The sequence below is a fragment of the Paenibacillus sp. FSL A5-0031 genome, assembly GCF_001956295.1.
Classification (GTDB): Bacteria; Bacillota; Bacilli; order Paenibacillales; family Paenibacillaceae; genus Pristimantibacillus.
Genome location: NZ_MRTD01000004.1, coordinates 288,358 through 346,028 on the forward strand (window position 1 = coordinate 288,358; position 57,671 = coordinate 346,028).

Consider the following 57,671-nt stretch of genomic DNA (forward strand, 5'->3'; position numbering starts at 1 on the left):
TTATCATCGGACTCCAAATCCCTTATGCTTTTCTGATGTTTGGATGGATGGAAAAATTACTAATCGGTAGACTTGCCGATATTTATTACGCGCAGCATGTGCAGCCGCTAACTTATTTACTTCTTGCCGCAGGCGCAGTTCTACTATTTGTTCTTCGCTGGCGGAGTGAGCGACGAGCAGATTTGCTCGTGTAGCAAGCATGATTGATCTAACTGTTAGTTAAGATGCTGAGGCAGCCTAGAATTGAACAGTAATACTTAGGCTGCCTCAGCCATAAAAAATAGGCTTTACAACAAATTGGAAATATATTATATTTGTATGCACAAACAACTTTTATGTAAAAATGAGGTAATGACGATGCTGGATACGTATTTAAAGGAATGCCTGTACTTCACTGCAAACCGATTGGGCAGAATTATCACAAAGATGGCAGAAGATGAATTTGCCGTTAGCGGCATGTCACCCACGGCTGCTTTTTTATTAATGGCTGTGTATGAGAAGGATGGTATCTCACAGAAGGAGTTAGGCGAGATTCTCCATCTCCAGCCCTCCACTGTGACCCGTCTGATTGAGAAGCTTGTTATCAAAGGGCTGCTCACCAGCCGAGTAGATGGGCGTTTATCACTTATTTCCGCCACCGAGAAAGGCAAAGCATTAAATGACACGATTAATGAGTGCTGGATGAATTTGCGTAAACGTTACGCCTTATTGCTCGGTGAAAAAGAAAGCGAAGAGCTGTCCTTTCAACTATGTGCGGTAAGCGATCAACTAGAAAATAAAGAATGACAACATCTTCTTTATTTAAGAAAACATTTGCTTGTGCAAACAAGTTAAATAGTTTTATTGAATATAAATAAAAACGCAAAGGAGAGATTTTATGAAAAACAAACCTATTTTAATCATTGGAGGTACCGGTAAAACGGGTCGCCGCGTAGCAGAAAGATTGACCGCTCGTGGACTGCCCATACGAATCGGCTCCCGCTCAAGTGATCCTTCGTTCGATTGGGGAAATCCGTCAACATGGGCAGCGTCCCTGCAAGGCGCAGAGTCTGTATATATTACGTACTACCCCGACTTAGCGCTTCCCGGTGCTGCCGCATCGATCGGTGCTTTCGCTGAGCAAGCAGTGAAACAAGGAATCAAGCGCTTGGTGCTATTGTCCGGCCGAGGTGAAGAAGAAGCTCAGCTTAGTGAGAAAGCACTGCGCGACTCTGGTGCTGACTGGACGATTTTGCGGGCGAGCTGGTTTTGTCAAAATTTCAGTGAAAGCTTCCTGCTGGATTCCGTACTCAGCGGAAGTGTTATACTCCCTGCCGCGGACGTAGCTGAGCCATTCATCGACGCGGATGACATTGCCGATGTCGCAGTCGCAGCGCTTACTGAGGATAGCCATATCGGCAAGCTTTATGAGCTGACTGGCCCGCGCGCGCTCACCTTTAAAGAAGCTACCGAAGAAATTGCGTTAGCCAGCGGCAGAGATGTCCGCTACGTACAGGTAACCTCCGAGCAGTTTATCTCTGCGCTTGCGCAGCAGGATATGCCTGATTATGTTCTCACGTTATTGACTGAGCTATTTACTAAAGTGCTGGATGGACGTAATTCACACCTGACAGATGGCGTTCAGCTCGCTCTAAAGCGTGAGCCTCGGGATTTTGCAGACTACGCTCGAGACACCGCAGATGCAGGTATATGGGGGGTTCCAAATGTTTGATCGATCCATCGTTGTCTTAACCTTTTTCTCTGCTCTTGGCTCAGGTTTGATGGCAGGATTGTTTTTTGTCTTTTCGACGTTTATGATGACCGCTCTCTCGCGTCTTCCTGCAGCGCAAAGCATTGCCGCCATGCAGTCCATCAACGTCGTAATATTGAACCCGTTGTTTGGTCTAGTGTTTTCTGGGACAGCTTTAGCAAGCATCTTACTTGCGATTGTCTCATTTTTCCGATTAGGTGAACCCGCGGCAACCTATTTGCTTGCCGGCAGCCTTCTCTATCTCATTGGCTCCGTTCTAGTAACGATTGTATTTAACGTACCTTTAAACGATATGCTTGCCTCAGCAGACCCAGGTGTCGTAGGCCCCGATTTATGGACGCGTTATGTTGCCAGCTGGACGCCATGGAATCATGTACGAACCATTTCCACCATTGCGTCGTTGGTTTGTTTTATTATAGCGTTCCGACATTCGAGCTAACGGTGGTACTTAAAGCTTCTTTTCAAAGCAAAGGCTTGAATCGCAGGAAATATATTCACCATATCTATCAATTTCATAATAATGATGTTTTTTATAGAAATGAAGCGCTTCGGGTTGTGGAGCCCCTGCTTCCAAACGGATATATTGATAATTCATATCCTTCGCTCTGGCTTCTAAATCCTTCAAAACTTGTGCGGCTATGCCGTTCCTTCTAAATTCGGGGCTGACATAAAATCGTTTTAATTCTATATACTCCTCATCCAGCGGTTTTATGGCTCCACATCCAACCGGTTCTCCTTGCTCGTACGCAACCACAAATACAATTTGCTCTATTCCAGGATCACTAAAATCTACTGTAAATACTTCCTCTGCCGTATATCTTTGCGCTAAATCCTCATCCAGCTTCTGAATAAGCCGATGTAAATCTGTATCGGTATGTGATACTTGTACAATTTTCACAGCCATTTCTGCACGTCCTCTAGTTTGAATAGTTACATGATTATCAATCGATGGTACTCCGTCTTCTATTATTTTACCGAATTCGCTTCACCCTTTCCACTTTAAAGCTAACTGCAAAAGTCAAAAAAGCTCTCATGGACTAAGCCATGAGAGCTTTCTTTTGGGCGGTTTCATGAGATTTTCGCTTAAATCTACATCACACATTCATCTCAAACCGATGACTAACCTCTTATTTGCCGCCGTGCAGCCAGACGGTTTGCCTTCCAACTGGACTGCTTGCAGCCAATAATTCATCTGTAGAGAACGATTGAGGATGCTCCATGCTTGTTTTATTGTCCTTTAAAAGCTTTCAAAAACTGAACAGCTTTGCTAATATCCGCTTCTGGACTCGTACCAACTTCACGCTCGATCGTCAAATAACCTGTATAGCCAATTTCCTGAAGCGCTCGCAAATATGCCGGCCAGTCTACAGTACCATCACCAAGCGGCACTTCGCGGAACGCGGAGCCAGTCTCGGCCATCGCAGCAATTTTCTCATGGTCGAGTGAAACCTCGTAGCCATAATCGCCATAAACGTCGCGCGGATCAACATCTCCCAGCTTCACGCCGTCCTTCGCATGCGTATGAACGATATAATCCTTAAGCGTGTAAACGCCTTGGACAGGATCATCTCCTGTAACCATAACCATGTTGGCAGGGTCAAAGTTAACAGCTACGCCTTTGGTGCCAAGACCATCAAGAAACGACTTCAAATGCGCAGACGTCTCAGGCCCTGTCTCAATCGCAAAATAAGCGTTCATGTCATTTGCAAATCTAGCCAGCTCTTCGCATGCCGCATGCATCGTCTCATAAACACGGCTGTTTTTGTCGCTTGGAACGATACCGATATGCGTCGTAATAATGTTTGTTCCAAGCTCCATGCCAAGCTCCATAATCCGTTTGGATTTATCGATTTTCGCACGGTTTTCCGCAGGGTCCTGAAAACCATGGCCGCCCAAATCGCCAACTAGAGCAGAAATATCAAGGCCTAGCCCATCAATATAAGACTTCCATTCTTTTCTTGCAGCTGCGTTCAGGTTAGCAGGGTCCAGCTCGCCATGTACCGCATACATTTGCACGCCATCCGCACCAACCTGCTTCGCTTTAAGCAAACCTTCCTTTACACCAACCTGAAAGCTATCCACGATAACGCCGATTTTGTTCGTAATGATAGGTGATGTCATCTTCGAGTCACTCCTTCGTTTAAATTTCGTTCCATACACGTCTTACGAATTCAAAGCCAAGTCTCGTTCCAAGACGGCAATCTTCCAAGCCTTCAAACTCGATAGAAATATAATCATCATAGCCGCTTTCTTTCACTGCACGCAGTACTTGCGGCATTGCGATGTCACCATGTCCGACGATTGCTCCCCGAAGCCAATTGCCGCCTTTGGATTTAAACCAGCCTTCACCCGGATTTTCGGTAGATGGACGATAGTAGAAATCTTTAATATGGACCATAGAAGCCAGGCTGACATTGTTTTTAACAGCAGCAAGAGGATTCTCATCCACACAAAGGAAGTTCCCGACATCAAGCGTTGTCTTGAAGTTTGGACGATCTACAACCTCAATGAGTGCCTGTACCCGGTCGCTATGTTGTATAAAATAACCGTGATTTTCTACACTTGTTGTAATTCCAAACGTTGCTGCATAATCCGCAACTGCTTGGCAAGCCTTCGCTAGCTTTGGCAGCTCCAACAAGAAGTTCGAAATGGATAGGTTTTGCGATGATGCCACGTCGTGACGCATCTTCTTCACGCCAAGTGCTGCTGCAATATCTACTTCACGCTTCAAGCGGTCAAGCTCCAGCTCGAATTGCTCTTCATTTAAACCGGAGAAGTTTGCACCTACCGCATAATTCGATATTTCAATACCGCTTTCCTGCGCTTGCTTCTTAATCACTTCAATCAGTTCCGGATTTTCAGTAAGGTTAAAGCCAAGTGGTACAATTTCAACATGCTCTCCGCCAATGGATGCGATATATACGATAACATCCTGTATCGTCATTTCGCCCGTTCTCAGTGCATTATATAAGCTGTATGTGCTGATTCCTAATTTCATAGACGCACTTCCGCTCCTTTTGCTGCGGATTCATAAATGCCGACTAATATTTTCATAATTTCCACGCCATCCGCCACTGGGCTGATTGGCTGTTTTCCGTTAGCAACACAATCAACGAAGTGGTTGATCTCATTTTGGAAAGCGCCAACAAAATCAAAGCCAGCGTGATCCGTCTGCGGATAAACGTTTAAGATCGTGTCATTTTGCTCTGTTACAATAACGGTTTCCGGATCGATTTCAAAACCGCCTTTTTCCCCATACAGCTTAACTGTGTTTTCATTAGACTTAGCATGCAGCGTGAAGCTGACATCTACGAGCAGCGATGCGCCATTCTCGAAGCGAATAAGTGCATTTGCCAAATCCTCAACTGTGTTTTTCTCTGCATCGTAATCCGCCGCTTGGTAGAAGCTTAAGTTTTTTACATTGGCACGATTGCCAAGCTTGCGATACGTATTGGCACTAACGGATACCGGCTTTGGACGTCCCATCAAATACCAGCAAAGATCGATGACGTGTACGCCAATATCAATAAGCGGTCCGCCGCCTGAGCGCTCAATGTCGGAGAACCATCCGCCTGGATTTCCAAGGCGTCTGAGCGTTGATGCTTTGGCAAAATAAATTTCACCGAACTCGCCTCTGTCAGCCATCGCACGAATCAATTGTGCACTCGTATCGTATCTGCGGACGAAGCCCACTTGAAGGAGCTTGCCGGATTGCTCTACAGCCTCTTGCACAAGAAGCGCATCTTCAACCGTACGGCAAAGCGGCTTCTCTACGAGCACATGCTTGCCAGCTTTTAGAGCCGCAATGCTGATTTCAGCATGCGTATTGTTCCACGTACAAATGCTGACTGCTTCAATAACTGGATCAGCGAGCAGCTCGTGATAATCCGTATAAATTTTTTCGGCGCCATATTTCTCAGCTGCGGCTTTTACGCGCTCTTCATTTAAATCGCAAACCGCGTAAATGTTCGCATTAGGATTTTTCTTATAGGAATCTAGATGAGATGATGAGATAGAGCCTGTTCCAATAACCGCGATTTGTATCGGTTTCATTGCTAATCTCTCCTTATGAATTCTAATAGTAAGGTTTTGCATGTCTACACTTTCGTATTATAATGGTTTCAACCTGCAACTCCATGTAAAGCTGTGCGGTTTGTTTGTACTATTGTGCTATCCTACTGAGGAGGTCTTTCAAGTTGGAAAAATTCGAAGAACTGCGTGAGCCTATGGACATGCCAGACCCTCATTTTCCGATAAAACTGCATCACAACACCTTCGACCAGCAGGGAATGGTCATTTTCCCGCATCATTTTCATGAACATCTTGAATTTTTATATTTTGTGTCGGGCACAGCCTCGATAGAGTGCGGTTCTACTACGATAACAGCATCCGCTGGCGATCTCATCGTCGTGAACAGCAATGAGCTTCACTACGGAATCAGTCTATCATCAGATTTGTACTACTATGCGCTCATCGCCGACATTTCCTTGCTGCACAGCCAGTCGGTGGATGCTGCCGAAACGAAGTTCATTACGCCCATTACGCAGAACCGCCTTCTGCTGCAAAATTATATTGGCGACGACAGCAAAGTAACGTCCTGCATGCATGCCATCATCAATGAGCTCGAGCAGCGCGAGTTCGGTTACGAGCTGGCCATAAAGTCCGAGCTCTACCGCTTGTTGACGCTGCTGCTTCGCGGTCATGTCGCTACCGTGCTCACCAAAGACGAATATGCAGAGCGTATGAAGAACATTGAGCGCTTCGCGCCTGTCTTCAAGCATATTGAGGACAGCTACAAGGATGAGCTTTCGGTGGACCAGCTGGCAAGCATGGCAAACCTCAGCCGCTACCATTTTAGCCGATTGTTCAAAGAGCTGAGCGGCCATACCGTGACGGAATACATTACGATGACACGGCTCGGCAAAGCCGATTACTTGCTGCGTCATAGTCCGCTTACCGTATCGGAGGTTGCAACAGCGACAGGCTTCAACGACATTTATTACTTTAGCCGTACGTTCAAAAAACACAAAAAAGTTTCCCCGTCCTCGCTTCGGGGAAACTAATGTTGTTTGATGCTACGCGTTTGAATTTTTACGGTAAAGCAGAGTGGCCGCTTGGGTCAGCATCGCTCCTCATTTGCGGCCAAAATCCGCTTTGATTTCGCCCCACTCCTCGGTATTCCATTTCAATACCTTATTCGTATAGGTATGGGTTTGAAGCCACTCCACAGCTTCATCTGTAAGCTCCCAAATTTTCGAAGTCGAAGCATCCCTTTTTAAGGTCGAGGCTACTTTTTTGTTGCGAAGCCAGCTTAGCGCTGTTCTTGAATCACTGTAAACCGTCCTTGTGCTGCCTTTCTCCTTCAAATAGGAAAGAGCATGTACGATAGCAATAAACTCGCCTAAATTATTAGTGCCGTTCGGTACAGGTCCAACATAAAATAAGATTTCGCCCGTTTGTGTGTCTACGCCTTTGTATTCCACAGGCCCTGGGTTCCCTCGCGTTCCTACGTCAACAGAAATACTATCGTAGTCAATAGAAGCCGTTTCTTCCTGTAGCAGTACAGGCTGCTTTACGCTGCTCCCTGTTTTTGCGCTCGAAGCAGCAGCTTTGCCTGAGCCTGTCCCCCAATGACTGCGCCAGCCGTCTTGGAAAGCTTTTTCCGCCAGCTGCTTCGTCTCGAAAGATTTAAACTTCGCATCCTGTACTCCGCTAACCTGAGCTTGGCACTCGGGCCATGAAGTAAATATCCCTGTTTTCTTGCCAACCCAGACGACATAATATTTTCCTTTTGCCATTTACCAAAATACCACCTTTGTTAAAGTCTTTATTCATACTTTATTTCAAGCTGCTTATATTCGAATAAAACGCGATATTACATTTAGTTCTATCTATTATAAAACGTCCATGCCTTAAAGCAACTATGCTCGATAACCTTCATTTTTAATTGGTCTGCCCTTAGACGTTATGGTACATGAAAGCAAATATCCCAGTCCCAAGAAACAAAGCGGAATCGTCGGATAAAAATATCTTGGCGTAGGCGAGAAGGGTAGATACAGCAGTATGCTAAATACGGCGAGCAATGCAATCATCATATACATCGCATTTCTTCTTTCATGGATAATGATCTTCACTAGTCCACCCAAACCAATGACCATAACGATCACATGCAAAATGGTTATCAGCTTGGACAATAGCTTATTTACTGTTATAGATCCTAAACCCGGAAAAATCTCACTAATATAAATTAGCAGCTTGCCCCAGCTGTACCAGCTCAAGTAGGTGAAAAACTCATTGCGAAAACCATTGATGATTCGCTCATAAGCTATTCTCCCCATTTCCGCGGGATCTTGTTTAACGTCAACATGAGGACTCCGTTCAAAAGGATAAGAACCCCATAACAACGGATTTCCCGTCTGCTCCGCAAGCAACAGCACCTTATCTAAGGTCATCCAATTGCGGATCCACCAGGGCAGCATCATTGCAGCAAAGCCGATCGTAATCACGGAAATCGCTTTTAGCACAGCTGCCATTCCATGTTTTCTTCCGTATACCGCTACACCAGCTAGCAAAACAACTATAAAGGGAACGATCGTTGGCCGAATCAGTACACAAATGCCGAAGACGACACCTAGTGATAGAAACCATCTAAGCTTCGTTTCCTGTGCACACCTCACTAGAAGATAAATAAAGAATAGGAAAAATAAACCGTATAACGTTTCTGTTAAAAGATACATTGGCGATAAAATAAACGTGGGATGCAATAAATAACAAGCCATCATCAACAGACTAATGCCCGTATGCGCAAACATCCGTCTCGCAATCCTATACATGATAACTGCACATATAAGTTGAATTAATATTTGCAGCGCCTGAATTTGTACGACTGGGGGACGATCTCCCGCATATCCAAATACGGCATAACAGCCAGCCAAAAAAAGAGGATAACCTGGCGTTGTAAACGCATTAGGTTTTTCTGAATAAGCATATGGCGCATATCCGTAAACGCCCTCGTGAAGCAGCTGCAGCACCATTTTATTATAGCCAACCTCGTCACCCGTCAACTTTTTTTCCCAATCCGTATAATAACAACGAAGCAGCAAGCCTAGCAAAAGCAATATAGTGAAAATGACCGTTTTGGTTCTGATAGCCATATCATGTTCAACCCTTTTTTAACATATTGTACGATATCTGAACTTCCTTACATTTCCAAATGACCACACTTGAACGATTGTAGCATTATTCTAATCTTGCAGCCAATGAAGTTTTTTTCATAAAAACACAAAAAAAGACTGCTCCTCTTGGCATGTTGCCTTTGGAGACAGCCGTCATTTGTTATCCATTCGCATTTTACTTTATACGAGTACTTTACTGAAGATCCCATCAAAATAAGCCTGCAAATCGACTTTTATCGGCATAAAATAAATATGGCTGTTCGTCTTCTTCGTAAACGCTAATGCTTGCTTCGCAAATTCGATATTCCACTCGAGCGTCGGCTGAAAATCAGCAGGGAATACAACATGATTTCTTGTTTCCCAATATTTTTGCGATTTGTCCGATACGACCGGCGATACGCCCCAGAAAATTTCGGAGCCCTTCACCATATTTGAATACTGCTCCATCAAGCTCAGATCAAAAAATGGCTGCGTGAAGAAACCGTCTGCTCCAGCTTCAAGCTTTTTTTGTACATACTCATATTCCTCGTCCATGCTGCTACGATAAGGATCTATCGCTGAATACACTTTAATATGAGGGTGATCCTTCTTGATCTTGGCAATCAAGTCTAAACAAGTCGTCTGATAAACAACTTTCTCGCTATTTTTTGGAATATCGCCGGTTACGACGAGCACCTCAGTAATGTTATGTTGGTCTAAGCGTTCTATGAATTGCAGCGGTTCTACACAGTCGAAGTCCATGGCCCGGATATGGGGAATGCTAGACTCATATAGAGATTTGCATAGGCAGGATGCCTCCCAGCTGCGCAGCTCGAACCTCGTCAAATCAGGAATATTAATTGTATTGATAGCAGGAAACTGTGTTTTAATTAAATCCAGCTCCGCCTTCAGCTGGGCCTCGTCTCTTGGAACCAGCTCTAATGAAATTCTCACCTCATAAGCCCCTTACTCTATATAGAATGAATAGAATCCATGCTCGTCAAGATTATTGCATATTAATACATATTAACGAATTTTAATTCAGATTACCAATCAATTAAATAGCAGCTTGCTATCATTTTCTCTTATAAAGGGTAATAGTTGCTCAGGTATTACGAAATATTACTTAGTCGAAGCTTGCAATAGCTCATCGATATGGAATAAAGAAATGTAGGTTAATCCTGCCTCTTCGAGATTCCTCCTGCCCAGCGGCTCTCGTTCAATAACCGACATAACGGACTTGATCTCAGCCCCATATTTCCTCAGATCATCTGTGCTGATAAGAATTTGTCCTCCTGTTGTAACCACATCTTCAATAATACAGACCTTTTTCCCTGCTATGTCTACTCCTTCAGCAAGCTTACAGGTGCCATATTTCTTTGCTTCTTTCCTTACAAATGCGGCAGGAATGCCTGTTTTCAGCGAAAGAGCTGTTGCAATCGGAATGCCGCCCATTTCGAGCCCCGCCAATACTTCGGTATCGCTGGGTACTAACGGAGCCAGTTTCTCTGCAATTTCTGCCAAAAGCTTAGGATTGGACTCAAATAAGTATTTATCAAAATAGTGATTCGAAACTTGACCTGAACGCAGCTTAAACTCTCCCTCTAAATAGGCTGCTTCATAGATTGTTTTCGCCAATTGTTCTCTCATCATTTCTAAAACACTCCTTCGCGTTTTTAAGTATAAAAAAAAACACTAAAGCAGCAATCGCTTTAGTGTTTCATATAAGAATGGAAATATAAAAATGATAATCGAGGTCTTTCCCGAAGCGCCTCTATCATCGTCTTCATACTCCCACCCCTTCCAGTCATTCCTATTATTGTAAAGGTGAATTCACCATTTTACAACTAATTTTTCATAGATGGCGAAAAGAGCTATAAACAAGCAATGACTCTAGACACCTGCAGATCGTTTTTCTTTTCCTCTAATGTAAACCATGCGATTCCTTTCAATACCTGCTCATCAGCAGAGAGCTCAGGGTCTACTCCAAGCTGTGCCTCTTCCTTCGCATCAACGGTAACAAGGTAGCAATAATCCGGCCCTAATGAATATTCCGCTTCAAATAATAGTCTTTCCGCTTTGCCATTTAGACAGACTTCTTCCTTAACCTCACGAATAACCGCTTCCTCATTCGTCTCCCCAGCTTCTACGCCACCGCCGGGCAATGTCCAGAAGCTCCGATTCTCGAGGGGATGATCTTGAAAGACCATCAGAATTTTCTCATTACGAATAATTGCCGCACAAACCCTCGGTCTTAGCTCCATTTTAGTTTTCCTCCGTTATTTCCATTGTTCAACTAGATGTCTAATTTCTATTAAGTCCTTCACCTTCGCGTCAAACTCAAATGACTCCGTATAATAGTTGTCTTCCTTCCATATTCCCTTCATGCCTTTCGCTTTGCTCGCAGTGATGTCATTGACTGGATGGTCTCCAACATAAACACATGCCTCTGTCGCCACATTCAGTTTTTCCGCAGCTCGCAGGAATATAGCGGGATCAGGCTTGCGGAGGCCCTCCCGCTCCGAAATAAGAATTTCATCAAAATAATGAGCGATTTGGAGTGCCTGAATATTGCTCGCTTGAAAGTCGCCGAATCCGTTCGTAATCATCGCCAGCTTATAGCCTTTCTCCTTAAGGCTATCGAGCAGTTCAATCATATTAGGAAATGAAACCGCATGATTTGAGAAACCTATCTTATAGTCGTCTAACAGTTCATTCCAGTCCAGCCTAAGCTCAAACTCTCGTATGAGCTCTTGATATACTTTGTCCTTCCAAACATAGCCACGACTGTCTAATGCGATGAACCTTTTAATATAACTCTCTTTATCCACCTCGACGTTCGGTCTAATCAATCTCTCGAATTGCTCCTCTACGAACTTCAATAAGGAACGATCACGATCCAGCAGCGTACCGTCTAAATCAAAAATAACGGCTTGAATCATGACTTAACGCTCTTCACTGCTTTTTTGACACCGCCAAACAGCTGAACCGTTATTTCTGGTACAGATCCGGTATCGGTATAAGTTATCTTTCCGTCCATTCCATTCAAGAAAAACAGCAGTTCTCCCTCTAATGCGGAATAAGGACATAGCTCAAATTTAAACCACGTATTTTGTGTGAGATAAAACTTCTCTTGCTCTTGTGAAATGATTAATGGCGAGCCTGTCTCCCCTTCCACATCATAGCTGCCAACGAGATGGTTATACTGATTAATTTCCAGCTTGATTGGCGTATGCGTTATTGGAAGCGGAACCTCCTCGCCCAAAACAAGCCGCGCCAGCTGCTGACTAATCGGTCCTACCTGCGTCGTTACAAGATTGGATAAAACGATTACCGTTACATCTTCTTTTTTATAATGCCTCATTTCGGTTAAGAAACCATTAATGCCCCCGCCATGGCCGATAACTTTCCTCTGGCTGCCCATAATTTCTTCCTCATATATAGATAATCCGTAGCCATATGTATCTTTGAAAGGTGTCGTCATGCTCGCATAAGCCTTCTCGCTGATCTGCCTATGTGAATGCAGCGCCAGTCCCCAAATATAAAGGTCCTCAACGGTCGAATACATGCCTCCAGCGCCGGATGGGATGGTCATTTCAAGGAACTCTGCATTCACTACTTCACCCCAAACCTCGTAGCCGGATGCACGGTTTTTCAATATTTTCTTAGCATGATCATAACCGGTATTTATCATTCCGAGCGGCTTCAATATGGCATGGTAGATATAGTCCTCGTATGTGCGTCCAGATACTTTCTCGATAATTGCTGTAAGAAGCACATAACCTGAATTGCTGTAATCAAACTTCTCCCCCGGTTCAAACAACAAGGGCTTGTCTGCAAATCTGGCAATGAGGTCATCAGTAGAAGAAACAAGTCTCATCTTTGGTACAAAATCCTCTAGGCCTGTGTAGTTCGGAATTCCAGATGTATGTGTTAGCAAGTGATGAATCGTAATTTTATCGCCATTTGGGTAGCTGGGGAGGTACTCGGAGATCGGGTCTTCTACGTTCAAAAGCTTCAGTTCATGCATCATAACGATGGCTGCTGCCGTAAATTGTTTGGTAATCGAGCCGATACGGAATTTCGTCTGCGGGTCATTCGGAACATTCAGCTCAAAGCTTGCCATCCCATAACCCTTGTTTAAGATGATTCGTCCCTCGAATGCAACCAATACACAACCGTTAAGATAACCTAGCTTAGCTAGACAATTGCAATGATTGTCTAGTTTTTGTTGCAATTGTTCGTTAGATGTTACGTGTTCTGTATTCATCAGATCATCTCCCTTTAGAAAGAAGTCTTTTCTAGTAGCTAATAAACATGAATAATCAGCTACCTCAATAATACCGTACATACGTTCGTAATGTAAACATTTTCCTTGTTGATATCTTTTTATAAAATAGGTAAACGCAGCCCTATATTTAGACTTTGTTGGCGCTCGCATGACTTCAATACATGTAACGAACTCAGGAGACGTTATTTCAATCAAATTATCGTTTTCTGAACTCTAACGAACTCCAGTAACGTTATTTTACAAAATAACTTCAATATATGGAGCTACAACGTTAAATAGCGCCAGTGGGATTCGTTACATACCAAAACGGGTCTAATTTGATCATATAGCGACTCTGGAGTTCGTTAGCGATCAGTCAAAGCTCCAATCTTCCGCTTTCAAGCCTTCACCGTTATACGAAGTTAATGGTGAAATTTCAATATCACGACCTTGCAGCTGTTCTTCAGAAACACCAGCGGCGCGCAGCCAGCTTCGATGAAGCGACTGAACCAGCTTGCGTGCACTAAGCGGACTGTCTTCCCCCGATTTATTTTTGACTGGAGCGAATTCCTCCTCACGAGTCCCCCTCACAATAGTCACTTCATCGGCCAATGGAAAAAAATCAAAAATAAAGCGTTCGAGCTTATAGGCGTTTGGCTCCGTAGGTGTGATGATGCTTCCTTCGGCGTCCATGTATTTCATCTTTTTGGAGGCAATATGGAAAGGAATATCCGTATCTGCATGCTCTTCTATGAAGTCCAGCTTAAATAGATGGATAGATATATGCCCTAAGCTATAAAACAATCGCCCGTCATTCGTTCTTTTATCCTTAATGGATGACGGAATTTCGTTATACTCGAGCACAGCCGGACGATCATTTTCCAAACATAAAATCCCGATTTTCTCGTCAACATCCGTTTTTTCGATAACCTTTGTTGCAACCATCTGATTGCGTGACGCAGCTAGTCCAATAAAAGCAGGGTCTGCGACCTTTATGAGCGCATTGTCTACATTATAATAAAACAACCACTCTAAGCCTCTTTGCTTCATATCAGCAATTGCTCCTGTGCGTTTTAACGACGCGAAACATTCTCCATTGCCGCTAGGGGCCAGCATAAGTGTTCCGTCCTCCGATAAAAGCAGCTTACCGTTATGATCAAGTGCAGGCATCGTATTTTGCTGGAAGAAGAAACAGTCCTCTGCTGGATAACCAAAGTAATGCAAGGAATGAAAAAATGCCTTCGTTGCTTCATGATTATCGGGGCTAGTCATGATATACCATGGGATAGATTTGCCGGCTTTTCTCGATAAATAGAACAGCCGCTCTGCTTGAAGCTGAAATAAAGATTTATGGGATGGAAGTCCAATATCCAGCGTACCCTTAGGTCCATCATGGCCAAGCCTGCTGCCCTGCCCGCCAGCAACAACGATAACTCCAACCCTCCCAGCTCGCAGCAGCTCCCAGCCCTTTTCGGTATATGCCGCTTTTTCTCCCTGTTCAAAATCTTCCCAGTCTTCAAACGGTATCGCGGATATCGTATCGTTGCTCAGCTTCTTAGTATCGCTGCGGTCGGCTAAAGCTTTGACTATCCGCTCAAAATCAATTTCTAAAATTTGCACAGCCAGCTTGTTTTTCTCCTGCTCCGGCAGGTTTGCAAGCATCTCCAGAACATGCTGCTGCTCATACATACGAAGCTTGGCTTCCGCTAATCTTATAGGTAGCTGATCCAAGTGTTGTCTCCTCCTTTATTACATTTCAGTACGAAAGCTTTCAATAAATTGCTGTGCGCGCTTGGGCAAATAATGATCCTTCAGCCACAGAATGCCGACGCCCGACTGAAAGTCCGCATCCTCAATGTTGAGCATTTTGACGACGGTGCTTGGAAAAGAAGACATAACCGATTTCGGAAATACGGTTGCTCCAATACCGCATGCGATAAGGGACATAATAATGGCGACACTAGAGCATTCGCATATAATATTAGGAACGAAGCCGTGCCGTTTGCACTCGTTCACGACCTGTTCATGCATGCGAGTCGTTCGATCCGTCTTCAAGGTAAGAAACGGAAACTGGGCAAGCTCCTTCATGCACAATGCTTCTTTTCCTGCATATTCCGTCCATGAGCTTGGAATAACGGCGACAAACGGATCTGATGGCAGCGGCATAATGGAGTATTGCTGCGGATGCTTCTGTGCCTCAAACGGCAGCCGAGCGATAACTAAATCTATGGCCCGCTTCTCCAGCTGTTCACCAAGATAGAAGTGATCGCCCTCCGATATTTTAAACGTAACTTGAGGATATTTTTCTCTGAACAGCTCAATATTTTTGGGCAATAAGGAAATGCAGGAAACAACGGACCCGATCGACAGGACGCCGCGAACCCCCTCCTCCATCCCCTTTACTTCTCTGAGGGATTCATCAAATTGCAAGAGCAGCGACTCCGCCTTCTTCTTAAGCAGCTCTCCTGAATCGGTCAAAATCAACCCTTTGCCGTTTCGCTCAAACAGCTTGACGCCAAGCTCCTCTTCCATTTGCTTCAATTGCCTGCTAAGAGGCGGCTGTTCCATATTAAGCAGCTTTGCAGCGCGCGTAACCTGTCCCTCTTGTGCTATAGTTAAGAAGTATTTAAGCTGCCGCATGTCCAATTCGATCACTCCGTCCGTTCATACCCTAAAGGTATGGACATTCAATAAAATAGATATTTTAAATATATCGCATGAAGTGATAGCATTCAATTAACTAACGATCAATAAAGGGAGATGGGCCATTTGCTACAATCATTGGAAATCGAGTTAACCAAAAACAAGAAACAACAACCAGAAGTGGACCAGCTTGGGTTCGGCAATCATTTTACCGACCATATGTTTATTATGGATTATTCGACGGACAACGGCTGGCACAAGCCGCGTATTCTGCCTTACCAACCGATCGTATTAGACCCTGCAGCTAAAGTATTTCATTATGGACAAACGATCTTTGAAGGCTTGAAAGCGTATAAAACCGACGATGGTCGCGTATTGCTGTTCAGACCTCAAAAAAACATACAACGAATGAATCGCTCTAACGAGCGTCTCAGCGTGCCTGAGCTCGATATCGATTCAACGATTGAAGCTTTAAAACAGCTTATTTCAGTTGATAAGGACTGGATTCCAACAGCACCTAGCACGTCGCTTTATATTCGTCCTTTCGTCATAGCGACTCAACCTCAGCTTGGTGTAGCACCGTCTACAGAGTATAAATTCATCATCATTATGTCGCCGGTAGGCGCTTACTACACTGAAGGCGTAAACCCGGTAAAAATCTTCGTTGAGTCCGAATATGTTCGTTCCGTTAAGGGCGGAGTAGGCGAGGCGAAGACTGCTGGCAACTACGCTGCTGGTCTGAAAGCGCAGGAGCTTGCTAAAGAGAAAGGTTATTCGCAAGTGCTCTGGCTAGATGGCGTACATCGCAAATATATCGAAGAAGTCGGCAGCATGAACGTCTTTTTCAAAATCAACGGCGTTGTTCATACGCCTGCACTAAACGGCAGTATTCTCGATGGGGTGACTCGCAATTCCATCATTCATATGCTCCGTCATTGGAATATTGAAGTTGTCGAGCGTCCGATTACGATCGAAGAGCTGTATGAGGCTGGCCGCAGCGGCGCATTAGAGGAAGCTTTCGGAACGGGTACAGCTGCTGTTATTTCTCCTATTGGAGAACTGAACTGGCAGGATGATGTTCTCGTCATCAATGGAGGCCAGACTGGCGAAATCTCCAAGAAGCTTTACGATACGCTAACAGGCATTCAAATGGGCAAAATTGCTGATCCATTTGACTGGATGGTAGAGGCTACTCCTGTTAATGTCTAGATTAATTTAATAAAAGGCTGCCGAATCCATTGATCGGCAGCCTTTACTATTTTAGTTTCCTGGGTTACCATCTGTTCCGCCGAATGCAAAGTGGTAGCCATCCGGATCCTCGATGATGAACTCTTTCCATGGTCCTCCGTCTGCATAAATAATTGGTTCCACGGAAATGATAACATTTTTGCTGCGGAACTCCTCGTACAGCGCATCCAATTGTGCCCATGTTTCTGTGTAAACCTGTACATCCACGGCATAACCGCCGCCAGCTGGACGCTGATTCGGTCTTACATCCGAAGGGTCGGCCGCTTGAAATAGCTTGAGTGCAACGCCATGCAAGCCGCCGCGCTCTACCCACCAATCGGTTACATTAAAACCAAGCGAATCGCGATAAAAGCTTTGAGACTTTGCTAAATCGGATACCATTAATACGGTAAGAGAGCTAAGTTGATTAGACATTTTCGCTTCTACTCCTTTGATAGCATCGTAATCCATACTTTTATTCGCTTATTTGTTTATATTTCCTTTTTTCCTTGAAGAAAATAATGCTAGATCAAAAGAGCAAAACCATTCATTGGATGGATACGTCATCTAGGAAACACTAACATTTCTTTTAACTAAATTCTTAAATACTGAGTATTCCTTATCCAACTTAATAAAGCTTAATATCTTTTCGGCACATTCTATTGGATTCATCTCTTCCGTATTTACTTCGAGGTCATATTCATCAAAGCTATATACTTTGCTGAACTGTGAAGCTGCTAGTCCAATATTTCTATCTCCTCTTGCTTGCTCTCTTCTTATGAGTTCTTCTTTCGAGCATATTACACCTATAAATAATGTAGGCTGATTAAAAAATATATCAAGACACTCATTAAACCACTTGTCATTCTCGATTACAGTATCTACTATTACATTCAAACCCATTTCTGAAAACAATTTAATTGTCGAATAGTACAGTGAGACTAAGGGATCAAACATGATTTGTGCGATAACTTGCTCATCTACTTCTATTGCAGGTTCAACATCTGAAAATTTTTTATTAAAAAAATCTTTGATAAAATCATCTATTGATAAATGATGAAAAAGAATCTCTTTCTGATTCATCAGTTCATTAGAAATACTAGTCTTTCCTGAACTTGAAGTTCCGTTCATCAACACAATGATGCCTTGCTTCAAACTTATCACCCTCGCATATAAGATTTTCGTATCTTTCAGATAATGTTATATTCACAAAGTTTATAAAATTATCCAACTCAGAAAATATTCGAGAAACGATTGAACTATCCTGCCTGGTAGCGTAACGTCAAATTGAACTTAAAAATCGATTTTCTTACCACTTTCATCATTATATTGAATCCCTCTTGTTCCTGAAGGGAAAACGTGTCTTTCCAAATTTCAAAGATTTCAACAACAATCTAAATGAGATACATCCACTCAAAATCCGTAATCGATATAAAAAAGAAGCTGCTCAAAAGTTTTCAAGTTTGAGACAGCTCCTTTATGGTTCAGAAAATACCTTAATTTTCTGTTGGTATTTAATCGATATTTATCAGCGTCACTTCTTTTTGGAAGATGACTTTCGCTTTCCCGTCGTAAGGATTAAACAGCGACGCTTGTATGACTGCTGTACCGCTTGCGGCATGATTCGGTATGGATACCTTTCCGTTCAAATTCACGGTCACATCGTCGCTCCCAGATACTTTTGTCCATTTCACAATAATGGGCGGAAGCTCGATATCGAGAACCTTGAGCTTGTATTCGTGCTTCTTGCCGTTCGCAGTGATTTTGACTGTCTCATCTGCTTCAGAACGGATAAAAGCAACGATTAACGCGTTAATAGCCGGCACATCATATTTCAGTTTTACCTGAAAGTTATACAACACTGACCTTACGTCTTTAGGCTTAACATCAAGTTTGTAGAGCACCGCGCTGAGCGCATACGTATTTTTATCATTCAATACTTCAGCCAGCGCTTTATTTAAGACTGCATTCATTCGATCCTTATTGGCGAGCAGTGCCGCAAGTTCCTTCGGTTTCATATCCTTCAGTATATCGCGGACTGTTCCTTCTATCCCTGCTGCATTACTTCCGTCTCCAAAAAGCAGGATAAGGAAATCGTTCATCGATACATTCGGATGGCCTCCGGCTGCTGCAATCGTCTCTAGTGCCGCTATGAATTCCGGATTCGTCCGAATGGCTTCTATATCGGTCAACTGTGGATCGTAACGTAACGAACCGATAGCCTTGACGATTCGGAACAGGCTGCTCTTTAGCTCGGCCTGATCAACTGATGCCGGCAGCTTGGCGCTGATTTTGTTCCATAAGGGATCGATCAGCGACTGATCGGCCGAATCGTCCAGCCCCGCGATTTCATCGAGTTGATTTCTCACGTCCTGTATGTCCGCTGGATTGCCGGCAACGAAGGCGGCATGAAGCTTGTTAAGCCATTCTAAGAATGGACTTGACGTCCTCACCGACATAGACGGTCCATCCGTCGACCAATTGCCGTCCGTTAGCTCTGACTCCACCTTAAAGATGTATCTGGTATCCGGCTGCAGCATCGTTACATCAAACGAATGGACGTTTCCGTTCACCTTATCTAGGAGTTCCCCGTTCCTGTATATCTGGTAACCATTGCTCTCCCGGGCAGCCGGCCAGGATAAGGAAAGTGAATTCCGTCCGACATTCTCTGCCTTCAAGCTGCTACCTTCTGTCCATACAGACCATGCAGATTTCTTGACAGTGAAACTGCCGGAATGCTCTGCAATATTTCCTTCTTTATCTGTAGCACGAATCAGAAGGGAATGGGTACCATCCTGCAATCCAGAGGCTGGTGCGGTCACGGTCATAGACTCCACGTCATAGCTGGATTCCAGAATTTGATCGTCGACTTTGACTATCAGTGTAAAGGGATCAACCCCCGAATCGGGATCCAAAATAACAGCGGATAAGACCGGATTATTCACGGTTACCGTCTCGCCATCCGAAGGCTGTACACTGCCGATCGTCGGTGCCGTCGTTTCTTTTTTTAACGCAAATAACGTATTGTCAATCGTTCCATATTCTTGCCCGTCCAGCCGTATCAGCCGCAGTTCGGATGTTCCGATTTCTACAGGATCGCTTATTCCGTCAGCCTTATATTTACGAAAAAACAGTTTGTTATCGTTATAAAAAGCGACGTCACCGTTTTCGGCTAAGTAAGCGATTATATATGGGTAACTTGTGCGGAAATTTGCAACCTGCTGCTCTTGGCCGTCGGGAGCGCGAAGCCATAGCTGCTCTCCGCTATTTGTTGGACGGTTGTAAGCTACCCAACCTTGATTTAATTGGTAATCTATTCCTCTTACGTCCGACCATACCTCGCCTATGGCCTGATCGCCATCGGGTCCGCGAAGCACCAAAGAACACGGTGAATCATAGCTAGTGGTTTTGCAAAACAAGGTATAATGGCCATCTGTTATAGATGATAAGAGGGTTTCGGATGTGAAATCGTCCAAGAGAGTAATAGTGCCCTTGTCGTATTTATAGCTCCCTCCAGGATTTTCCCAATTCATACTGTAAGTTTCAAAATAGACCTCATTTCCAGTAAGAAAAAATCTCATGATAAGTTCTTCCGGTGGAATTGGAATAATTTCGTTTGTTCCTGTCACCAAATTTCGTAAAATAAGATCACTATTTTTGTAGAGAGCATAGTTTTGGTTTACGGGTACATCGTGTATACTGCAAAGAAGATATTCCTGCTCACAAGCGGAACTTGAATGGAAATACCCTAAAGAATCGAGCTTGCCGTCTCTCCACTCATAAAGGGCGGATGGGGCATCTATTATCCCTTTATCTAATTGAAGAGCCATAACAGCGCCGTGGGGAGTCAAAAATCCGTATTTAAATACATCGTTTACAGGGAGATCATAGGGAACGGTAATGATTTCACCGGATTTTCGGTCTTTGATACCCAGCTGCTTTTTTTGACGGTTATCAAATAATATTTTTTCCGTGCTGACATCCAGAATATCGCCGTCCACCGTATCGACCAGGCGAAGCCACTCGCTATGTTCCGACCAAACCGAGAAGTTCTGACTAGCGGTTTGATTTCTTGAATCTACAGCCGTCAATGAAATATCAAGTCCCTGCTCGATATATTCGCCCAAATCTATATGTTGATCGATGCTGTTTACTCGAGTTCTTTTTTCGCTGCCATAAGATATCTCCAGTGTACAACCATTAAGATCATCATCCGTACAGGTTGCCTGAACGTGGAGTTTCGGAGTCTGTCCGGTAAAATCTGTTGCAAGCTGCTGGACGTGAAGGACCGGCTTCTCATCGAATATGATATCGATAGTCTTGCTGACTGAGTTTCCTTTGGAATCCCAAGCGGTAATCAATACTGACTTTTCCCCTTTGAGTAAAGAAGAAAGATCCATTGTTCCCTTCCAGCAGGTATAATTTACCCCGCATGAAACGAAATTCATAGTAACGTCATCAACCTGTGCCGTCACTTTTGCAATTTGAAACGTTGTATAAGAAACTTTAAGTCCTATGTATAGCTGATTTCCCACTATAGTACCGTTTGCAGGAGACGACACCGTTATTCCCATCCCATTAATGACTTCCGTTAAACCGCTTTCGCTAACGGCACTCTGTTCCGCCGCATAGGATGACAGGGGGACGAACAGCAGCGCAAGCATACCTGTTATGAGCAAATATTGAGCCTTTAATCGCAATCTTTTCATAAATGCCTCCTTTTTCCTCATCTATCTAATTTTATAAAATTATTCATTTCGAATAATAATATATCATATAAGTTCTCGTTTTGAATATATAAATGAAAGCGCATTGCCCCGCCTTTCTAAAACAAGCATGATATTTAACATCTCATTGAGATTCATTCAACAATTCCTCAATATGATCGACCGTGCGCCGGACGTGAGACCAATATTCGGCCGCCTTCGCTTTCCTCCCCCTTTCCTGATTAGAGAAATTGGTTATCCTGAAATAATTCGAACAAAGCTTGAATGGCAGCTTGGGTCGCCAGTGTTTCATACTCGAGTAAGTAATAGGTGACTTGGTAACTAGTCGGTTTCGGCAGGTTGTTTGGATCGAGTTCCTTGTAATCTCCGAAGGTTTCTCCAGAGCGGCATCGGGAATGATATCAAGTAAAATGTGCTCTTTTAGAATAAACTTCAAACTAACAGCTAATTGATAGTAAACTCCGCCGCCAAAAAGTAAGTATCGTAGTCGCCTGCTTTTCTAAAATCGAGTATATCTTTCACTATTCGGTATTCACCAGTAACCAGTCTTCCATAGAGCCAATTCCAATCAACTGTCCATTCGCTAACATTTAAAGTTTCCAAGCCATGTCCAATACTATTAAATCCGTAATTACCATCTATAGTAACAGGGACTTGATACCAACTACCCTCCATTTTCTTTTCCAACAAAAAATATTCACCATAAATACATTGCTTACCAGAGTTATTATCAAATACTACAGTCAATTCAGTAGTGGTGACCGTTCCTTTCTTAACAGACATCGTTACTCCTTCAAGGTCGTTGATAGTTTTATATTTTGTAAGTTCCCAATCAGTATTTTCTCCTGTATTAGTCTCTTCATTAGCATTAGAGCATCCGACTATTAGGATAAGACAAAGTACGATGCACAGAGTAAGAACAGATGAACAAGATAACTTCTTCATTTAGAAACCACCCTCATTTGTTATAAATCCGTTTCAACATAAAAACGAGCTCGTCAGCAGTTTTGTTGCGTAAAACTGCCCGTTCGTTTAATAATCGCTCCTCGTTTAACCCAAACGCAGCTTTAAATGTCTTACTCTCATCCATATTAGAATGGACATAATCAAGCTTCCATTAAGAGTACCGCTATTTCGTGCTACAAATGACGCTGCAATATACAAAAAAAGAACCTTCAAGCGGCTCCATAGGCGGCTGAAGGTTCTTTCGTATTTAAATATGCAAGTAATCAAGCAGCCTGAAAATCATGGCCGCGGCTTCCGCTCGGCTTGCTGCACGATCCGAACGGAACGTTAGATCGGTATAGCCCGTGATAATACCTTCCGAAACCGCACGGTTGATGGAGTCCTTCGCCCATGCCGGGATAGCAGCTGCGTCTTTAAATGCCATTTCCGCACTTGCTGGCTGCTGCTCGTTAGCCTTTAAAGCATTCGCAATCATGACTGACATCTCAGCGCGTGTAATCGTTTGATTTGGCTTGAAAAACATCTTCCCGTTTTGCTCGTAGCCTTTCAAAATACCCACTTGCACCGCAGCAGCTACATCAGCTCCAGCCCATGCTGGAATGTCGCTGTTATCCGCAAAGCCTGCAGCTCCTGAAGCCGCTGGCAGTCCCAGAGCTTGCACGATCATTTTGGCAAAGGCAGCACGGGTAACCTTCTCTTCTGGATGGAATGTCCCATCCTCAAAACCTTGAATTACGTTCATGCCAAGCAAGCGATCCGCAAATGGTGCCACCCAGTGCGTTGTCGCATCAGAGAACAGCTTTGCTTCTGCTTGGAAAACCGCAAATTTAGTAAAGTGGTTCACCTTTGCTGAAATTGTGCCATCTGCTTTGACAATGCCGCCAACATAAATCCAACGCTTTTGCAGCTCGTTATAATAATAGATGGCCGCTTTTTTGCCCGATTGGACTTGATCCTTCTTGTAGTTGAAGTTAATTTCAACCGGTTTGTTGAATTGGTTGCCTGCTGTGCTTTGGAATTCGACCATCGGACTAAGCGCCTCAAGCGTCCCAGCCGACGGTGCCTCATTCGCCCCTACAACCTTAGCGCTTATTTTTCCGTTAACAACTGCAGCGCCTGCTGGCACATTAAAGCTGATAACATCTTTAATTGCGCCATCAGCCCCTTTCGACGCATCCAAGTCTACTTCTACAGAAGTAGCTGGAGCCGGAGGAGGCGTCACGATCGGTCCTGGACCTGGATCTGTGTTGCCATCGTCTTTTGGCTCACTCGTTACAAAGATAGGATTCGAATAAAACCAAAGATCCTTGTAGTTGCGATCGTTAATTTCATTAAACCGTTTCATATAACGGATATCTAGATCCTCAATCGTTGTATCGTCTTCTGTTCTGACGTCAATGAGCGGCTCGCCGTTTTCAGTTTCGCCAGCTACATTTTCGCCAAGATTAGTGCCTCTTAGTCTAAAATACTGATCTTTGTAAGTTGGATCGAGATCATACGTGATGACATTGTAGCCTTCCGCGTCTGTTGTCCAGTCTTCGCTCGTGAATCTGGCAATGACCTTCGTTGAGTCATTCGTTTCTTTGTTGTATTCATCCGTACCAGGCTTAACCTCACCTGTAACATCACCGGCTATCAAATCTATGTGGTCAACCTTAACGGCATTTGTCACGTCACTTTGGTAAATATATTTGTCATTGATTGCTGGGTTTTCACTTTTAATCACGGCGTAATTGTTTGTCTGCGGGCTTTTGAAACGAATGGTCAGCTTAAGCGCATCGCCATCCTTCACCTTCAAGTTTTGCCCCATTTCGCCTTTGTTTGCACCGTTAGTAATCGTGAAATCTAGTTCATTAATTAGATCACCTGTTGTCGAAAATGATTTGCCTGAACGCATGCCGTCCAGCACAGCTGCCATGTCGCTGCCTTCTACCCATGTATAATTTTTGGAATATTCACCCGGCGCGTAGCCACTGGAATAAAGACCTTGCGATACTTTGAAATGGGAATCCGAGTTGGTGAAATTCCAAAACCGGCGACCTTCTCCAAGCAGCGCGTCCCACACCCCGCCAACCTTAGCAATCATATAGTCGGAGCCGCCGTACGTCTTGGTCTTGGGATTATTTTGATTCAAGCCGGCTCTATCTGGCTCCATCTGATTGCCTGGCATGCCCTCCATCCCAAAAAAGATGTTTGGCGCTATATTGTTAAAATCACGTATATCTGAAATTCGAAAAATCGCATTGCCATTGACAAGCTTTCTGGATGGATGATTAATGATCATATAGCTGGAATCTGCATAATTTGTTTTCAACCACTTCACAGCATCGCGCGCGGTAGCCGCATTTAGTGCAGGTCGCGTAGGGTACTGCAATTTCCACTCCGCTACAACTGCCGGGTCAAACATGCTCTCCGGGCGATCCGTATACAAATATTCAAAAAGGCTCGTTGCCTTTAAGCTGCTTTCTTCGCTATCCGCTAATATGCCTGCTCCGACATGATCGTAGGTTGGCATATCCCACTCAAACCCTGAAAAAATAATTTTATCCTTGTACTTTCCTGCGTCTTTTAGTTTACTAATGATGTTTACCTGATATTTATTAACAGCATCTTTAAATGATATCGGAGAGGGAAGCGAGTTTCCTTCATCATCCCGCTTTGAACTTCTCAGATGATCAGATAAATTCATCCAGTCCATCCCATAGGTTTCAAAAGCTTGATCGAGCACCGTCTGAACTGATTGCTGCGCATCATCTGAAACGTAGGTATGGGCATGGTATTCCCCTGCCATCCATTTTCCAGTTCCTGAAGTCCCAGCCGACTGGTTGCCGGCTTCTGCGAATGTTGTTGTCAACGCTATATTTTGCCCTGCAAAGCTTGCTGTTAAAATAAAAGCTGCTGCCAGCTTGGCCCACTTATTAGATAACATGTTATAATCCTCCGTTATAATGTTATAATTGCCATCTGCCTATATCATGTTAGCTATGCCGCTAATGCTGACCTCCTATTACGATTGATTTGAACAGCTCCACCCAAATGACCACATGTCTAAAATAAGAGATTGCTAAGGCTCTGTCTATGCTTTTGGAGCAAACGATATAATTTCTTAACATTAGAGATTGGAGCAAAAAAATCTATTCACATAGGAGCTTCGTTGTATACTGGCCCCAACTATAAAAAAACAGCGGCAGTCGTGGACGGAAAAAAAAGTCCTAAACTGCCGCTGTATTATTGAGCTAACGTTACCCATTCCCGTTTACTACACATGAGGGCAATCAGGATTTCCCGGAAAACGCCTGTGTCTTATTCAATCCTATCTCTCCGAACGACGCAGCGTCCCGACCAGCTCTACAAAGTGGCGCCCGCGTTCTTCAAAGTTGCAGTATTGGTCAAACGCAGTGCAGGCAGGGCTCAGCAGCACCGTGTCGCCCGATGCGGCTAGCTTGTGCGCATACGCCACGGCCTCGGCCAAGCCTTCGCAACGGAAAATTGGCGGGCAACTCGGAACGCTGCGCGCTGCAGCCTCGATTTGACTGGCCGCTTCGCCGAACAACAGCAACACCTTGACATGATTAGGCAGCAGCCTAGCCATCTCGTCAAAAGGTACGTTCTTATCTCTCCCGCCGGCGATCAGCAGCACTCGGCTCTCGTGCGCGTGCAGCGTGGCAATGGTACGGGCGGGGCTGGATCCGATTGAATTGTTGTAGTAATGTACGCCGTCCACAGTGGCCACGCATTGGTTTCTATGCTCCACGCCGGCAAATGTGCGTACCGTCTCCAGGATTGCCTCGTCCGGCACGGTCCCCCTCACGGCGGTCACGGCAGCCATAACATTTTCCACGTTATACCACCCGGGCAAACGAATGTCACTGATAGGTACCAGACCATCGATCACTCCATCGCAGAGCGTGTGCCCGCCGAAATATTTGGTCCGCCCCCGCCCGCGCAGTGTGGCGGTAGCCGGGTTGTCGCCGTTAAGAACGGCAAGGTCGTCAGCACTCTGAAAATCCAGCAGGCGACGCTTGGCGGCTGTATATTCATCCATGTCGCGGTGCCAGTCGAGGTGATTGGGCGAGAGGTTGGTAATGACCGCCACATCGGGAGAGTGCGTCATATCCATCAGCTGAAAGCTGGATAGCTCGACCGCGCACACGTCCAGCGGCGACATCTCGCCCGCGCGCGTCAGCAGTGGCGTGCCAATGTTGCCTCCCAGATGAACTGTACGCCCCCCGTTTGCCAGCATGTCTGCAATTAACGATGTGGTGGTGGTCTTACCGTCCGAACCGGTCACGCCGAAAATAGGACAAGGACACAACGCAAAAAACTCCTCCATCTCACTGGTCACACGGCTGCCGCCAGCGCGGGCCGAGTCCAGCGCCGGATGGTCTGGGCGCATGCCCGGAGTGCGGAACACGATATCGCCCCCAACGCGGTCAAGGTAATTCTCCCCTAGGCGCAACCGGGCGCCTAGATCGTCCCACTCCTCCCGGGGCAGGGCCGGATTGCGGTCGCGAACGGTGACGTGCGCTCCTGCTGAGCACAGCATTCGAATCAGCGGTGAGTTGCTGACGCCGGCGCCGATGATGGTCACGTCCTGGCCAGCCAGCGATTGGATATAGGTGTCAAAAGCAGGATTCATAAGCACCTCCGCTTAAAGAATGTCATTAAATCAAATATACCACATATTGGAACCACCCTGCCTGCCCGTTAGCCGTTCATTCAGCTCAGTAATCAGTCCACAAAGGATGAATTTTTTTCTTTTGACAATGAATGCGCCTCAAAAGCTAGAGAAAAAAAATAGGACTAGAAACTAGCCCTATTCCCCTCAATATAAATTAAACGACCCAAATAGATCTAGAAGCACTTATGCACGAACCATACTTTAGCACTCAGCTAGAAATCTCTACTTTTGGCACCTCAGCTGCTTTCGGCCGAAATCCAAAACCAAGCAGCGCGAAGATAAGGAAGGCCGCACCTAAAAACAGAAAAATACTATGAACAGAAACATAACGAATCCCATAACCGCCAAGCGTCGGGCCCATGATGCTTCCAATACTAAAGTGAATCGAAGCGATAACATTCGCCGCAGGCAATATCGCCCGAGGCAGTATATCAGCTGCATAAGCGAGACCTAAAGAGTAAAACGATCCAACCACTCCGCCAGCAATAGCGAATAATACAAAGAGCAGCGCGATATTATCTCCAGCCACAGGTATAGTGAAAAATACGAGAGCACCTACCACTGCACATCCAATCAAAACCGGCTTCCTGCCGATCCGGTCACTCCAAATGCCAAGCGGCAGCTGAAGAATTAAAGCCCCGACTCCGAATGCCATAAGCAGAAGCGAAATCCAGTGCTGGCTCAGGTTGATCCGCAATCCATACAACGGAAAGTTGCTATTCATAGAAGCTTCCATGAGTCCATATAAGAAGCCAGGTATAAGGACAAACCACGCGAGGCGGTAGGTTTTTACAAAGCGATTCTCAGACGCTGTTCCTCGTGCTGCCCGCTCCGGCATTTCATTCTTCATACGCAGCACAAGCATCAGTACAGTAACAAAAAATAAACTGGACACTAAGAATGGAACAGCCCTTCCAAGCGGAAGAAGATTGATGCCCAGCGGCCCTAAACTGAAGCCGAGTCCATAAGCCATACCGTACAGCGAAATAAATTTCCCCCGTCGATCCGCTGGACTGGAGCTTACGATCCATAACTGCGTCGCATAATGGAGCGAGCTATCGCCGACGCCAACCAGCAAACGCAAGACGAACCATATCGCCAGCGAATGGGTAAATGGAAACAGTAGATTAGCAAGTGTAACTAATGAAATGCCGACTAAAATGACTTTTTTGTACCCAAAACGCATGACCGGCTTCTCAACGAAAAACATTGTGCAAAAAATTCCGATATACATTGCAGCTGAATTAATCCCGTTCATATCTGACGATACGCCTGAATCCTCCAGCATAATCGAAAGCAATGGCAGCAGCAGCCCTTGACTCATACCGGCTACTACAACAACTAAAAGCAATGTGGTTAAACGAACATGGAAAGAAGGCGAAGCTGAAGCTAAAGCACTTGATGACAAACCTGTTGCACTCCCTTTACTAAAACTATCATTCTGATTTTCTCCTTACACATTGTATACCTGAGAGTAAAGACTGACAACCGCTCATTCATTGGCAGCGCCTCTCGCAATCGCCTATGCTGATTCAGAATTGCCGGGTGCAGCGATAAGTGATAGATTTTTCTCCCTAAACTACAGGAAAAATCCCCCTTTATTTTTACTCCTTTCCCCCTCAGAATAAAAGTTGTTTCCTCTTGAATTAGTCTCCTATTTGCCTATCAAGTTTTCTTACTCCATTGCAAGAAGAGTCGAACTCTATTGTACCTCTCGGTTTGTCGCCACACTCTAAGTACATCCCATTTATACGGTTAGGAGGTGATGTTTTTAAGAGATTGAATGTAATCGCTTACAAAAAAGGTAGTGGTCAGAAGCTTTATATTGAGAAGGGAGATAGTTGACGATGAAAAATTATTCGCGATCAACGAAACGAATGATGAAAGCTCTTTTAGCTGCCCTAGCGGCGCTGCTAGTATTGACTGGATTACCCTTAGGTACGGATAGAGTAGAGGCCGCAACGGCTCGCAACAAAATAATCGTAGGCTACTGGCATAATTTTGACAACTTCTCTACCAATATTCGTTTAAGAGATATTTCTCCGGATTACGATGTGATCCAAGTCGCTTTTGCCGAACCAACAGGTGGCGCACATACTGGCAATATGGTGTTCACGCCTTACAACGCAACAGTTAGCGAGTTTCAGTCTGATGTTGCTTTCCTTAAAGCGAGAGGACAAAAGGTGCTCATATCCATCGGAGGCGCTAACGGCGCAGTGGAGCTTACTACACCTCAGGCCAAAACAACATTTGTGAACACGATGAAGGGTATTATTAATTTATATGGATTTGACGGACTCGATATTGACCTTGAAGGCAGCTCTCTTGCCCTTAACACAGGAGACACCAACTTCAAAGCCCCTACCACTCCAAAAATAGTAAATTTAATTTCCGCTACGCGTGAAATATTAAATAGCTATAGTCCAGATTTCCTTCTAACCATGGCACCGGAAACGGCCTATGTTCAGGGTGGAGCAGGAAACTATACAGGACTTTGGGGAGCATACCTCCCTGTCATCTACGATCTGCGAAACGAGCTGGATTACCTGCATGTTCAGCATTATAATACGGGTCCCATGTTAGGCCTTGATGGTAAAGCCTATTCTCAAGGTACGCCTGACTTCCATGTAGCTATGGCTGAAATGCTGCTTGTTGGATTTCCAGTCGGAGGCAACCCGAATAATATGTTTCCGGCGCTTCGTCCAGATCAAATCGTCATTGGTTTGCCCGCTTCACCACAAGCAGCAGGCGGAGGTTATACAACACCGGCTAACGTGCAGAAAGCTCTTGATTATCTTATAAAAGGTATACCTTTCGGCGGAACCTACGTTCTTCGCAATACCGCTGGTTATCCTGATTTAAAAGGATTGATGACCTGGTCTATCAACTGGGATAAATATACGAACAATCTATTTTCTACGAGTCATCGTACCTATCTCGATCAATATGGTTCGGGTGGAGGTGACGTTACAGCTCCGTCAGTTCCTGCAAATCTTCAATTAACCGCCAAAACGTCCACGAGTGCGAGCCTGTCTTGGAGTGCATCTACCGATGATCGAGGAGTAACGGGATATATCCTCTCATATGGATCAACTTCAACAACCGTTACAGGTACAAGCACAACAATCAGCGGTTTGACACCTAACACAGCGTATTCATTTACTGTAAAAGCGAGAGATGCAGCGGGCAATATTTCTGGCGCGAGCAATGTGATTAATGTAACAACTGATGCACCCGTTGTGGATGTAATAGCACCTTCAATACCTGCTAATTTACGCACGACAAGTACAAGTGCATCCAGTGTCGACTTAGCATGGAACGCTTCGACGGATAACGTTAATGTAACCGGTTATACCGTGACTTACGGTACAACAAACGTGAATGCAACGGGTACAAGCGCAGCAATTAGCGGATTAACCCCTAACACTGCCTATACCTTTACAGTGAAGGCATATGATGCAGCAGGCAATGTGTCTGGTGCAAGTACGCCAATTACGGTTACTACAAGCCCAGCAAATGTTTGCACCGTACAGCAATGGAACACCGACACAGCCTATACAGGCGGACAGCGCGCTTCCTACAACGGCTCTGAATACGAAGCTAAATGGTGGACAAAAGGAGAGCGCCCAGATATTAGCAGCGTGTGGAAATTAATTGGTCCATGCGGCAATGCAGAACCAGCGGATACTACAGCGCCAACTGCCCCAAATAATCTTCAAGCAACAGGTGCTACAGCTTCTACCATTAGTCTTTCATGGGGAGCATCAACGGATAATGTCGGCGTTACCGGTTACACCGTTTATTATGGATCTTCCAGCCTCAATGTTGCTGGAATTACAGCTACCGTTAGCGGTCTTACAGCAAACACAGCCTACAGCTTTACAGTGAAAGCAAAGGATGCTGCAGGGAATTTGTCGGCAGCTAGCAACGTACTTCAAGCCTCAACAACAGCTGGCTCGGGTGGAACAACTTCTTGGGCTGCTCAAACAAGCTATGTTGCTGGCAGTACAGTAACCTACGCAGGCCTCTCCTATGTTTGTCTCCAGCCTCATACCTCACTGGTTGGTTGGGAGCCGCCAAATGTGCAATCTTTGTGGCGGCTTCAATAGTAAAGTAAGAAAATGGACTATGGGCGCAATAACCCATAGTCCATTCCTATCTTATATTACATTTCTAATTGAAGTTTACGGGTATTCAGCATGCCCTCCAGACCCGTAGGATCGTTGCTCACTTTATAATGTACAAACGCTTCAGCTTTATCGGATGTACGAATGCGCAGCGGCTTCGTCTCCATATTTACTAACTGAAGCACAACATCAGCAACGGATTCAGACGTTTGAGGAACGGAGTTTCGCTTGGAAAAGGTATTAATAATGGTGTCATACGTTTGTTTATATTCATCATCTGGAATACCGCCTGTTTTTTCAATATGTGCAAAAACAGTATTGTTGAAATGGGTCCCAATTGCTCCAGGCTCCAGCAGAGTCACATCAATATTAAAAGCAGGCTTGTAATAGGTCGCTAAGCTCTCCAACAACCCTTCAACTGCAAACTTGCTTGCACAATAAATTTCATTTAATGGTTGTCCGACTAATCCGCCTACGCTCGTCGTTGCGATCAAATGCCCAGAGTTCGCTTTGCGAAGGAGTGGCAAACCCGCACGAATCGTATGCATAACCCCGTACACATTCGTATCAAAAACAGCTTGAATTTCCTCGAAAGTAGCCTGGCCTAGTGCACGTAATAGCCCAAATCCTGCGTTGCAAAATAAAACATCCATATAACCGTGTTTTTGCTTAATGACCTCAAATGCCTGCTCTAATGATTCCGGTTTAGTTACTTCCATTTCAATGAAATGTAGATTGGGCTGATCGCTATACTTTGTTTGATCACGTTCTGCATGCCGAGTTCCAGCGTATACGATCCATCCTTCTTCAGCAAATTTTAATGCTGTTGCAAGACCTATTCCGGATGAGGCGCCTGTAATGGCAATAATTTTATTCATGCCTGATTCTCCTTTTTTTAAAATATGGAAGCGATCTGTGCAGTATGATGCCGATTATGCCAAATGAATCGTTGAAGCGCAGCATCAAGACTCATGGCGCCGTGAGTTGGACTTGTAAACGTTCGTTGAAAATCTAATGATTGCAAAGATCGGAGAATTGCTGTAAACCGACTATGAATGGATTCTAGGAGAATTAACGATGTTTCGAGCGGTGTTTCATAATCGCTTAATTCCGCCCATAAATCTTCTCTATACGAGCTGGCCGTGGGATTATCCTCCGTTAGCGCTCTCTTGAAACGAATAAAAGCATTCATATCGTTGTCAGCCATATGGTGAACAACCTGCCTGACGGTCCAACTGCCCGGACGGTATTGTAAAAGCAGCTGTTCAGACGTTAAATTTTGTACCGTGTGCCGCAGAATCGGGGCTATTTGCGACACATCCTCAATCCAGCTTTGCCGAAGCTCGGTCGTTACATGCTGTATGAGTTTAAATTGCCCAATAGGATAACGCAAATCATTCATATGCTCGCCCCCCATTCTTTAATTAACCTTCAATAAACATAGGGATTTCCATCTGGTTAGGATTAGAACTCCATTGTGATAATACACTTCTCGTTGGCGTTCCCATAATAAAATTCAAATCATTGTCGGGATGCAAACTTAGCTGCCGTTCTAATTCTCACGTGATCACCTCACTATTTTTATCGCGTTTTCCTTTAATATTTATAATTGCTGAATGTCTTATCGCTCTTGCATTTTTTATGCTTGTCGCTTCTAATAATTTGTTTAAAATATGTACTGGAGTGTTGGCGTTTTGGGCTAATGACAACCAAACATAGGGCTCTTTTGTCTCAAAAAGGGATTGAAACTCTTTAAGTGTTAAATCATTGCGGCTCGCATATTTAGCAGTGTCCACAACAGTGAGCAATCTTTGCAATGCGTCTGCATCCATATTCCTTTTTATAGCCGCTTCGAGTAATCTTCGCTTTTCAGGTGATGACGGCTGTTTATAAATCAAGCTCTCCATCATCCATTTATGATTATCGTATTTGTTAAACAGCAGCTCCATTTCTTCATGGCTAAAGGATAGTTGAGTGTAGACGTCTATCGCTAGTGTCAATAATGCTTCGTCTACGATCTCTGCTAATCTCCACAAGACATCGTAGTCTTGTTTGGAATGACCTAAATCCATAATAGCAATATTCCTATCTATAAGGGAAAAAGCGATTTGTTTCGGGAGAGGTTTATCGTAAAACGAGATCAGTTTTTTCCAAACCTCCTCCTCCCCATCCGTATTCTTAGCTTCATTGTAAATTTCAAATAATATGTCTTCCGTTAATTCTATTTCCATTTGATTAGAATGTAACAATTGTTCGATAAAAGGATTCATTTTACTCCACTCCTTTCATTAAGAAACGTTAATCCATAGCGTACAGATTATTAAAATAATCAATAGCTTGATCCAATAGTTGTAGATTCATATCCGAAATCGTTTCATTTGTATAATAGGCAAGATGTGGAGTACATACAACATTAGGCAGATCATATAGCTTTCTTTTGGTATTGGGCTCTTCAGGGAATACATCTAGTCCAGCGCCCCGTAATTTCCCACTCGAGAGTACCTTTTCTAAATCATCGTAATCTACCAATCCTCCTCTTGCAGTATTGATGAGAATGGCCCCTTCCTTCATCATTTCAAAATGCTTCTTATTTATGATGGGTTCCAAATTATTTGTCGTCGAGGCATGTATCGTTACGATATCGGATTGCTGCAGTACTTCTTCCATAGATAATTGTCCTGCTTTGGAGCTTGATCGATTAGAAGCGGTTAATACATTCATGCCTAGAGACTTTCCAATTAATGCTACAACTTTTCCTATTTTACCGTAACCAATGATCCCTAAGCTTTTACCTCTTAGTTCAACATTTGGAGCTATTCCTTCTCGCCACCTTCCGTCTCTTATATTTTGATTCGAGGGAATTAGCTGCTTCGTAATAGCAAAAATCAAAGAAAACGTATGCTCTGCAACCGCATTCTCTCCTACTTGAGGGATGCCTCGAACAACCATTTTTTTGTTCATGGGCAAGATCGCTGCTAACATAGTCAGTGTTGTGCGCACGAATTCCAATGTATTTGCAGCTAGCAAACCTCCCCAAAATCTCATTCGGTATCTTTGTATGAATCAAAAACATATCATAACCCGCAAGTAGTTCCTCTTTAGTCTTCAATATATCAATTGTTTCGACAATGAACGTTTGCTCTAATTTATTTCGTTCCTGTGCTGTTAGAGTGATTGTTTTGTCTACTGCACATTGCCATTTCCGCTTCATTTCTATCCTCTTCTCATGGATTCTATAGGTTTAATTTCATAATAATAGAGAAGCTAAGCCGTTTCCAATATCTAGTTTATATAGAAAAAATAGATACAGCCTATAATAAAGCACCTCAGATTTCCTAAAATAAGTTTTAAACTGACCTCAGAAATTGAAACAGCGACAGCCTAGGATATGAAAATAAAGTCCTAGACTGTCGCTGTTTTATGAACTTTCTATCTGCTCATGTTTGCATCGCACTGGCAATTGTCAAAAAGTCCTCCCGACTGATCTCAAAATGACCGTAGCAGAAGGAATACCCCCAATTTCGGTTCTCTCCACATTTCACATGGGACGCGGACACACCACCAATCCAGAAGCGGCTTTGCTCGCTTATTTCATCCATTTGCATACCTCGAAATCCCTTCCTTTTTTAATACATGTTTATGTCGCTTCCCGTACCAGCTCTTGCTTTAAGCGGTCCAGCTGCAGGAGATGGTGACGGTAGTGCATTTCAACAAGCAGAAACCATTCCTCCGCACACAATCCACCGAATCTCGGATGGGACACTGTATGTTGTTTGGACACTTTTTCAAGGGTAGGTTCAATGTCCTTCATTCTCTGGATGACAGTGTGTACGCCTTGAATTAGCTGCTCTTTGCTTTCTGGCTGCTCCGGAGTATATTGCGGGGAAGGCGGAACATGAATACGATTGGGCGGAAAGCTTCCTTGTGAAAATATAGCCATACCAACCTCGGTTTTTTCCGTTCCATGTACCGTGGGATCTTGGCTTGGCATCAAGCATTGATCAAGATTACGAAGCTGCATATAAAGCGCCGAGCTAATGAGATGTTGAAACATCTGTCCGATTGACCATTCGTTGTCACTTTGCTTTTGCCTCAGCTGCTCCAGACTGATTTGATCCAGTTCATGAATATAATATGTCGCAGTTTCCTCAAATCGTTGTAATGCTAGCTTTGTTGTAATCATCATTTATTATCGCCTCTAATCATCTTTTTTCTAAGTATACAAAAACGCTACTGACACCATTATGTCAGTAGCGTTTTAATGCTTTTTTCAGTTCGTTTCTAACCCGATGTCGAAAGGATTCCGGCTCCAGCACAGCCACTCCGCCTCCCCAGCCGAGCACCCAATGCAGCAATTCCTCAGGCTGCCGAACGCGTAAGGTCACCAGCAGCCCTTCCGTATGATCCTCTATGGTTTCTATATAGAAGTTGTTCGATTCCCTTACCTTATCGGCAATGTCAGGTTGGACCCAGATGCGCACACGGATGTTGCGATCGTCTGGAGGCTGGTATGCATCTAAATTGAAATCTGCTGGCAAAATAAATCTATCTTCCAGCTCGATAAGCTCCGACATCCGGGACAACCGGAAATGACGGATATTTTTACGCAATTCACACTGTGCAACGAGTACCCATGACCCTTGAAGAAGCACAAGTCCATAAGGAGCAACCGTACGTACACTTTCGCGGTTCCCATCAGCCTCGGCAATTCTTTTGGAATAGCGGAATCTTATTTTTCTTTCCTCCAAAATCGCTCGACGAATCGCTTCCAAGTATGCCTTCTCTTGTATTCGTGCTATATCTTCAACGGAAGCAAGCAAACGAAAGCTCTTGCGAATCCGGGATGCCTCGCTGCGGATCGGTTCCGGCAGGATGGCTTCAATCTTCCCTCTTGAAGTTCGAGACTTACTGCCATAGTGAAAATCAAACCATTGCTCGATAAAATCTGTCCCGATGAGTAACGTCACTGCTTCTTCCACCGTGAAACTGACTGGCGGCAGGAAATACCCCTCCATTAGGGAGTATCCCTGCCCTGGCGCTCCTATCACGGATACGCCAGCCTCACTTAAAGCCTGTATATCCCTGTAAATGGTTCTCACGCTTGTTTCAAATGTAGCGGCTAAATCCTCGGCTCGTAACACTTCGTTACGCTGCAGCTCAAGCACTATGGCTAACAAACGATCCGTTTTGTTCATGCACTGCACCCTTTTCCGAGAGATTGTTTATGCCAGAATTCCTCCACTGAAAGTATTTCACTAGTGTATCCTAACCGTTAGCTTAATGAAGCAACGTCAGTCTACAACTTTTTTTCTTCTGACAACATATAATTTATAGAGAAATGAAGTCAACTAAGGGTTAGGTTCGTTACAAACGTTAAAATGAACAAGCTACCGACTATGTCGGCAGCCTGTGCTCATTTCACTATCCTATATTGAAAATTTCCAAGTGCTGAAATCCCAGCAACACTCATCTATCAGCTATTCGCGAAGGCGGTTAAGAAGAGCTAATGCCATTTCTCTCGCGGCTGCAACAATTTCTTCGTCCGTACGCTCCGTTCCACTGGCGGCCATCAATGCCGAGTTAATACTGAGAAAGGCCATTCTCACGAGTAATTTCCGTGTGGGATCAGCGTCCTTGCCAGCCACAAGCTCAGCCACTGCCCCAAGGCTGTCACGGATTTGGCCACCGGGATTGCTAACCACGCTCCGCATGAGATTGGGATTCGCATTTACGAAGCGGATGCCGCGCAGCTTGTCTACAGAAGTAGAATCCACCCAACGAAGCACCGTGCGTTCCAGAAGGTCAGGACTCGGTTCTTGGCTGACGGCCCATGCGAGAAGTTCAGCCGCCTCGTTACCGCGGGAGGACATCATTGAATTTACGATGTCATTTTTGCTTTTGAAATGGTAGTATAGCGCGGCCTTGCTGATCCCGAGTTGCTCAGCGATTTCACGAAGTGATGTCGCCTCAAACCCTTTAGTAGTGAAAAGCTCCAAAGCTACACGCTGAGCTTCCGCTTTTGTTTCACTGCCCGTCCGTTTCACTGACTCACTCATACTCATGATTGTCACACTCCTTGCCTTTCACTCATTTTAGCCATAACTCATCACACTTGACAACTTACCTGTCGGCAAGTAAAGTTTATTTTATAGTTAACATTTCAATTTTTCTTCACCACAGTTTGAACGCTCGGTAATCGAGCCGTCATGAAAACAACCATAAGGAGGATATCCTAGTGACTAACATCGTTCTACCAATATCTCCACTACCAGCAGCTTGTACTCTGGATAGGTACTTGTTATGAATCATATCATTATTGAGTTCATCTGTTTATTTCTTGCAGGCATCCTTGCTGGCGAAGAGCTCGTCATTCGCTATGGGGTGCACATGTCTCTGGCTGGTCTAGACGACCAGTCTCAAATTAAAGTTCGTCAAGCACTAATACTTAAACTGCGTGTGCTGGTGCCCGCTATCTTTTTACCTACGGCCGTGTCGGGAGTTGCGGTGCTAGTACTGAGCGGCTCCGAGCCAGGTTTGTTCTTCCGCTGGGCTGGCGTACTGGCCTTACTCCTCTTCATCCTAGTCACGCTCATCGGCACAGTCCCTATCAACAAGGGTGCGCTCGAATGGAAGCCCGACGCGCCACCTAGCAACTGGAAGTTGCTAATCCGCCGCTGGGAGCTGCTTGATGTGGTTCGTTCATCGGCAGCAGTTTTGGCGTTTGCATGTTTCTTGACAGCTGTTGCACTGCAGTATTCGAGCCTGCAATAACAAGCTTTAGACTCATTTTAGCGAAAAAGGCAATGACTGCTTCGGACATGAAAAAAGTCCTAGCTGCCATTGCCTTTTTAAAATCAGATAACAGTTGGTTCAACTATTTAGCAGCCGCTTTCTGCTTAAAATATTCAATAAAATGCTGTATATCCATTTTCCAAATATGTTCGTTTTTCTTTAAACCATAACCCACAGAACTAGTGGATAATCCCAAGCTTACAGTAATGACTACTATTACACTATTTTCTTCAGCCGTTTCTTCATTAATTTGAATGGAATCATAATATCTATATTTCAAAGCTACTTCTTGCTCAGTATTCAACACGTACTCATTGTAGTCTTTTCTAAAGCGTTCAGGATCAGCTAATAAGCCATCATTGTAAGTAAGAGCGTAAATGGCTGCCGTATCAACTATAGCAACAAAATGCATGTAGATTAACACTATTTGCTCAGGGGAGAAGCGTAGCAAATGACTCGTATCCCTGTCTTTCACAAATAGTTCATACTCCTTAATCCGCTCAGCAGGCAATTGCTCCAAATATGAGAATCCTTTGTTTGGTGCTTCTTTTATTTCGGTTATGTCTACTTTCTTTTGGTTAAATTCTGTTGTCTTTATGTCACTTTCGAAGCAACCTGTCAGTAAGACTATGCAAATTGAAAAGATGACTATTCTCATAAGTGAATCCAGTAGTTGCATTTTCCACCTTCATTAGCTTCTAGTACACCATTATTTAACTCAATGACTCTTCTAGAAGCAATATTACTTTCCACACAAGACAGCATAACATCCTTTATTCCCATGCTTTCTGCGTTTTTTAGGAGTTCATTTAACATGACCGTACCGTAGCCTTTTCCGCGTTTGCTTGGTCTGATCGAATACCCTATATGCCCGCCTGATTTTTTTAAGTGATCATTCAAATAATGCCTTAGCTTTCCGTAGCCAACGGGATATGAATCAACGAATAACCAGAAAACAGTCTGGGGAACGTGCTGAGGTAAGAGATCCATGCCTTGCGAGATCGCTATATTTTTACGAATAAATCCAGGAAATTGACTATAATCGATATCATACGCGCTATTCACAAACCCATTTTCTCCCGGGCCTATTTCTACTAACATGTCAAAAATATCACGTCCATCATCTACACTTGCTGCTTTTAGTTCAATCATCTTCTTTAGGCCTCCTATTTATATTTTCCGCATCTACTAGTCTCTTAATTTATTATTATTTCCCTCGTTATAAATAGGCCAATTCCAATACTTCTCACCCTGACATATGATAAAACGATCAAACCATTGCTCAAAATTCATATGCAGCGGCCTCGCTTCATGAAATTGATCAATATGGCCTTTGACCATTAAGTAATGGTCTGAGCCTTCGTTAAAAGCTTTTAAATGAATAACAATGTCATCCTGATAAATGTAAGCTACTTTCAAATAACCTTCATTAGGCTCCTCGTACGTTACTCCAAATGTATCCTGCCACCCGTATAAGTAGGCCTCTCCTCCGTACTCCGGATGGTCAAAGAGGGAGCAGCCATTCGTTATTCTAAGAAAATTCAAATAATCCTCAGGAAGTTTACAGCCCAGTTTTTCCTGAAAAAGCATTAAATCTTCTTCCCTTGCAGGGGGTCTAAATGTACATTTGGCCTCGTATAGCTCACCTTCACGCAGCTGTAAGCTTAATAACCCGTTACCCGCCTCTAATCTTTGCCTTAAGGAAGTGATGGTTTTCTTAATGATGTTGCCTTGACTCATCGAGCACCTCCATAACTGCGAAGCAGATCGTATGTCATATTTCCAAACTTTCTTATGTCGTATAAGTAATCATATCCGCTCGAACCCTGCAGCTGGTTATACATGCGAACCACTACGGCATCGCAGCTCGGAATGACCAGACAGGCGCAGCCTGTAATTCCAAGAACTTGATAAGCGTCACTCGGCAGAAGCTCGCCAATTTGATTCAAGGGAGTATCACTTTGCAGCCACCATATAAAACCATTTCGAGGCAGAAGAGATGGAACAGTGAGTGGCGTATGCAGCGAAGTAGCTCTTGCAAAAATAGGTTGCGGCAGCAACTGTTTTCCATTTACATTGCCGTTTTTAAGATGCATATGTCCCCACATCGCTAAATCGCGCGCACTAACGAACAAATTGCTTTGATCACCTTCATCACTATCGTTTGGCCCCACCCACGTATGTTCATCATCGTAATAATTATATATAAGCTGCTCAGCAGCTTTTGTTCTCCAGCCCGTTTCCTTTAAGCCATATTGACTAAATACATGACTCTCCATAAAAAAACTTAAGTTTTGCCCCGAAATATGCCTAACTAATTGAAAAAGCATGCCAATTCCCGTATTGCGGTATGCCCATCCATATCCAGCAGGAAACTCTCTTGTTATCTTCCCGTTCTCTTCGATTAATCCATGGGTATGCGTAAGCAGATGCCTCAGCGTTATCCCTCGTGCTGCATCTTTATAATCATTGAGATACTGCCCGATTTCATCATCCACGCTGCCTATTTCCCCTTGCTCTATTAATAAACTGACAGCAAGCGCTAGATACGTTTTACGGATTGATGCTACGTTGAACTGCGTTTTTTCATCCACGAGTCTGGGCGCATCTGATGCTGCATGTGTACCGGAATACCATTCGTTTACAACAACGTCGTTTTGTATGATATAGGTTGCGGCAGCTGTGGCGCCGATACTTTGTTGAATAGCATAGACATACTCATTCAGGCTTTGAAAATGATTCGTTACCACTTTCTACACATAATCCTCTCCTGCTTCAGAGTTGATTTACCAATTCTGATTAACAATAATCTGCTGCCCTTACCTTGTCAAATAAACCCAAAAAAGCGGTTCCCAACAGTAATAAACAACTATAGCCATTATTTCTATCCCCTTCGCTTCACGATTGCTATAGGATAAATAGATAATGGGAAAGACATTGAAAGGATGATTGTGACATGCTGCATATTCCTGCCGTACATACTGTATTTCATAAGGAAATGCTTTTTGAAGCCATGGCCTTATTATATGATATCGGTACACCGCTAAAGAGCCAATTCGTGTCCAATGGCTTGAATGATACCTATTCGGTTGAGACGAATACCGGAAAATTTATATTGCGAATTTATAAGCATTTATGGCGAGCAGAATCCGATATCCGTTTTGAGCTGGATTTGTTAACCTATCTTAAAAACTGCATCCTGCCGGTTTCCTATCCCATCCAAAGACGAGATGGCGAATGGTTGACTGAGCTCGACGCACCGGAAGGCACTCGTTATGCTGTGCTATTCTCTTATGCGGATGGCGCCGGGAAGCTTAATGTCGATACAAGCCAAGCTTACGGCAGCGCTATAGCGCAGCTTCATCATGCCATGGATTTCTATGAACCCAAACATGAAAGGTTTGCGCTTGATGCTGCCCATTTGCTCGACGAGCCTCTTCGGGCGATGCTTCCGTTTTTACAGCATCGTCCGAACGATGTAGCGTTTGTTCAAGAAACAGCCGGCAGGCTGAAAGCTCGCCTTGCAGAAGCCGCGAATGGTGCATATGACTGGGGAGTATGCCACGGGGATCTGCATGGCTGGAACGTCTTTCACTCGGATGACGGCAGCATGACACACTTTGACTTTGACTGCTGCGGCGTAGGCTGGCGCTCGTATGATCTATCCGTTTATTTATGGGATCGCGTCCATGGCAGATCGGATAGTGAGAGCTTTGAGGATGAATGCTGGGATGCTTTTCTGGAAGCCTATACAAAAGAACGCCCGTTAAGCGAACAGGATCTTGCGATGATTCCCGTATTCGTAGCCGTCAGACAGCTTTGGCTGATCGGACTTCATACAGGCGGAAGCACCGTTTGGGGATCTTGGCAGGATGATGGTTATTTTGACGGGAAGCTTAAATTTTTGGCGGCTTGGGTAAAGGCGCACAATCTATAATGCGATGAAAGAAAAGGAGCTGCTTGCGGCTCCTTTCTTCTTTTATACGATTACGGAAATGCTTGTTGTAAAATAAAAAGAATGCTTGCCTGTTTACATTCGAATATCGATATGCTATCTTATTTCTACAAATATAGAAATAACGACTGCAAGAAAGGTGAAGCCACAATGACAGAAGATCATGCGGACGTACGTCAAGCTGTAAAAGTATATAAGGCGCTCGGTGAGCCTACCCGTCTAAAAATAGCTCTGCTGCTTACTGAGGAGAAAAATTTATGCTGCTCCGATATTGGCACAAAGCTGGAATCTGTAGCCGGCTCTACCCTCTCACATCACTTGAAGCAATTGACGGAAAGCGGATTGCTAGATCTCCGCAAGGACGGCACGTATATCTACTACAGTGTGAACCGCGAAATGGCTCGAAAGTATGCGCCATATTTGTTGGAGTAATTTTTTTAGGTTATATTTCTATAGATTTAGAAATATAAAAACAGTGGAGTGGAGAGAGGAGTATTTTTTATATGTCTAACGCGTGGAAAATTTACATGCTGGCTATAATTAGCTTTTTGGTTGGAACGTCAGAATTTATTATTGCGGGTATTCTGGATAAGGTCGCGGGCGACATAGGTGTATCCGTATCTGCAGCAGGCCAGCTGATTACCGTTTTCTCGCTAGCTTACGCTATTGGCACGCCGATTCTTATGGCAGTTACGGCGCGTGTTGAGCGGCGTCAGCTGCTCCTCTACTCATTAGGTGTATTCGCGATCGGAAATCTTATTGCTGTTGCTTTGCCTGGATTTGAGTTTTTGATCGTGTCCCGCGTTGTCCTCGCGCTCAGCACAGGCGTATTCGTCGTTACCGCTTTGACCGTCGCTTCTAAGCTTGCACCCGTTGATAAACAGGGCAGTGCCATTGCGACGCTCGTTATGGGCTTTAGCACAGCATTAATCGTTGGTGTCCCTCTAGGCAGGGTAGTCGCATCTGCATACGACTGGCACCTCATCTTCGGAGCAATCGGACTGCTGGGCCTGCTCGCAATGCTGCTCATTTTATTCACTATTCCAAAAACAGATGGTGAAGAGCCCGTTCCGCTTCGCAGCCAGCTTGCTCTCTTGAAGCAGCCGAAAATTGTAACGGCACTGACGGTCACCTTCTTGTGGATCGGCGGCTATTCCATCGTTTACACCTATATTTCACCATTCCTGCTTAACGTAACGAAGCTGAGTGAACAAGGCGTGAGCATCGGACTATTTGCATTCGGTATCGCCAGCCTGATCGGGTCTAAATTTGGCGGCTACAGCACCGATAAATGGGGAGCGCCGCGAACATTAGTCAGCGGCATGCTGTTCCATACGATAGCGCTTGTTCTACTCTCGTTGGCTGGACAGTCTCCGGTAATCGTATTTCCTCTGCTTATGATCTGGGCCTTTACCGCTTGGTCATCCGGTCCAACTCAGCAGTACCATCTGATGTCACTAGCTCCAGAAGCTTCGGGTATTATGCTTAGCTTGAACAGCTCTGTACTTCAGCTGGGCATGGCTGCAGGAGCCGGGCTTGGCGGGGTTGTCGTTGAGCAAGTATCGCTCACCTCTATCAGCTGGATTGGAGCTACAGGCGTCATTCTCGCCGCTGCTACAGCCGCAACCTCCTTCGGGTTCTCCCGCGCGCGTTCCCGCCGGAAGATAGCCGAGAGCAGCTTGGCAAAGACCAGTGCTTAAACTTTTGCAGCTTTGCTTTGATCATTGATTAAAGTCACTCCTATTTCTAAAAAATGGGGCTGTCTCAAAAGTCATTTTGCGATTTTTTTGAGCACTAATTAGATCTTATTTTCTTTGAGAAAAAGGACCTCAAGCTCCACTTTACAGTGGAATTTGAGGTCCTTTTATCTGAAAACGGAGATGTTCCCCTGTCATGCGAAAACATTTGCGGCAGCGCCTGCAGCAGCTTCATCTAAGCGCAGAAATGCACTTATTTAACCAGATCTTCTTCAAATCTGCTCAATTAGAGGTATTTGTACACCTATTTGCATCATTTCAATCTTGTTTGTTAAAAACAGGTGCACTTTTGCACTTATTTACTCTACGCTAACGGTTCACGCACATCACTAGGATAGCCAAACGCTGGTCGCAATGATTGGTGTCGGATAATAACCAAACGTTGGTCGTGGAGTTTAGTATCGATGGATAGCCAGACGCTCGTCGCGGAGATTGATGTTGGATGATAACCACACGTTGGTCTCGGAGAGCGTAAACTCGACTTCCTAAAATAGATATAACATTCAAAAGAAAACCAGACTTCCATTAACGGAAGTCTGGTTTTTTGTCCTATTCAAATCGAATCAAGAAGTAATTTTTCTTACCGCGGCGCAGCACGACAAATTTGTCATAGAGCTTTTGCTCCGAGCCGATGATGGATTCTACATCCGTGTTTTTCGTGCCATTAATCGAAATCGAACCGCTCGTAATATCTTGTTTCGCTTGGCGGCGGGATGGTGCAGCTCCAGATTCGATCAGAAGATCCATTAGCGCAATCTCTTCTCTATTCGTAAGCACCGTTGTAGGCATGTCCTGCAAAGCTTCAATTAGCTCCGCTTCACTCAGTTGATTTACATCGCCGGAGAAAAATGCCTGCGTAATTTTCTCTGCGCTGTCGAGCGCTTCTTGTCCATGAACAAGGCGAGTAATTTCACGCGCCAATTCACGCTGTGCCACCCGCTTCTCTGGATGCGACTGAAGCTCTGTCTCCAAAGCTTCGATTTCTGCGCGAGAGAGGAATGTGAAATATTTTAAAAATTTGATCGTATCGTTATCTTCAGTATTGATCCAGAACTGATAGAACTGGTACGCCGATGTCTTCGAGCGATCCAGCCAAATTGCGCCAGATTCGGATTTACCGAATTTCTTGCCGTCGCTTTTGGTAACGAGAGGCATTGTCATGCCGTAAGCGTCGCCTCCGCCCATTTTGCCAATCAGATCAAGGCCTGCTGTAATATTGCCCCATTGATCGCTGCCGCCAATTTGCAAGGAACAGCCATGCTCTTGATGAAGCTTATGGAAGTCGTAGGCTTGCAAAATCATATAGCTGAACTCGGTAAACGAGATGCCTGATGAAAGACGGGAATCGACCGAATCCTTCGCCAGCATGTAGTTTACAGTAAAGTTTTTGCCTACATCACGTAAAAAAGTAATGACATCCAGCGGCGCAATCCAATCGTAGTTGCTTACGAGCTTAGCCGCATTATCCGCAGCATTGAAATCAAGAAAGCGGGAAAGCTGACGCTTCAAGCTCTCTGTCCACTCGGATACTGTATCCGCAGTGTTAAGCGAGCGTTCCGTCGAGCGGCCGCTTGGATCGCCAATTAAGCCTGTTCCGCCGCCAACTAACGCAAGTGGAATATGGCCAGCCTGTTGGAAGCGACGCAAGCACAAGATCGGGAGCAAGCTGCCGATGTGCAGGCTGTCCGCTGTAGGGTCGAATCCGCAATAAAGTACGACGCGTTCACTCGTAAGCTTCTTATGTAATTCCTCGCGGTTAGTAAATTGCTGTACTAGCCCTCGGTATTCTAGATCAGCCAAAAGATCTTCATGATTAATGGTTAATGCTTCGTTTGTCATTTAACTCTCTCTCCTCTAATGTTTCCTACAGTTTACGTTGATTTCGAGTTTTTTAAAAGATGTGGACGGACGATTACATGGTTTTGGTCATTTCTCTACGTCTACGAATCGTTCTTCTAATTAAAATATCACAAATAAGCAGCCCTACGCCAACAACAAAGTCGACAAACCCAACAAAAATAGCGTTAAACGGATAACCGCCCATTTTCGAGATATAATATACCGTAAAAGCAAAAATCCCAAATGCACTGATCGTAAATAAAAAACTTTTTCTAAAAAACAGCGCAAGCGCTGCAGCAATTACCGTTAATGCGGCGACTGTTCCCAGCACCAAGAGATTATGATCCTTCTCTATATTCGTTGGATACAACAATCTTTTGGGATACGTGTAAGAAAAATACCAGTCCTTGCTGGGCAATTCATTAAAAACAGCTTTGAATGTTTTGGAGTCCGTTTGTTCCATTGCTAAATTCGAATGAAGCAAAGCGCCGGGTTCGCTTAGCCGTATTTCAAGCTCGACATGCGGTTCTCCCTCCCAGAAAGCTGCTGGGGTCAAATAATAAAGATGGGAAAAAATCGTCGTAATCACGCCTTTATTATACATCCCCCCATTTTCAATATAGTTGATGACAATATTTTTCGTTTCGTTCGGCTCAAAAGATAAAGGGAACCTCGCTCCTTGTGCTGGCCCAATTTCAGATGAATAATTGGATAAACGCAGCTCCTTGCCGCTTACTGGATCAGTGACCGTATTTTTCACTTGGGTATTTTGCCAATTAACCGTCTTTACATTCGGATCCATGATCGCATTAATCTCATTATTTCCCTCTGATACCATAAAGGCCTCACTTACAGGCGTTACAAATAAAACCTCCAAGTCCTTGGCGGAATCGGAAGTATTGTGAAGTTCATACTGAACCGTTACTTCCGCATGGCTTTTGTACCGTTCGATATCACGGAAGGTAAACACAACCTTCTCACGAACCAAACTCACTTGCGATTGATCATCCAGCTCCAGCCTGCCATAACCTTCCGCAGGATAATGCAGCGGTCCCCCGTTGGCACTTGCCGCTTCTGGTAAAAGCATAAATAATAGGACAGCGGTCAAAATCAATGGTCGAAGCTTATGCAGGAACACTCCATCACCTCGTTCTCCGATTGTTGAGCTTCACAAGCAAAAACGCCTCCAGCATCCTCTGGATGCTGAAGTAGCTTTGACGATGAAATTTAAGATAAGTAGGAGCATAGATTTACTTTCTTATATTTAAAAAAAGAAGCCTCCATATGTATTATTTTACCACATGAGAGGCTTCATCTTGTTATCGCTTTATTTTTTCTTCCACGTATCCTTAAGCGGTACGATGCGATTGAAGACTAACTTCGTATTCGTTGTATGTTTTTTGTCCACGCAAAAGTATCCATGCCGAACGAATTGGAACTTATCCTCTGGCTGCGGAAGAACCTCAAAAGGCTCAATCCTACAATCTTTCACGATTTGCAGTGAGTTCGGATTAATGACGCTGTCCCAAGCTATATCGGTATCATTCGGGACTTCATTACCCCGCAGCAGACTCTCATAAAGGTGGACATCCACCTTAGCCGCGTGACTCTCCGAAACCCAGTGGATCGTCCCCTTCACCTTCCGGCCGGTAAAGCCCGTTCCGCTTTTCGTTTCGGGATCGTAAGTGCAGCGAAGCTCAATGATCTCACCTGTGGCTTCATCTTTAATGACTTCCTCACATCTAATGAAGTAGGCGCCGATCAGCCGGACTTCAGCTCCGGGTGCTAATCTGTGAAACCCTTTGGACGGCTGCTCCATAAAATCATCTTTCTCTATAAATAGCGTGCTAGAGAAGGTGACCTTGCGTTTGCCAAGCGTGTCGTTCTCGCTATTATTATCAATGGACAACAGCTCGGTTTGGCCCTCCGGATAATTAGTAATGACCACTTTCAGTGGATGGATGACGGCCATTACACCTTTGACCTTCGCCTTCAAATCCTGTCTTGTCGCATGCTCCAGCATCGCGATATCAACGGAATTTTGTGCTCTAATCATGCCGATCTCATCGATAAAATTTCTAATGCTCTCGGGCGTAAGGCCTCTTCGCCTGAGTCCACGGATCGTTGGCAGCCTTGGATCATCCCAGCCGTCGACGAAGCCGCCCTCAACGAGCTGTCTCAAATATCGCTTGCTCGTCACGACACCCGTTAGATTCAGCCTGCCGAATTCCCTTTGCCTTGGCGGATGAGCAAATTCCAGCTCCTCCAATACCCATTCGTACAAAGGACGATGGTCTTTGAACTCAATGGAGCATAACGAGTAGGTAATGCCCTCGATGGCATCTTGAATCGGATGGGCAAAATCGTACATCGGATAAATGCACCACTTATTTCCCGTCCGGTAATGCTCAGCATGGATAATGCGATAAATAACGGGATCTCTTAAATTAATATTAGGCGCACTCATATCGATTTTGGCACGCAATACTTTGGAAGCGGCCTTAAAATCACCATTTTTCATTTTCGCAAACTGCTCTAAATTTTCATCAATGGAGCGGTTTCGGTAAGGGCTATCCTTGCCCGGCTCCGTAAGCGTCCCCCGATATTCCGTTACTTCCTCTGGCGATAATTCACAAACATAAGCCTTTCCTTTACTTATGAGCGCAATAGCAGCGTCATATATCGCATCCGAATAATCCGAACCATAATAAATATGGCTGCCCGGACGATAACCAAGCCAATTGATATCTTCGATAATAGCATTCACATATTCGATATCCTCCTTCAGAGGATTCGTGTCGTCAAATCGCAAATGAAACTTCCCATTATACTTTTGCGCAATCGTATAGTTTGTATGGATAGCATAAGCGCTTCCGATATGCAGATATCCATTAGGCTCAGGCGGAAACCGCGTGCACATTTCTCGTGTAAACACGCCTGCTTGAAGATCCTCATTAATGATTTTGTATAAAAAATGATCCGTGTTCGGCTCTAATTCGCTGCTCATTGTAAAACCTCCAATTTAGGGTTGCTATCGATACCTTGATTTTTCATGTCCCAAGCAAAAACGCCTTCGGCGTCCTTTAGACGCTGAAGTAGCTTTGACGGTGAAATATAAGCCCTTTATAAGCTAACAAACTTATAAATTCTTATATTTCAAAAAACAAAAAAAAAATTCCACCCCCAAGACTTCGCGTCTTGGGGACGAAATTTTTCGCGGTACCACCCCAGATTCGTTAATATGTCGCCATATTAACCTCTTCAAGTACGGCACCAAAGGATGCTTATACTCTAGCTCTATAACAGGAGCTCCTGTCACAGCATCCCCTTGTTCAGGTTCCGATGTGATGCTCAGAGACTTGTTTCGATAAACCATTCCTTGCCCCTTTTCAGCTGCCGGGGCTCTCTGCGAAAGAATTTGTTTATGTACTCTTCTCGTCATCGCCTTTTTCAATATTTCATATATGTTAACAAATCGTTCCCTGAATTGTAAATGGTTATTCTACACAGTAAGCTAGACCATACTAATGCCTTGGCGCCCACAGTATAACTGAAACACCGACCAAGCAAATAGCAGCACCTATCCAGTCGTATAAATCAGGTGTTTTTTTATCGACAAGCCAGCCCCACAAAACAGCCATTACTATAAAAACGCCCCCGTACGCCGCATAGACTCTTCCGAACGAGGGGAAAGATTGAAATGTAGCAATAACACCATATAGCGCTAAAGCTACACCTCCGACCATTCCCCAATACATCGGCTTGCCTTCACGCAGCCATAACCAAATCAGGTATCCCCCACCTATTTCAGCTAACCCTGCTAGTAAAAATACCAATATTCCTGTAATCATCTCTTTCACATCCATTAACCCAAGCTGATTGAATACTTATTTCTAAGCCTGAGGTAAATTTTCAAAAGCTTGTACATATTTATCGTATTTCATTTTCCATACATCCTTGCGAGAGGCAATGGTATTTCCATCCAGCAATGCCTCGATAACATCCAAACATACATCCCAGCCGGCAATATCTCTAGGGGTATGCGCTGTAATTTGGGTAAGCTTCTCGATCAAAACCAAGCGACAGCCCTCTGGCTCTGCATCTAATTCAAAACGAACGATATCCTCAGCCCACGTAAACTCCAAAACCGATAACGCTTTGAGCCTGGTGATGGCCATCTCTTCAAATTGTCCATTCTGCATATCAAATTTTATTAATCCGCCTTCACGCAGGTCCGCAACATGCAGTTCGGGGAACCACTGTGCCAGCTTCTCGTTGTCAGTCAGCATCGACCAGACACTCTCCACAGCATGCTTCAAATTGCGCTCGAAACGGACCGAATATCCATTCTCAGCTTGGGTAATGGATGCCAACATGTCTACTCACCTCATCCTTATTTATTCCTGATTAAATTTTTTCTCAAAAACAGACCATCGAATCAAAGAAAGAGTAACACCTACGACAACTGAAATAAAAATAATAGGTGCCATTTCGATTTGATCTACACTTTTACGACCTAGTACAATGAGTACTCCCTGAATAATTAACACGTAAATCAATAAATAAAGCACCCATCTAATAGCGTATGGCAGCCTGCCCTTTGTTCTTATCTTGCTCCATTTCTCGCGATTGAATTTGTTGAAGTCATTCACAGGTTTTCCCTCACTCAATTACATATTTCTAGTGATACATACTCCCGAAATAGGATTCAGCACCTTATTTAATATGGCGATTATAACATAAGTATAAACAAAAATAGGCTGCAGCAAGAAGAAAAATCCTTCTTCACTACAGCCCTGCACGTCAACCGACTATTCATTTTTGTTATATGAGGCTATGAAAACAACAAAGAATCGCTAATTGCAGGTACATCCATCCACTGTCTCGACTCGGCAGAACGCTCAACGGCTTCAATAACGAGCTGATTTCTATAGCCGTCCTCGAAATTCGGAGCAGGATTAATGCCGCTGTGCAGCCCTTCCATGAACGTCGCCATCATATTAATAAAGGTATGCTCGTAGCCGATAATATGACCAGCCGGCCAATAGCTTCCGGCGAAAGGGTGTACCTGCTCTGTACACTGAATTGTGCGAAAGCCCTGAATGCCTTCTGGATCGTCCTCCAAATACAATTGAAGAAGATTCATATGCTCCATATCCCATCGTATAGACCCTTTTGACCCGTTTATTTCAAATCGATGTCCATTGCGGTTGCCCTTGGCAAATCTGCTCGCTTCGAAGACACCGATCGCGCCATTTGCAAATTTAGCTAGGAAAGAGGAGGCATCATCAACATCAACACAGCCTCTTTCCCCCATCTTGCCCTCCAGAGGCCGCTCTTTCACAAACGTATGAAGCAAGCCTGTTACTTCGGAAATTTCTCCGATTAGGAATCTCGAGAGGTCAACTACATGCGACATCAGGTCACCGTGCGCTCCTGAACCGCTTTGCTCCTTGCGGAGACGCCACCCTATCGGAATATTCGGATCTGCCAGCCAATCCTGTAAATACTCGCCTCGAAAATGATAGATTTTACCTAACCTGCCCTCATCGATCAGCTTCTTAGCTAGCTGTATCGCAGGCGCAAAACGATAATTATGGCAAATCATATGCATAACGCCTGCTTTTTTTACCGCCTGCAGCATCTCCGCTGCTTGGCTTGCATTGACCGCGAGCGGCTTCTCGCAAATGACGTGCTTGCCCGCTTCTGCCGCAGCGATTGCGATCTCAGCATGAAGATGATTGGGGGCTCCGATGTCAATGACATCAATATCCTGTCGTTCAATAAGCTTTCTCCAATCTGTCTCCCAGGAGAGCCACCCCATCTTATGGGCCGCCGCGCTGACTTCCGCTTCATTCCGCCCTGCGATTGCCTGCAGCACAGGCTCTACCGGCGAATCGAAGTAGAAAGGCAGATCGCGATAGGCGTGGCTATGCGCTTTCCCCATAAACTTATAACCAATCATGCCAATTCTAGCTGTTTTCTTCATCATTTAGCTTCTACTTTGCGGCGAGCGCGGATCAAGCTGCATAAATTCGATAGGGAAGCCGTCAGGGTCCTTCGCCCAGCATTGTAGATTGAGGTCTTTGCCTTGTTTGGGCTCACTGTCCAGCTCAATGCCATGTTTCTTCAAATGGTCAGCGATTTCATAAATATCATCGACCTCGAAGCAAATATGTGTCGAGCCCGCATTTTTTGGATTGCTGATATATTCACGGGTACCGCCATAAAACAGTTCAATAAATTGGCCATCGGCCACCTTCAAATAATTAATCCATGGCTTGCCTTCATCGTCATCCAGCTTGAAAGCTTGCTCGAAGCCAAGTACCTCACTATAGAAATGAAGCGATTTGTCCATATCCGATACAACAAATGCGATATGCGCGTTACCTTTTAACATCGTTATGCCTCCTTTTTTGCACTGCTTTTGGCATGCGGGGAATCGGGATGAATCTGCACAAACTCAACCGCATTTCCGTCGGGATCATGTATCCAGCAGTTATGATTTAAATCCTTGCCGTGTCCAGGCTTGTCATCATTCATCAGTCCATGCTCATAGAAGCGCTTCGCAAGCTCCGCGATATTATCGGTTTCGAAGCAGAAGTGGTGATATCCAATTAAGTCCGGCGCATAGCGGTTTTCCGGCACCTTTACCCCGTCATAAAACAATTCCAAAAACTGTCCGCCTGACACCTTCAAATAAACGATCCATGGCTTATTATCGTCATCATGAATTTCAAACGCTTTGGTCAATCCAGCAATGTCGCAGTAAAAGTGCAAAGACTTTTCCATGTCTGTGACACGAATCGCGTTGTGAGCAATACCTTTTATCATATGAATCCTCCTCAAAATCTAATTTTCTTGAGACTCCGCTTGTGCGATGTGCTTCGCTTAATTTTGTTTTGGACCAAGCTCCTGAAGCCCCAAAGTTACGCCCAGCATGTTCTCCGAGTCAAAATAGGAATAACGTCCGGAGCCATACTCTCCTTTGTGAGTAAGCGGTGCACCCTGCTGCTGCATGAAATCGATATGCTGTTCAAAGCCATTGATCGTAAAAGCAATAAAGTGAACGCCTTGCCCATGCTTTTGCTTATATTCATTCCAAGGGCTAGGCTCATCCAGCGGCTCTAGCAGCTCTACGGTTACCGGACCCAGCTGCAAATTCGCAAATTTTGTCCGCGTGTCACGATATTCGCCGCGGTACCACGTATAATTGTCATCCGTATGCTCTGTGCTTGGCTCCTCTAGCTTCGGCACTTGAATTTCTGGCAGCGGCAGGTTGAATAAACGGCAATAATGGTTGACTGCCTCTTCAATGTTATCTACAACGAGCCCTATTTTGGTTAAGCTGGAATTCTGAATATGATTCACATGCGCACATCCTTTTCCGATAAATTAGTTATTTAATCGTCGTCATTTAGCAACTCACTCTAATAAACTATTAGTCGTTGCTCCCCCAGCGGTTGCTAACCTTGAATAGAACCAGCGTAAAGACTAGAGCTATAACAAGCAGCACCCATGCCATAGCCGAAGCGTACCCCATCTTCGCATACTGGAAGGCATTCTGATAAAGGTATAGAGAATAGAACATCGTTGATCCATTCGGCCCGCCCTGCGTAATAATGAAAGATTCTGCAAACGATTGAAAGGTGCCGATAATGCCGGTAATGACATTAAAGAGAATGACCGGCCTGAGCATAGGCAATGTAATAGAAAACATCTTTTGCATCGAATTGGCGCCATCAATTGATGCCGCTTCATAAAGCGATTCTGGAATACCTTGTAGTCCGGCAAGATAAATAATGATCGATCCGCCAGCACCCCATAGCCCCATAAGGATAAAAGCAGGCTTCGACCAGCTTGGACTGGCAAACCACCCGGGGCCATCAATGCCAATCCAGCCAAGTACTGTATTTACCACACCAGAATCCGGCTGCAGCACCCACACCCACAGAATCGACAGGATAACAAATGGTACGAGCGTCGGCAGAAAAAAGATCACCCGGAAAAAGGCCATGCCTTTAACCTTCTTATTATTAAGTAGAATCGATATAAATACGGTACATGCCGTTATGACAGTAAGACCTATAAACACCATATACAACGTATTCTTAAGCACGGTATAAAACATATCATCGCCGGTAAAAAGCGTCTTATAATTCTCCAGACCAACAAAGACAGGCGGATTGATGATATCGTAGTCGGTTAATGAATAATAGAACGAACTGATTAACGGGTAAGCAGTGAAAAACAAGAATCCAACAATCCACGGTGAAATAAAGAGCAAACCGTTGACCAAATCTTTTCTCATCATATTCATCTTCATACACTCCTAACCTTTGATCCCCGAGAAGGCGATCCCTTGAATGAAATACTTCTGGAGAACAAAGAAGATAACGAGCACCGGCACCGTCATGCTGATACCAATTGCCATTAGAAGCGGCCAACGCGGATCATTAACGGACATGATCTGCTGGATACCAAGTGAAAGCGTATAAAGCTTGTTATCACTCAAAAATACGAGAGGGCCAATGAAATCACCCCAAGCGTGTGTGAAGGAGAAGATCATGACTGTTGTAATTACAGGCAGCGATAACGGAAGAATCATTTGCCAATAAATCCGAAATTCGCTTGCCCCATCGACCTTAGCGGATTGCGAAAGCTCCTTCGGAATGCCCATTAGAAATTGACGCAATAAGAAGATAAAAAACGGGTTTCCAAAAAATACAGGAACAATAAGCGGGAGGAACGTTCCGATCCAACCGAGCTTTTGAAACATAAGAAATAGTGGAATCATCGTCACTTGAAACGGCAGCATCATTGTCGCGAGGACTAAAACGAATACACCGTCTCTCCCCTTCCATTCCACGCGGGAGAAGCCGTAGGCAATCAACGTATTCGATATAACTGCTCCGACGATGCCAAAGCCGGCAATGGTGAGCGTATTTCGTAAATACAGTAAAAACGGAAACTCGCCAAAGGCTGTTGAAAAGTTGGACCATTGCGGCTTGCTAGGAATCCAAATCGGCGGATTTGCAAACAATTCCGTGCTGCTCTTGAGTGAACCGGACAGCAGCCATAGAAAAGGCAGAACAAATGCAATCGTGATCAAGCCCAAAACAAGGTAAACGGCAGCAAGCTCCAAACGCTCCATTCCTTTTTTGGATTTGTGCTTGGCAGGTACAATCGGTTTTCCCTTAAGGTCTGTAGCAGTAGTTCTCAAGTTTATTCACCACCTTGCAAGTATTTACTTCCTACATGTTATTGCCTTAGAAGCTCCTGCTCCCGGAAGCGGTGCATGTGCAACTTCATCCGAGAGCGGGTCTTCTGTATTTCACTATTTCTATTTCATTATTTCTTTTTGTCTACTTCCTTTTGCAGCTTCTTCTCTACTTCTTCAAGCAGCGGCTTCGGATCTTTATTGTTATAAATGACATTATCACGCAGCAGCTTCAGCTCATTGGACATTTCTTTGGCAACTGGCGTTAATGCCGGATGTCCGGAATTTGGTGACGCTGCGACTTCGCGAACGACTTTGTAGACTGCATCATTTTCCTTATCCCACTTAATCGCATCGCTTGGCGCATTGTAAATGGAGATGGAACGCCAAGTGTTAATATTGTCAGCAAGAATTTCAGGCTGACCTCCAAACAAAATGAATTTCATCGCATTCTCAGGGTTTTTCGCGCCCTTTGGAATCATGAATACATTCGTTCCGAACGTTGTTGCTTTCTCGCGGCCATTTGCCGGAAATGGTATTGCCGCTACGCGATACTCTTGGTCTGGCGCATAAATGCTGAGCGCATTCGCGAACCAGTTGCCGTTGACAGTCATCGCCACTTTACCCGTGAAGAATGGGTGATCCGGGGAAAACGCTCCGCCAAAGCCCGACGTAAATGATTTGATTTTCTCTGGATTGTATTTCTGCGCATACTTATTCATCCAGTTGTACATATCGCTCAAGTGATCATCATTGAGCTTAACATCGCCTGTTTTATCATCAATGAAATTCGCTCCGAAAACCCAGCCCCACAGAAACGCGTCATCACCGGCGTCGATCCATGGGATAAAACCTAGGCGTTCAACGTTTTTGCCGTTTAACACCGTCAACTTCTCAGCCGCAGCATCAAGCTCTTCGATTGTTCTCGGCGGGTTATCTGGATCAAGTCCGGCTTCTCTGAACATCGCCACATTGTAATAGAGCAAGTTAACATTGGAATCCTGCGGATATAGATACGTTTTGTCATCCCGCTTCATTAACGGCAAGAATGAGGGCAGAACGTCCGATTCGTTGAAGCCCATAGCGGAGAGATACTCATCCATTGGCTCAAGGGCGCCTTGCGCTGCGAGTGAGTAAGCGCTTGCATAATCGGAACTAATAACGACGTCCGGCGGATTTTTTCCAGATATGACGGATACCAGCTTGCCATTTGAAAGGCCGCCATCCGGTGGAACATAGGTGGCATTAATCTTATAGGTTGGGTTTTTCTTCTCGAACTCTTCCATTCGCCATTTGTCCCATTTCTCCGAGTCGCCGCCCCAAGGATACCAATAATTAATGTCTCCTCCAGCTGCGGCAGCCCCTTCATTCCCGTTTGTTCCTGCATCATTGCTCGGCTTTGGCGCGGAGCCTGACCCGCCTGAGCAGGCCGTAATTATTAACATCGTGGAAATTATACTACTAACTAATACCGTCATTCCTTTTTTCACCGTAAATACCCCCTTGATAAAAGTAATAGTCAGTTCAGTCTGCTTCGTATCCATCGTCAAGTAGGAAGCCATGTTTCGATTACACCTTAATCACCCCTTCCAATGTGAACGCGTGTTTATTGCGGTTTAAAAAAATGTCTTCCTCGAAGTTGCTCAAATAAACATTGAACACGCGTTTATTATTTGATAAAAAAATTTACACCCTGCGGCATGAATCCCGAACGACTAAACTGCAATCCAGTGTAATTTGTTTGACTGATGCTTCCTGCTGCTCAATTCTGTCGATGAGCATAGAGGTCAATTGCCCCAGCATACCGCTAAAATCAATCCGGATTGTCGTTAATGCCGGATGATGTTTCTCGCTAAGCGCATGATCATCAAAGCCGATCATCGACATATCTGCAGGCACTTGCAATCCCTGTTTCTTTAAAGCTCTAATCGCCCCGAATGCTACACTATCATTAGCAGCAATAATTGCTGTAGGCAGCTCGCTCTTCGTATTGAGAAAAGTATGAATCGCTTCATATCCGCTTTCTTCATGAAAACTGCCCTGTATTACCCAATCCAGATTGACCTGCAAGCCGCATAATTGCATCGCCTTCACGAAGCCTTCGTATTTCGCAGGGCCAGATAGCCGCTTCATATCCCCGTTAATGACACCTATTTTCGTATGGCCAAGTCCAACTAGATAGGCGACCGCCTGCTTCATGCCGGAATCATTGTTGAAATTTGAAACGATTCGGTTGGACTGTGGATGCTCTGGCTGCTCCTGATCCACAACGCCGACGATGAAACCCTCCTCAATAAGCTCCTCTATAATAGGCTCATGAGTAGCGGCACCAATAAAGATACCTCCGTCAATCCGGCGCTGGAAAAAAATCTCCTTTACGTTCTTCATTGTCTCGGTATCGTTTGTATCTCGGATGATATGTGTAAGAACATAATATCCATAAGCTGAGGCATCCTCAATTACACTTACGATCAGCATGTTCGTGAGAATATCACTAGATACATGGCCGGGAGCTATCAGAAACAAGCCAATTGTTCGTGCTCGTTTCCCAGCTAGCACTTGA

Annotated in this window: 56 protein-coding genes and 1 other annotated feature (2 of these 57 only partly in view); of the genes, 11 read left to right on the plus strand and 45 right to left on the minus strand. The window is 44.5% G+C overall.

What is annotated here, in order from left to right; translation table 11 throughout:
- The 4 genes from BK120_RS09635 to BK120_RS09650 all read left to right on the plus strand — a co-directional run.
- Window positions 1–194: the 3' portion of a hypothetical protein gene (locus BK120_RS09635; protein ID WP_076267272.1), read on the plus strand. Its footprint begins 952 nt before the window's first position; 194 of the gene's 1,146 nt are visible here — the last part of the coding sequence; its start codon lies beyond the left edge, outside the window; the stop codon is at window positions 192–194.
- 163 nt (window positions 195–357) lie between these two features.
- On the plus strand, window positions 358–786 hold the full coding sequence (locus BK120_RS09640) for a MarR family winged helix-turn-helix transcriptional regulator (protein WP_076267273.1): 429 nt from the start codon (window positions 358–360) through the stop codon (window positions 784–786).
- Window positions 787–877: 91 nt separating this feature from the next.
- Window positions 878–1,711 (plus strand): NmrA family NAD(P)-binding protein, encoded by an 834-nt coding sequence (locus BK120_RS09645; RefSeq protein ID WP_076267274.1) that lies wholly within the window; start codon window positions 878–880, stop codon window positions 1,709–1,711.
- Window positions 1,704–2,189 carry an anthrone oxygenase family protein gene (locus BK120_RS09650; RefSeq protein ID WP_076267275.1) on the plus strand — a complete coding sequence of 162 codons (486 nt, stop codon included), beginning with the start codon at window positions 1,704–1,706 and terminating at the stop codon, window positions 2,187–2,189. Before BK120_RS09645 ends, BK120_RS09650 begins: the two co-directional genes overlap by 8 nt.
- 9 nt (window positions 2,190–2,198) lie before the next feature.
- Here BK120_RS09650 and BK120_RS09655 read toward each other — a convergent pair whose 3' ends face one another.
- From BK120_RS09655 to BK120_RS09670, 4 genes are all read right to left on the minus strand, one after another.
- Window positions 2,199–2,654, minus strand: coding sequence for a GNAT family N-acetyltransferase (locus BK120_RS09655; protein WP_076267276.1), 456 nt, complete (start codon window positions 2,652–2,654; stop codon window positions 2,199–2,201).
- Between the two features lie 323 nt (window positions 2,655–2,977).
- Window positions 2,978–3,871: a sugar phosphate isomerase/epimerase family protein gene (locus BK120_RS09660; protein ID WP_076267277.1), complete on the minus strand. Its 894-nt coding sequence runs from the start codon at window positions 3,869–3,871 to the stop codon at window positions 2,978–2,980.
- Window positions 3,872–3,890: 19 nt separating this feature from the next.
- Complete coding sequence (locus BK120_RS09665; protein ID WP_076267278.1) at window positions 3,891–4,748, minus strand: sugar phosphate isomerase/epimerase family protein; 858 nt, start codon at window positions 4,746–4,748, stop codon at window positions 3,891–3,893.
- On the minus strand, window positions 4,745–5,803 hold the full coding sequence (locus BK120_RS09670; RefSeq protein ID WP_076267279.1) for a Gfo/Idh/MocA family protein: 1,059 nt from the start codon (window positions 5,801–5,803) through the stop codon (window positions 4,745–4,747). The genes BK120_RS09665 and BK120_RS09670 overlap by 4 nt, the downstream gene beginning before the upstream one ends.
- Window positions 5,804–5,946: 143 nt before the next feature.
- Between BK120_RS09670 and BK120_RS09675 the strand changes: the two genes are divergently transcribed.
- Window positions 5,947–6,813: an AraC family transcriptional regulator gene (locus BK120_RS09675; RefSeq protein WP_372238970.1), complete on the plus strand. Its 867-nt coding sequence runs from the start codon at window positions 5,947–5,949 to the stop codon at window positions 6,811–6,813.
- Between the two features lie 69 nt (window positions 6,814–6,882).
- Here the strand turns inward: BK120_RS09675 and rnhA are convergent, their stop codons facing one another.
- The 9 genes from rnhA to BK120_RS09720 all read right to left on the minus strand — a co-directional run bounded on the left by rnhA (window position 6,883) and on the right by BK120_RS09720 (window position 15,820).
- Window positions 6,883–7,548 (minus strand): ribonuclease H, encoded by a 666-nt coding sequence (rnhA, locus tag BK120_RS09680; protein WP_076267280.1) that lies wholly within the window; start codon window positions 7,546–7,548, stop codon window positions 6,883–6,885.
- A 123-nt stretch (window positions 7,549–7,671) separates the two neighbouring features.
- Window positions 7,672–8,904 (minus strand): glycosyltransferase family 39 protein, encoded by a 1,233-nt coding sequence (locus tag BK120_RS09685; RefSeq protein ID WP_076267281.1) that lies wholly within the window; start codon window positions 8,902–8,904, stop codon window positions 7,672–7,674.
- A gap of 201 nt (window positions 8,905–9,105) precedes the next feature.
- Window positions 9,106–9,858, minus strand: coding sequence for a methylenetetrahydrofolate reductase (locus BK120_RS09690; protein WP_076267282.1), 753 nt, complete (start codon window positions 9,856–9,858; stop codon window positions 9,106–9,108).
- 168 nt (window positions 9,859–10,026) lie between these two features.
- On the minus strand, window positions 10,027–10,557 hold the full coding sequence (pyrE, locus tag BK120_RS09695) for an orotate phosphoribosyltransferase (protein WP_076267283.1): 531 nt from the start codon (window positions 10,555–10,557) through the stop codon (window positions 10,027–10,029).
- A gap of 221 nt (window positions 10,558–10,778) precedes the next feature.
- Window positions 10,779–11,168 carry an NUDIX domain-containing protein gene (locus tag BK120_RS09700; protein WP_076267284.1) on the minus strand — a complete coding sequence of 130 codons (390 nt, stop codon included), beginning with the start codon at window positions 11,166–11,168 and terminating at the stop codon, window positions 10,779–10,781.
- Between the two features lie 15 nt (window positions 11,169–11,183).
- Window positions 11,184–11,846 (minus strand): HAD family hydrolase, encoded by a 663-nt coding sequence (locus tag BK120_RS09705; RefSeq protein WP_076267285.1) that lies wholly within the window; start codon window positions 11,844–11,846, stop codon window positions 11,184–11,186.
- On the minus strand, window positions 11,843–13,174 hold the full coding sequence (locus BK120_RS09710; RefSeq protein WP_076267286.1) for a serine hydrolase domain-containing protein: 1,332 nt from the start codon (window positions 13,172–13,174) through the stop codon (window positions 11,843–11,845). The genes BK120_RS09705 and BK120_RS09710 overlap by 4 nt, the downstream gene beginning before the upstream one ends.
- 372 nt (window positions 13,175–13,546) lie before the next feature.
- Complete coding sequence (locus tag BK120_RS09715; protein ID WP_256710837.1) at window positions 13,547–14,905, minus strand: UTP--glucose-1-phosphate uridylyltransferase; 1,359 nt, start codon at window positions 14,903–14,905, stop codon at window positions 13,547–13,549.
- Between the two features lie 18 nt (window positions 14,906–14,923).
- A complete protein-coding gene (locus BK120_RS09720; RefSeq protein WP_076267287.1) occupies window positions 14,924–15,820 on the minus strand; it encodes a LysR family transcriptional regulator in 897 nt (298 codons plus the stop codon).
- Between the two features lie 123 nt (window positions 15,821–15,943).
- On the opposite strand from BK120_RS09720, the gene BK120_RS09725 reads away from it, so the two are divergent.
- Window positions 15,944–17,026 carry a branched-chain amino acid aminotransferase gene (locus BK120_RS09725; RefSeq protein ID WP_144376722.1) on the plus strand — a complete coding sequence of 361 codons (1,083 nt, stop codon included), beginning with the start codon at window positions 15,944–15,946 and terminating at the stop codon, window positions 17,024–17,026.
- Window positions 17,027–17,077: 51 nt separating this feature from the next.
- Here the strand turns inward: BK120_RS09725 and BK120_RS09730 are convergent, their stop codons facing one another.
- The 7 genes from BK120_RS09730 to BK120_RS09760 all read right to left on the minus strand — a co-directional run bounded on the left by BK120_RS09730 (window position 17,078) and on the right by BK120_RS09760 (window position 28,826).
- Window positions 17,078–17,479, minus strand: a complete 402-nt coding sequence (locus BK120_RS09730) for a VOC family protein (RefSeq protein WP_076267421.1) — start codon at window positions 17,477–17,479, stop codon at window positions 17,078–17,080.
- A 132-nt stretch (window positions 17,480–17,611) separates the two neighbouring features.
- On the minus strand, window positions 17,612–18,199 hold the full coding sequence (locus BK120_RS09735; protein WP_076267289.1) for a chloramphenicol phosphotransferase CPT family protein: 588 nt from the start codon (window positions 18,197–18,199) through the stop codon (window positions 17,612–17,614).
- 359 nt (window positions 18,200–18,558) lie between these two features.
- A complete protein-coding gene (locus BK120_RS09740; RefSeq protein ID WP_076267290.1) occupies window positions 18,559–21,753 on the minus strand; it encodes a fibronectin type III domain-containing protein in 3,195 nt (1,064 codons plus the stop codon).
- A gap of 462 nt (window positions 21,754–22,215) precedes the next feature.
- Window positions 22,216–22,716, minus strand: coding sequence for an immunoglobulin-like domain-containing protein (locus BK120_RS09745; RefSeq protein ID WP_076267291.1), 501 nt, complete (start codon window positions 22,714–22,716; stop codon window positions 22,216–22,218).
- A 268-nt stretch (window positions 22,717–22,984) separates the two neighbouring features.
- Entirely contained in the window at window positions 22,985–25,666 is a 2,682-nt protein-coding gene (locus BK120_RS09750; protein WP_076267292.1) for an S-layer homology domain-containing protein, read from the minus strand.
- Between the two features lie 384 nt (window positions 25,667–26,050).
- Window positions 26,051–27,376: a UDP-N-acetylmuramoyl-L-alanine--D-glutamate ligase gene (gene murD / locus BK120_RS09755; RefSeq protein WP_076267293.1), complete on the minus strand. Its 1,326-nt coding sequence runs from the start codon at window positions 27,374–27,376 to the stop codon at window positions 26,051–26,053.
- A 250-nt stretch (window positions 27,377–27,626) separates the two neighbouring features.
- On the minus strand, window positions 27,627–28,826 hold the full coding sequence (locus BK120_RS09760; RefSeq protein WP_076267294.1) for an MFS transporter: 1,200 nt from the start codon (window positions 28,824–28,826) through the stop codon (window positions 27,627–27,629).
- Between the two features lie 439 nt (window positions 28,827–29,265).
- Here BK120_RS09760 and BK120_RS35905 point away from each other — a divergent pair, with 439 nt between their 5' ends.
- Complete coding sequence (locus BK120_RS35905; protein ID WP_083681811.1) at window positions 29,266–31,527, plus strand: fibronectin type III domain-containing protein; 2,262 nt, start codon at window positions 29,266–29,268, stop codon at window positions 31,525–31,527.
- A 56-nt stretch (window positions 31,528–31,583) separates the two neighbouring features.
- Here BK120_RS35905 and BK120_RS09795 read toward each other — a convergent pair whose 3' ends face one another.
- From BK120_RS09795 to BK120_RS09825, 7 genes are all read right to left on the minus strand, one after another.
- On the minus strand, window positions 31,584–32,423 hold the full coding sequence (locus BK120_RS09795; RefSeq protein ID WP_076267295.1) for an SDR family oxidoreductase: 840 nt from the start codon (window positions 32,421–32,423) through the stop codon (window positions 31,584–31,586).
- Between the two features lie 17 nt (window positions 32,424–32,440).
- Window positions 32,441–32,947 (minus strand): YfiT family bacillithiol transferase, encoded by a 507-nt coding sequence (locus BK120_RS09800; protein ID WP_076267296.1) that lies wholly within the window; start codon window positions 32,945–32,947, stop codon window positions 32,441–32,443.
- Window positions 32,948–33,104: 157 nt separating this feature from the next.
- Window positions 33,105–33,815, minus strand: a complete 711-nt coding sequence (locus tag BK120_RS09805) for a hypothetical protein (protein WP_076267297.1) — start codon at window positions 33,813–33,815, stop codon at window positions 33,105–33,107.
- 28 nt (window positions 33,816–33,843) lie between these two features.
- Complete coding sequence (locus BK120_RS09810; protein ID WP_179089774.1) at window positions 33,844–34,506, minus strand: NAD(P)-dependent oxidoreductase; 663 nt, start codon at window positions 34,504–34,506, stop codon at window positions 33,844–33,846.
- Window positions 34,507–35,182: 676 nt separating this feature from the next.
- Window positions 35,183–35,725: a DinB family protein gene (locus BK120_RS09815; protein ID WP_076267422.1), complete on the minus strand. Its 543-nt coding sequence runs from the start codon at window positions 35,723–35,725 to the stop codon at window positions 35,183–35,185.
- A 67-nt stretch (window positions 35,726–35,792) separates the two neighbouring features.
- Window positions 35,793–36,740 carry a helix-turn-helix transcriptional regulator gene (locus BK120_RS09820; protein ID WP_076267299.1) on the minus strand — a complete coding sequence of 316 codons (948 nt, stop codon included), beginning with the start codon at window positions 36,738–36,740 and terminating at the stop codon, window positions 35,793–35,795.
- A 282-nt stretch (window positions 36,741–37,022) separates the two neighbouring features.
- Window positions 37,023–37,607, minus strand: a complete 585-nt coding sequence (locus tag BK120_RS09825; protein WP_076267300.1) for a TetR/AcrR family transcriptional regulator — start codon at window positions 37,605–37,607, stop codon at window positions 37,023–37,025.
- Window positions 37,608–37,845: 238 nt separating this feature from the next.
- Here BK120_RS09825 and BK120_RS09830 point away from each other — a divergent pair, with 238 nt between their 5' ends.
- Window positions 37,846–38,316, plus strand: a complete 471-nt coding sequence (locus BK120_RS09830; protein WP_076267301.1) for an anthrone oxygenase family protein — start codon at window positions 37,846–37,848, stop codon at window positions 38,314–38,316.
- Between the two features lie 103 nt (window positions 38,317–38,419).
- Here BK120_RS09830 and BK120_RS09835 read toward each other — a convergent pair whose 3' ends face one another.
- The 4 genes from BK120_RS09835 to BK120_RS09850 are packed head-to-tail and all read right to left on the minus strand — an operon-like array spanning window position 38,420 to window position 41,087.
- The gene (locus BK120_RS09835) at window positions 38,420–39,016 is read right to left on the minus strand and encodes a hypothetical protein (protein WP_076267302.1); all 597 of its coding nucleotides are present in this window, start codon (window positions 39,014–39,016) and stop codon (window positions 38,420–38,422) included.
- Window positions 38,992–39,489: a GNAT family N-acetyltransferase gene (locus BK120_RS09840; RefSeq protein ID WP_076267303.1), complete on the minus strand. Its 498-nt coding sequence runs from the start codon at window positions 39,487–39,489 to the stop codon at window positions 38,992–38,994. The genes BK120_RS09835 and BK120_RS09840 overlap by 25 nt, the downstream gene beginning before the upstream one ends.
- 36 nt (window positions 39,490–39,525) lie before the next feature.
- On the minus strand, window positions 39,526–40,077 hold the full coding sequence (locus BK120_RS09845) for an SMI1/KNR4 family protein (protein ID WP_076267304.1): 552 nt from the start codon (window positions 40,075–40,077) through the stop codon (window positions 39,526–39,528).
- Entirely contained in the window at window positions 40,074–41,087 is a 1,014-nt protein-coding gene (locus BK120_RS09850) for a serine hydrolase domain-containing protein (RefSeq protein WP_076267305.1), read from the minus strand. The genes BK120_RS09845 and BK120_RS09850 overlap by 4 nt, the downstream gene beginning before the upstream one ends.
- 206 nt (window positions 41,088–41,293) lie before the next feature.
- Here BK120_RS09850 and BK120_RS09855 point away from each other — a divergent pair, with 206 nt between their 5' ends.
- The 3 genes from BK120_RS09855 (at window position 41,294) to BK120_RS09865 (ending at window position 43,992) form a co-directional block, all read left to right on the plus strand.
- Window positions 41,294–42,274, plus strand: coding sequence for a phosphotransferase (locus tag BK120_RS09855; RefSeq protein ID WP_076267306.1), 981 nt, complete (start codon window positions 41,294–41,296; stop codon window positions 42,272–42,274).
- A gap of 168 nt (window positions 42,275–42,442) precedes the next feature.
- The gene (locus tag BK120_RS09860; protein ID WP_054025100.1) at window positions 42,443–42,724 is read left to right on the plus strand and encodes an ArsR/SmtB family transcription factor; all 282 of its coding nucleotides are present in this window, start codon (window positions 42,443–42,445) and stop codon (window positions 42,722–42,724) included.
- Between the two features lie 71 nt (window positions 42,725–42,795).
- On the plus strand, window positions 42,796–43,992 hold the full coding sequence (locus BK120_RS09865) for an MFS transporter (protein ID WP_076267307.1): 1,197 nt from the start codon (window positions 42,796–42,798) through the stop codon (window positions 43,990–43,992).
- Window positions 43,993–44,598: 606 nt separating this feature from the next.
- Here BK120_RS09865 and tyrS read toward each other — a convergent pair.
- The 14 genes from tyrS to BK120_RS09940 all read right to left on the minus strand — a co-directional run.
- The gene (tyrS, locus tag BK120_RS09870) at window positions 44,599–45,888 is read right to left on the minus strand and encodes a tyrosine--tRNA ligase (RefSeq protein ID WP_076267308.1); all 1,290 of its coding nucleotides are present in this window, start codon (window positions 45,886–45,888) and stop codon (window positions 44,599–44,601) included.
- A 73-nt stretch (window positions 45,889–45,961) separates the two neighbouring features.
- Entirely contained in the window at window positions 45,962–47,026 is a 1,065-nt protein-coding gene (locus tag BK120_RS09875) for a hypothetical protein (RefSeq protein WP_076267309.1), read from the minus strand.
- A 189-nt stretch (window positions 47,027–47,215) separates the two neighbouring features.
- Complete coding sequence (locus BK120_RS09880) at window positions 47,216–48,895, minus strand: glutamine--tRNA ligase/YqeY domain fusion protein (protein ID WP_076267310.1); 1,680 nt, start codon at window positions 48,893–48,895, stop codon at window positions 47,216–47,218.
- Between the two features lie 190 nt (window positions 48,896–49,085).
- Window positions 49,086–49,339 (minus strand) — a binding site (T-box leader).
- Between the two features lie 73 nt (window positions 49,340–49,412).
- A complete protein-coding gene (locus BK120_RS09890; protein WP_076267312.1) occupies window positions 49,413–49,739 on the minus strand; it encodes a YnfA family protein in 327 nt (108 codons plus the stop codon).
- 42 nt (window positions 49,740–49,781) lie between these two features.
- Window positions 49,782–50,264: an SRPBCC family protein gene (locus BK120_RS09895; protein ID WP_076267313.1), complete on the minus strand. Its 483-nt coding sequence runs from the start codon at window positions 50,262–50,264 to the stop codon at window positions 49,782–49,784.
- 21 nt (window positions 50,265–50,285) lie between these two features.
- Complete coding sequence (locus tag BK120_RS09900; RefSeq protein WP_076267314.1) at window positions 50,286–50,540, minus strand: hypothetical protein; 255 nt, start codon at window positions 50,538–50,540, stop codon at window positions 50,286–50,288.
- A gap of 182 nt (window positions 50,541–50,722) precedes the next feature.
- Complete coding sequence (locus BK120_RS09905; RefSeq protein WP_076267315.1) at window positions 50,723–51,880, minus strand: Gfo/Idh/MocA family protein; 1,158 nt, start codon at window positions 51,878–51,880, stop codon at window positions 50,723–50,725.
- Window positions 51,881–52,288 (minus strand): VOC family protein, encoded by a 408-nt coding sequence (locus BK120_RS09910; RefSeq protein ID WP_076267316.1) that lies wholly within the window; start codon window positions 52,286–52,288, stop codon window positions 51,881–51,883.
- A 2-nt stretch (window positions 52,289–52,290) separates the two neighbouring features.
- The gene (locus BK120_RS09915; RefSeq protein WP_076267317.1) at window positions 52,291–52,722 is read right to left on the minus strand and encodes a VOC family protein; all 432 of its coding nucleotides are present in this window, start codon (window positions 52,720–52,722) and stop codon (window positions 52,291–52,293) included.
- Between the two features lie 57 nt (window positions 52,723–52,779).
- Window positions 52,780–53,259 carry a VOC family protein gene (locus BK120_RS09920; protein WP_076267318.1) on the minus strand — a complete coding sequence of 160 codons (480 nt, stop codon included), beginning with the start codon at window positions 53,257–53,259 and terminating at the stop codon, window positions 52,780–52,782.
- A 70-nt stretch (window positions 53,260–53,329) separates the two neighbouring features.
- Window positions 53,330–54,208, minus strand: a complete 879-nt coding sequence (locus BK120_RS09925) for a carbohydrate ABC transporter permease (protein ID WP_076267319.1) — start codon at window positions 54,206–54,208, stop codon at window positions 53,330–53,332.
- A gap of 12 nt (window positions 54,209–54,220) precedes the next feature.
- The gene (locus BK120_RS09930) at window positions 54,221–55,111 is read right to left on the minus strand and encodes a carbohydrate ABC transporter permease (RefSeq protein WP_256710838.1); all 891 of its coding nucleotides are present in this window, start codon (window positions 55,109–55,111) and stop codon (window positions 54,221–54,223) included.
- Between the two features lie 128 nt (window positions 55,112–55,239).
- The gene (locus BK120_RS09935) at window positions 55,240–56,670 is read right to left on the minus strand and encodes an ABC transporter substrate-binding protein (protein WP_256710839.1); all 1,431 of its coding nucleotides are present in this window, start codon (window positions 56,668–56,670) and stop codon (window positions 55,240–55,242) included.
- A gap of 124 nt (window positions 56,671–56,794) precedes the next feature.
- Window positions 56,795–57,671, minus strand: partial view of a LacI family DNA-binding transcriptional regulator gene (locus tag BK120_RS09940; protein WP_083681815.1) — the 3' portion only. It continues 164 nt past the right edge of the window; the window shows 877 of its 1,041 coding nt (coding positions 165–1,041); its start codon lies beyond the right edge, outside the window; its stop codon occupies window positions 56,795–56,797.

What these genes read in the sequence shown, in the direction of transcription:
- BK120_RS09935 (WP_256710839.1), bottom strand. Translation starts at nt 56,670, where the DNA reads ATGGCTTCCTACTTGACGATGGATACGAAGCAGACTGAACTGACTATT.
- BK120_RS09655 (WP_076267276.1), bottom strand. Translation starts at nt 2,654, where the DNA reads ATGGCTGTGAAAATTGTACAAGTATCACATACCGATACAGATTTACAT.
- BK120_RS09825 (WP_076267300.1), bottom strand. Translation starts at nt 37,607, where the DNA reads ATGAGTATGAGTGAGTCAGTGAAACGGACGGGCAGTGAAACAAAAGCG.
- BK120_RS09915 (WP_076267317.1), bottom strand. Translation starts at nt 52,722, where the DNA reads ATGATAAAAGGTATTGCTCACAACGCGATTCGTGTCACAGACATGGAA.
- BK120_RS09750 (WP_076267292.1), bottom strand. Translation starts at nt 25,666, where the DNA reads ATGTTATCTAATAAGTGGGCCAAGCTGGCAGCAGCTTTTATTTTAACA.
- BK120_RS09640 (WP_076267273.1), top strand. Translation starts at nt 358, where the DNA reads ATGCTGGATACGTATTTAAAGGAATGCCTGTACTTCACTGCAAACCGA.
- BK120_RS09860 (WP_054025100.1), top strand. Translation starts at nt 42,443, where the DNA reads ATGACAGAAGATCATGCGGACGTACGTCAAGCTGTAAAAGTATATAAG.
- BK120_RS09740 (WP_076267290.1), bottom strand. Translation starts at nt 21,753, where the DNA reads ATGAAAAGATTGCGATTAAAGGCTCAATATTTGCTCATAACAGGTATG.
- BK120_RS35905 (WP_083681811.1), top strand. Translation starts at nt 29,266, where the DNA reads ATGAAAAATTATTCGCGATCAACGAAACGAATGATGAAAGCTCTTTTA.
- BK120_RS09925 (WP_076267319.1), bottom strand. Translation starts at nt 54,208, where the DNA reads ATGAATATGATGAGAAAAGATTTGGTCAACGGTTTGCTCTTTATTTCA.
- rnhA (WP_076267280.1), bottom strand. Translation starts at nt 7,548, where the DNA reads ATGGCAAAAGGAAAATATTATGTCGTCTGGGTTGGCAAGAAAACAGGG.
- BK120_RS09805 (WP_076267297.1), bottom strand. Translation starts at nt 33,815, where the DNA reads ATGAATCCTTTTATCGAACAATTGTTACATTCTAATCAAATGGAAATA.
- BK120_RS09890 (WP_076267312.1), bottom strand. Translation starts at nt 49,739, where the DNA reads ATGATTACAGGAATATTGGTATTTTTACTAGCAGGGTTAGCTGAAATA.
- BK120_RS09700 (WP_076267284.1), bottom strand. Translation starts at nt 11,168, where the DNA reads ATGGAGCTAAGACCGAGGGTTTGTGCGGCAATTATTCGTAATGAGAAA.
- BK120_RS09910 (WP_076267316.1), bottom strand. Translation starts at nt 52,288, where the DNA reads ATGTTAAAAGGTAACGCGCATATCGCATTTGTTGTATCGGATATGGAC.
- pyrE (WP_076267283.1), bottom strand. Translation starts at nt 10,557, where the DNA reads ATGATGAGAGAACAATTGGCGAAAACAATCTATGAAGCAGCCTATTTA.
- BK120_RS09830 (WP_076267301.1), top strand. Translation starts at nt 37,846, where the DNA reads ATGAATCATATCATTATTGAGTTCATCTGTTTATTTCTTGCAGGCATC.
- BK120_RS09665 (WP_076267278.1), bottom strand. Translation starts at nt 4,748, where the DNA reads ATGAAATTAGGAATCAGCACATACAGCTTATATAATGCACTGAGAACG.
- BK120_RS09730 (WP_076267421.1), bottom strand. Translation starts at nt 17,479, where the DNA reads ATGTCTAATCAACTTAGCTCTCTTACCGTATTAATGGTATCCGATTTA.
- BK120_RS09800 (WP_076267296.1), bottom strand. Translation starts at nt 32,947, where the DNA reads ATGAATGATTTGCGTTATCCTATTGGGCAATTTAAACTCATACAGCAT.
- BK120_RS09710 (WP_076267286.1), bottom strand. Translation starts at nt 13,174, where the DNA reads ATGAATACAGAACACGTAACATCTAACGAACAATTGCAACAAAAACTA.
- BK120_RS09745 (WP_076267291.1), bottom strand. Translation starts at nt 22,716, where the DNA reads ATGAAGAAGTTATCTTGTTCATCTGTTCTTACTCTGTGCATCGTACTT.
- BK120_RS09840 (WP_076267303.1), bottom strand. Translation starts at nt 39,489, where the DNA reads ATGATTGAACTAAAAGCAGCAAGTGTAGATGATGGACGTGATATTTTT.
- BK120_RS09835 (WP_076267302.1), bottom strand. Translation starts at nt 39,016, where the DNA reads ATGCAACTACTGGATTCACTTATGAGAATAGTCATCTTTTCAATTTGC.
- BK120_RS09705 (WP_076267285.1), bottom strand. Translation starts at nt 11,846, where the DNA reads ATGATTCAAGCCGTTATTTTTGATTTAGACGGTACGCTGCTGGATCGT.
- BK120_RS09880 (WP_076267310.1), bottom strand. Translation starts at nt 48,895, where the DNA reads ATGAGCAGCGAATTAGAGCCGAACACGGATCATTTTTTATACAAAATC.
- BK120_RS09645 (WP_076267274.1), top strand. Translation starts at nt 878, where the DNA reads ATGAAAAACAAACCTATTTTAATCATTGGAGGTACCGGTAAAACGGGT.
- tyrS (WP_076267308.1), bottom strand. Translation starts at nt 45,888, where the DNA reads ATGACAAACGAAGCATTAACCATTAATCATGAAGATCTTTTGGCTGAT.
- BK120_RS09865 (WP_076267307.1), top strand. Translation starts at nt 42,796, where the DNA reads ATGTCTAACGCGTGGAAAATTTACATGCTGGCTATAATTAGCTTTTTG.
- BK120_RS09845 (WP_076267304.1), bottom strand. Translation starts at nt 40,077, where the DNA reads ATGAGTCAAGGCAACATCATTAAGAAAACCATCACTTCCTTAAGGCAA.
- murD (WP_076267293.1), bottom strand. Translation starts at nt 27,376, where the DNA reads ATGAATCCTGCTTTTGACACCTATATCCAATCGCTGGCTGGCCAGGAC.
- BK120_RS09685 (WP_076267281.1), bottom strand. Translation starts at nt 8,904, where the DNA reads ATGGCTATCAGAACCAAAACGGTCATTTTCACTATATTGCTTTTGCTA.
- BK120_RS09855 (WP_076267306.1), top strand. Translation starts at nt 41,294, where the DNA reads ATGCTGCATATTCCTGCCGTACATACTGTATTTCATAAGGAAATGCTT.
- BK120_RS09810 (WP_179089774.1), bottom strand. Translation starts at nt 34,506, where the DNA reads ATGAACAAAAAAATGGTTGTTCGAGGCATCCCTCAAGTAGGAGAGAAT.
- BK120_RS09795 (WP_076267295.1), bottom strand. Translation starts at nt 32,423, where the DNA reads ATGAATAAAATTATTGCCATTACAGGCGCCTCATCCGGAATAGGTCTT.
- BK120_RS09895 (WP_076267313.1), bottom strand. Translation starts at nt 50,264, where the DNA reads ATGTTGGCATCCATTACCCAAGCTGAGAATGGATATTCGGTCCGTTTC.
- BK120_RS09650 (WP_076267275.1), top strand. Translation starts at nt 1,704, where the DNA reads ATGTTTGATCGATCCATCGTTGTCTTAACCTTTTTCTCTGCTCTTGGC.
- BK120_RS09905 (WP_076267315.1), bottom strand. Translation starts at nt 51,880, where the DNA reads ATGATGAAGAAAACAGCTAGAATTGGCATGATTGGTTATAAGTTTATG.
- BK120_RS09820 (WP_076267299.1), bottom strand. Translation starts at nt 36,740, where the DNA reads ATGAACAAAACGGATCGTTTGTTAGCCATAGTGCTTGAGCTGCAGCGT.
- BK120_RS09670 (WP_076267279.1), bottom strand. Translation starts at nt 5,803, where the DNA reads ATGAAACCGATACAAATCGCGGTTATTGGAACAGGCTCTATCTCATCA.
- BK120_RS09660 (WP_076267277.1), bottom strand. Translation starts at nt 3,871, where the DNA reads ATGACATCACCTATCATTACGAACAAAATCGGCGTTATCGTGGATAGC.